Annotated in this window: 41 protein-coding genes, 2 tRNA genes and 1 pseudogene; 23 read left to right on the forward strand and 21 right to left on the reverse strand. The window is 72.5% G+C overall.

The window, feature by feature from the left end:
- Positions 1–302: 302 nt before the first annotated feature.
- Together AH6_RS35655 and AH6_RS35660 are read right to left on the reverse strand one after the other, a co-directional pair.
- Positions 303–866, reverse strand: a complete 564-nt coding sequence (locus tag AH6_RS35655; protein ID WP_067489093.1) for a dihydrofolate reductase family protein — start codon at positions 864–866, stop codon at positions 303–305.
- A 32-nt stretch (positions 867–898) separates the two neighbouring features.
- Positions 899–1,480, reverse strand: a complete 582-nt coding sequence (locus tag AH6_RS35660) for an NADPH-dependent FMN reductase (protein ID WP_067489095.1) — start codon at positions 1,478–1,480, stop codon at positions 899–901.
- A 137-nt stretch (positions 1,481–1,617) separates the two neighbouring features.
- On the opposite strand from AH6_RS35660, the gene AH6_RS35665 reads away from it, so the two are divergent.
- Positions 1,618–4,818 (forward strand): AfsR/SARP family transcriptional regulator, encoded by a 3,201-nt coding sequence (locus tag AH6_RS35665; protein ID WP_067489097.1) that lies wholly within the window; start codon positions 1,618–1,620, stop codon positions 4,816–4,818.
- Between the two features lie 13 nt (positions 4,819–4,831).
- On the forward strand, positions 4,832–5,785 hold the full coding sequence (locus AH6_RS35670; protein WP_067489099.1) for a DUF418 domain-containing protein: 954 nt from the start codon (positions 4,832–4,834) through the stop codon (positions 5,783–5,785).
- Here AH6_RS35670 and AH6_RS35675 read toward each other — a convergent pair.
- From AH6_RS35675 to AH6_RS35700, 6 genes are all read right to left on the reverse strand, one after another.
- Positions 5,751–6,599, reverse strand: coding sequence for a dienelactone hydrolase family protein (locus AH6_RS35675; RefSeq protein ID WP_245679619.1), 849 nt, complete (start codon positions 6,597–6,599; stop codon positions 5,751–5,753). The genes AH6_RS35670 and AH6_RS35675 overlap by 35 nt on opposite strands.
- A 190-nt stretch (positions 6,600–6,789) precedes the next feature.
- On the reverse strand, positions 6,790–7,677 hold the full coding sequence (locus AH6_RS35680) for an SMP-30/gluconolactonase/LRE family protein (protein ID WP_083983800.1): 888 nt from the start codon (positions 7,675–7,677) through the stop codon (positions 6,790–6,792).
- A 74-nt stretch (positions 7,678–7,751) separates the two neighbouring features.
- Positions 7,752–9,911, reverse strand: a complete 2,160-nt coding sequence (locus tag AH6_RS35685; protein ID WP_067489108.1) for a tetratricopeptide repeat protein — start codon at positions 9,909–9,911, stop codon at positions 7,752–7,754.
- A 72-nt stretch (positions 9,912–9,983) separates the two neighbouring features.
- Positions 9,984–11,774 carry an HSP90 family protein gene (locus AH6_RS35690; protein WP_067489110.1) on the reverse strand — a complete coding sequence of 597 codons (1,791 nt, stop codon included), beginning with the start codon at positions 11,772–11,774 and terminating at the stop codon, positions 9,984–9,986.
- A gap of 36 nt (positions 11,775–11,810) precedes the next feature.
- Complete coding sequence (locus tag AH6_RS35695) at positions 11,811–13,034, reverse strand: alpha/beta hydrolase (protein ID WP_083983801.1); 1,224 nt, start codon at positions 13,032–13,034, stop codon at positions 11,811–11,813.
- 150 nt (positions 13,035–13,184) lie between these two features.
- Positions 13,185–14,189, reverse strand: a complete 1,005-nt coding sequence (locus tag AH6_RS35700) for an Lrp/AsnC family transcriptional regulator (RefSeq protein ID WP_067489112.1) — start codon at positions 14,187–14,189, stop codon at positions 13,185–13,187.
- 144 nt (positions 14,190–14,333) lie between these two features.
- Between AH6_RS35700 and AH6_RS35705 the strand changes: the two genes are divergently transcribed.
- The 7 genes from AH6_RS35705 to AH6_RS35735 all read left to right on the forward strand — a co-directional run bounded on the left by AH6_RS35705 (position 14,334) and on the right by AH6_RS35735 (position 23,672).
- Positions 14,334–15,887, forward strand: coding sequence for an ABC transporter substrate-binding protein (locus AH6_RS35705; RefSeq protein WP_067489115.1), 1,554 nt, complete (start codon positions 14,334–14,336; stop codon positions 15,885–15,887).
- Positions 15,887–16,894 carry an ABC transporter permease gene (locus AH6_RS35710; RefSeq protein ID WP_067489118.1) on the forward strand — a complete coding sequence of 336 codons (1,008 nt, stop codon included), beginning with the start codon at positions 15,887–15,889 and terminating at the stop codon, positions 16,892–16,894. The genes AH6_RS35705 and AH6_RS35710 overlap by 1 nt, the downstream gene beginning before the upstream one ends.
- On the forward strand, positions 16,891–18,729 hold the full coding sequence (locus tag AH6_RS35715; RefSeq protein WP_245679620.1) for a dipeptide/oligopeptide/nickel ABC transporter permease/ATP-binding protein: 1,839 nt from the start codon (positions 16,891–16,893) through the stop codon (positions 18,727–18,729). Before AH6_RS35710 ends, AH6_RS35715 begins: the two co-directional genes overlap by 4 nt.
- Complete coding sequence (locus tag AH6_RS35720; RefSeq protein WP_067489122.1) at positions 18,726–19,496, forward strand: ABC transporter ATP-binding protein; 771 nt, start codon at positions 18,726–18,728, stop codon at positions 19,494–19,496. The genes AH6_RS35715 and AH6_RS35720 overlap by 4 nt, the downstream gene beginning before the upstream one ends.
- Complete coding sequence (locus AH6_RS35725) at positions 19,493–20,755, forward strand: amidohydrolase (protein ID WP_067489125.1); 1,263 nt, start codon at positions 19,493–19,495, stop codon at positions 20,753–20,755. The genes AH6_RS35720 and AH6_RS35725 overlap by 4 nt, the downstream gene beginning before the upstream one ends.
- Positions 20,756–20,790: 35 nt before the next feature.
- Positions 20,791–22,380: an amidohydrolase gene (locus tag AH6_RS43110; RefSeq protein ID WP_218006008.1), complete on the forward strand. Its 1,590-nt coding sequence runs from the start codon at positions 20,791–20,793 to the stop codon at positions 22,378–22,380.
- Positions 22,381–22,694: 314 nt separating this feature from the next.
- Positions 22,695–23,672, forward strand: a complete 978-nt coding sequence (locus tag AH6_RS35735) for a C39 family peptidase (protein ID WP_157431925.1) — start codon at positions 22,695–22,697, stop codon at positions 23,670–23,672.
- Between the two features lie 798 nt (positions 23,673–24,470).
- Here AH6_RS35735 and AH6_RS35740 read toward each other — a convergent pair.
- Positions 24,471–24,546: transfer RNA gene (locus AH6_RS35740), tRNA-Arg, on the reverse strand.
- A 611-nt stretch (positions 24,547–25,157) separates the two neighbouring features.
- Between AH6_RS35740 and AH6_RS35745 the strand changes: the two genes are divergently transcribed.
- Entirely contained in the window at positions 25,158–26,195 is a 1,038-nt protein-coding gene (locus tag AH6_RS35745) for a D-alanyl-D-alanine carboxypeptidase family protein (protein ID WP_083983803.1), read from the forward strand.
- 7 nt (positions 26,196–26,202) lie between these two features.
- Here AH6_RS35745 and mscL (AH6_RS35750) read toward each other — a convergent pair whose 3' ends face one another.
- From mscL (AH6_RS35750) to AH6_RS35770, 5 genes are all read right to left on the reverse strand, one after another.
- Positions 26,203–26,616: a large conductance mechanosensitive channel protein MscL gene (gene mscL, locus AH6_RS35750; protein ID WP_067489134.1), complete on the reverse strand. Its 414-nt coding sequence runs from the start codon at positions 26,614–26,616 to the stop codon at positions 26,203–26,205.
- 96 nt (positions 26,617–26,712) lie between these two features.
- On the reverse strand, positions 26,713–27,111 hold the full coding sequence (gene mscL / locus AH6_RS35755) for a large conductance mechanosensitive channel protein MscL (RefSeq protein WP_067489138.1): 399 nt from the start codon (positions 27,109–27,111) through the stop codon (positions 26,713–26,715).
- Positions 27,112–27,171: 60 nt separating this feature from the next.
- Entirely contained in the window at positions 27,172–27,774 is a 603-nt protein-coding gene (locus AH6_RS35760; RefSeq protein ID WP_067489141.1) for an SAF domain-containing protein, read from the reverse strand.
- Positions 27,771–28,589, reverse strand: coding sequence for an S-methyl-5'-thioadenosine phosphorylase (locus AH6_RS35765; RefSeq protein WP_067489144.1), 819 nt, complete (start codon positions 28,587–28,589; stop codon positions 27,771–27,773). Before AH6_RS35765 ends, AH6_RS35760 begins: the two co-directional genes overlap by 4 nt.
- A gap of 128 nt (positions 28,590–28,717) precedes the next feature.
- Positions 28,718–30,823, reverse strand: coding sequence for an MMPL family transporter (locus tag AH6_RS35770; protein ID WP_067489147.1), 2,106 nt, complete (start codon positions 30,821–30,823; stop codon positions 28,718–28,720).
- A 145-nt stretch (positions 30,824–30,968) separates the two neighbouring features.
- Between AH6_RS35770 and AH6_RS46985 the strand changes: the two genes are divergently transcribed.
- Positions 30,969–31,763 (forward strand): nitrate reductase molybdenum cofactor assembly chaperone, encoded by a 795-nt coding sequence (locus AH6_RS46985; protein ID WP_307190409.1) that lies wholly within the window; start codon positions 30,969–30,971, stop codon positions 31,761–31,763.
- Positions 31,764–31,777: 14 nt separating this feature from the next.
- Here AH6_RS46985 and AH6_RS46990 read toward each other — a convergent pair.
- The 5 genes and pseudogenes from AH6_RS46990 to AH6_RS35795 form a co-directional block, all read right to left on the reverse strand.
- Positions 31,778–31,963: pseudogene (locus AH6_RS46990) on the reverse strand (FmdB family zinc ribbon protein); the annotation flags it as partial.
- A 97-nt stretch (positions 31,964–32,060) separates the two neighbouring features.
- Positions 32,061–33,545 (reverse strand): potassium/proton antiporter, encoded by a 1,485-nt coding sequence (locus AH6_RS35780; protein WP_067489152.1) that lies wholly within the window; start codon positions 33,543–33,545, stop codon positions 32,061–32,063.
- A 124-nt stretch (positions 33,546–33,669) separates the two neighbouring features.
- Positions 33,670–34,662, reverse strand: coding sequence for an NAD(P)-dependent oxidoreductase (locus AH6_RS35785; RefSeq protein WP_067489155.1), 993 nt, complete (start codon positions 34,660–34,662; stop codon positions 33,670–33,672).
- Between the two features lie 76 nt (positions 34,663–34,738).
- On the reverse strand, positions 34,739–35,779 hold the full coding sequence (locus tag AH6_RS35790) for a hypothetical protein (protein ID WP_067489158.1): 1,041 nt from the start codon (positions 35,777–35,779) through the stop codon (positions 34,739–34,741).
- Positions 35,780–35,830: 51 nt separating this feature from the next.
- Positions 35,831–36,412, reverse strand: coding sequence for a 5-formyltetrahydrofolate cyclo-ligase (locus tag AH6_RS35795; protein ID WP_067489161.1), 582 nt, complete (start codon positions 36,410–36,412; stop codon positions 35,831–35,833).
- A gap of 33 nt (positions 36,413–36,445) precedes the next feature.
- On the opposite strand from AH6_RS35795, the gene galU reads away from it, so the two are divergent.
- The 4 genes from galU (at position 36,446) to AH6_RS35815 (ending at position 39,758) form a co-directional block, all read left to right on the forward strand.
- Entirely contained in the window at positions 36,446–37,372 is a 927-nt protein-coding gene (gene galU / locus AH6_RS35800; protein WP_067489164.1) for a UTP--glucose-1-phosphate uridylyltransferase GalU, read from the forward strand.
- A 28-nt stretch (positions 37,373–37,400) separates the two neighbouring features.
- Complete coding sequence (glp, locus tag AH6_RS35805; protein WP_067489167.1) at positions 37,401–38,609, forward strand: molybdotransferase-like divisome protein Glp; 1,209 nt, start codon at positions 37,401–37,403, stop codon at positions 38,607–38,609.
- Complete coding sequence (gene moaC, locus AH6_RS35810) at positions 38,606–39,091, forward strand: cyclic pyranopterin monophosphate synthase MoaC (protein WP_157431926.1); 486 nt, start codon at positions 38,606–38,608, stop codon at positions 39,089–39,091. The genes glp and moaC overlap by 4 nt, the downstream gene beginning before the upstream one ends.
- 145 nt (positions 39,092–39,236) lie before the next feature.
- Positions 39,237–39,758, forward strand: a complete 522-nt coding sequence (locus AH6_RS35815) for a MogA/MoaB family molybdenum cofactor biosynthesis protein (protein WP_067489170.1) — start codon at positions 39,237–39,239, stop codon at positions 39,756–39,758.
- A gap of 50 nt (positions 39,759–39,808) precedes the next feature.
- Here AH6_RS35815 and AH6_RS35820 read toward each other — a convergent pair whose 3' ends face one another.
- The gene (locus AH6_RS35820) at positions 39,809–40,594 is read right to left on the reverse strand and encodes a DeoR/GlpR family DNA-binding transcription regulator (protein WP_067489173.1); all 786 of its coding nucleotides are present in this window, start codon (positions 40,592–40,594) and stop codon (positions 39,809–39,811) included.
- Between the two features lie 138 nt (positions 40,595–40,732).
- On the opposite strand from AH6_RS35820, the gene AH6_RS35825 reads away from it, so the two are divergent.
- The 7 genes from AH6_RS35825 (at position 40,733) to AH6_RS35855 (ending at position 46,147) form a co-directional block, all read left to right on the forward strand.
- Positions 40,733–41,641 carry an SIS domain-containing protein gene (locus tag AH6_RS35825; protein ID WP_067489176.1) on the forward strand — a complete coding sequence of 303 codons (909 nt, stop codon included), beginning with the start codon at positions 40,733–40,735 and terminating at the stop codon, positions 41,639–41,641.
- Complete coding sequence (nagA, locus tag AH6_RS35830) at positions 41,638–42,759, forward strand: N-acetylglucosamine-6-phosphate deacetylase (protein ID WP_067489179.1); 1,122 nt, start codon at positions 41,638–41,640, stop codon at positions 42,757–42,759. The genes AH6_RS35825 and nagA overlap by 4 nt, the downstream gene beginning before the upstream one ends.
- On the forward strand, positions 42,756–43,664 hold the full coding sequence (locus AH6_RS35835) for a 1-phosphofructokinase family hexose kinase (RefSeq protein ID WP_067489182.1): 909 nt from the start codon (positions 42,756–42,758) through the stop codon (positions 43,662–43,664). Before nagA ends, AH6_RS35835 begins: the two co-directional genes overlap by 4 nt.
- The gene (locus tag AH6_RS35840; RefSeq protein ID WP_067489184.1) at positions 43,652–44,491 is read left to right on the forward strand and encodes a class II fructose-bisphosphate aldolase; all 840 of its coding nucleotides are present in this window, start codon (positions 43,652–43,654) and stop codon (positions 44,489–44,491) included. Before AH6_RS35835 ends, AH6_RS35840 begins: the two co-directional genes overlap by 13 nt.
- A 108-nt stretch (positions 44,492–44,599) precedes the next feature.
- A complete protein-coding gene (locus tag AH6_RS35845) occupies positions 44,600–45,217 on the forward strand; it encodes a GNAT family N-acetyltransferase (RefSeq protein ID WP_067489212.1) in 618 nt (205 codons plus the stop codon).
- Positions 45,218–45,452: 235 nt separating this feature from the next.
- Complete coding sequence (sepX, locus tag AH6_RS35850) at positions 45,453–46,013, forward strand: divisome protein SepX/GlpR (RefSeq protein ID WP_067489187.1); 561 nt, start codon at positions 45,453–45,455, stop codon at positions 46,011–46,013.
- Positions 46,014–46,070: 57 nt separating this feature from the next.
- Positions 46,071–46,147, forward strand: a tRNA-Ala gene (locus tag AH6_RS35855).
- A gap of 427 nt (positions 46,148–46,574) precedes the next feature.
- Here AH6_RS35855 and AH6_RS35860 read toward each other — a convergent pair.
- Positions 46,575–46,838: a GntR family transcriptional regulator gene (locus AH6_RS35860; protein ID WP_245679621.1), complete on the reverse strand. Its 264-nt coding sequence runs from the start codon at positions 46,836–46,838 to the stop codon at positions 46,575–46,577.
- Between the two features lie 364 nt (positions 46,839–47,202).
- On the opposite strand from AH6_RS35860, the gene AH6_RS45540 reads away from it, so the two are divergent.
- Positions 47,203–47,784: a winged helix-turn-helix domain-containing protein gene (locus AH6_RS45540; protein WP_067489193.1), complete on the forward strand. Its 582-nt coding sequence runs from the start codon at positions 47,203–47,205 to the stop codon at positions 47,782–47,784.
- Positions 47,785–48,050 lie beyond the last annotated feature (266 nt).

The raw sequence follows: 48,050 nt of genomic DNA on the forward strand, positions 1-48,050 counted from the left end.
GGGGCCCACCCAACCCCAGCCCCGCGCGGGTTTTCCGCACCCAAGCAACAACCCCCAGCCCCGCGCGGGGTTGCTCCGGGATTCCAGCAACCCCAGCCCGCGCGGGTTTTCCGCACAGGCCCATCAACCTCAGCCCCGCGCCCCGCACTCGACCATCAACCTCAACCCGCGCGGGTTTGTGTACGCGACCACCACCCCCCAGCCCGCGCAGGTTTCCTGCCCCCGACCAGCAACCCCAGCCAGACCACGGAAGGCGCGCGCCGGTTCGGCGCGCGCCTTCGCATGCGGTGAGCCCATGCCGGTCAGGCCGCGGGGGCCGCCGGCCGGTAGGTCGCGATGATGACGCCGTTGCTGAAGGTCGTGGTGTCGGCCAGCTCGAACGACGCGCCGAACCCGTCGCAGGTCAGCAGGTCCTCGGCCTTGCCCGTGCCCACGATCACCGGGTGGATCCACAACCGCAGCTCGTCCAGCAGCCCGTGCTCCACCAGCGTCCGCGACAACTGCCCGAAGCCGTACTGGAGGATCGTGCCCTCGCCCTCCTCCTTGATCCGGGCGACGGTCTCCGGCACGTCCTCGCTGATGATCGTCGTCTCGCCCCACTCGGCCTTCTCCAGCGTCGTGGAGACCACGTACTTCGGCAGGTTGTTCATCCGCACGCCGAACTCGCCGGTCTGCTCCTCCATGCTCGGCCACGCCTCCGCGAAGCCCTCGTAGGTCAGCCGCCCGGCGATCAGCGCGTCGCTGCCGAACAGCAGCTCGCTGGCGTAGGCGGCGGCCTCCTCGCCGAAGTAGGGGGTGGTCCACAGGTGCGGGTTCTCGATGACGCCGTCGAGCGAGACGTAGGTCGAGTTGACGATCTTGCGCATGGTGCCCTCCGCAGGGTGTCGGATCGTGCAGGTCAGTACGTGTACGGGCGTGCGGTGCGGGCCTCGCGCAGGGCGCGGGCCCACCAGGTGAGCTGGTCCAGCGTCGTCGCGACGGCCGTGTTGCAGGCGGCGGCCGGTTTCGGCCAGGACCCGTCGGCCGCGAACAGCTCCCAGTAGCGGGGCAGCGTGACGCCGTCCCGGACGGTCACCGCGTGCAGCTCGGCGAAGACCTGCCGCAGCTGCGCCGCCACCAGCGCCCCGCCGGACTCGCGGCCGTAGGAGACCACCGCCACCGGCTTGGCCCGCCACTCCTCGTAGAACCAGTCCAAGCAGGTCTTGAGCGGGGCCGGGAAGCTCTGGTTGTACTCCGGCGTCACCACCGCGAACGCGTCGGCGGCGGCGAGCCGGGGCGCCAGGTCCCGCACCGCCCGAGGAAGCGGGTCGTCCAGGTCGGTCAGCTCGGCGGGCAGCCGGGCCTCGGCCAGGTCCAGCACCTCGACGGTGAGGCCGGGGCGGCGGCGGGCGTGGGCGGTGAACCAGTCGGCCACCGTCGGTCCGAAGCGCCCGGCGCGGGTGCTGGCGATGATGACCGCCAGGCGCAGCGTGTCCGCCATGGTCCCGCCTCCTTTCCCGTCGCCTTCCTGATGGGTCTTACTGTGCCGGAGGCGGTTTACGGGATTCTTACGGTCGCTTTCCGGCGCTCGCCGCGATGGGCTGAGCCGGGCGCTGACAAGGCGTTATCGTGCATTTCATGCGTTTCGGGGTGCTGGGTCCGCTGGCGGTGTGGACCGACGACGGCGCGCCCGTCGCCGTGCCCGGCATCAAGGTGCGGGCCCTGCTCGCCGACCTGCTGCTGCACGAGGGCCGCCCGGTGCCCGCCGACCGGTTGATCGACGACCTGTGGGGCGAGGCGCTGCCCGGTAACCCCGCCGGGGCCCTGTCGGCGAAGGTGTCGCAGCTCCGCCGCGTGCTGGAGGACGCCGAACCCGGCGCCCGCGCGCTGGTGGAGTCGCGGCCCGCCGGGTACTCGCTGCAAGCCGGAGAGCGCGCGCCGGTGGACGCCCTGCGCTTCGCCGAGCTGGTCGGCCAGGCCCGTGACGCCGCGTCCGCCGAGAAGGCTGGGCTGCTGGCCGCCGCGCTGCGGATGTGGCGTGGCCCCGCGTTCGCCGACTTCGCCGACGAGCCGTTCACCCGCGCCGCGATCGCCCGGCTGGAGGAGCAGCGCCTCACCGCCCTGGAAGACCATGCCGAGGTACGGCTCACGCTCGGCGAGCACGGCGCGCTGGTCGGTGAGCTGGCCGACGCGCTGGCCGCGCACCCGCTGCGCGAGCGGCTGCGCGCCGCGCACATGCGCGCCCTCTACCGGTCGGGCCGCCAGAGCGAGGCCCTCGACAGCTTCGAGGAGCTGCGCTCCCGGCTCGCCGACGAGCTGGGCCTCGACCCGAGCGCCGAGCTGGTCACGCTCCAGCGGGCGGTGCTCGCCCAAGACCTCGCGCTGGACGCGCCCGCCGCGCCCGCCCCCGAGCCCCGCCCGCGCACCAACCTGCCCGTCCCGCCCACCGAGCTGATCGGCCGCGCCGACGCCGTCGCCGAGATCGCCGGACTGTTCGGCACCGAACGCCTGGTCACCCTCACCGGCCCCGGCGGCGTCGGCAAGACCCGGCTGTCGATCGCGGTGGCGGGCGAACTGGCGGAAGGCTTCCCCGGCGGCGTCCGGATGGTGGAGCTGGCCGCCTTCGACCACGCCGCCGCGCCCGAGCTGATCGACGGCATCATGACCGCGCTGGACCTGCGCGACGCCGCCGAGCCCGGCGCCCCGCTGGAGCGCCTCGCCGCCGCGCTGGCCGGGCGCGGTGTGCTGCTGCTCCTGGACAACTGCGAGCACGTGGTCGACGCCGTCGCCGAGATCACCGACCGGCTGCTGGCCGCCGCCCCCGACCTGCGCGTACTCGCCACCAGCCGCGAGCCGCTCGGCCTGCCCGGCGAGGTGGTGTGGAGCGTCCCGCCGCTGACGGTGCCCGAGCGCGACGCCGCGCCCGATCCCGGCGAGCTGGCGCGCTCCAGCGCGGTGCGGCTGTTCACCGCCCGCGCGTCCGCCGCCGCGCGCGGCTTCCGGCTGGACGAGGCCAACGCCGCCGACGTCGCGGTGCTCTGCCGCCGCCTGGACGGCATCCCGCTCGCCCTCGAACTGGCCGCCACCCGCGTGCGCGCGCTCGGCGTGCCGGGCCTGGTCTCCCGGCTGGACGACCGGTTCCGGCTGCTGGCCACCGGCCACCGGGGCGCGCCGCCGCGCCAGCAGACCCTGCTGGCGATGATCGACTGGAGCTGGGAGCTGCTCTCGGCGGCCGAGCGCACCGTGCTGCGCCGCCTCGCCGCGCACGCCGACGGCTGCACGCTGGAGGCCGCCGAGCACGTCACCGGCGACGGCCTGGACGCGCTCGACCTGCTGGTCCGGCTGGTGGACCGCTCGCTGGTCGTGATGACCGAGCGGCCGGGCCGCGCGCCCCGCTACCGGCTGCTGGAGTCGGTGGCGGCCTACTGCGCCGACCGGCTCCAGGACGCGGGCGAGGAGGCGGCCGTCCGGCAGCGCCACCGCGAGCACTACATCGTGCTGGCCGAGCGCGCCGAACCCCACCTGTACGGGCACGACCAGGCGCACTGGCTGGACCTGCTGGACGCCGAGTCCGCCAACCTGCGCGCCGCGCTCGACGGCGCGTCCGGCCCCGACGCGCTGCGGCTGGCCAACGCGCTGACCTGGTACTGGTTCCTGCGGGGCCGCTGGAGCGAGGCCCGGCGCGCGCTGACCGCCGCGCTCGACCTCACCACCGCGCCGTCCCCCGAACGCGCCCGCGCCCTCGCTTACCGCGCGTGCTTCGTCGTCCTCCAAGGCGACGGCACCGGCTGGCCCGCCCGCCGCGCCGAGGCCCTGGCGGCGCTGGACGGCCCCGGCGACCCGGTGGTCCGCGCCCGCGCCCGCTGGTTCCTGGTCTACGCGGGCTCGGAGCTGGACGACGTGGACGACGCCGCCGCGCTGCTGGCCCCGACCCTGGCCGAGTTCGAGGCCCTGGGCGACGAGTGGGGCACCGCCGCCGCCCTCGCCATGCGCGCCCACCACGGGCACGCGCGCGGCGAACCCGCCGCCATCGAACGCGACGCCGACGCCGCCACCCGCATCTTCACCCGACTCGGCGACCGCTGGGGCCGCCTCCAGGCTTCGGAGTGGCTGGCCGGGCACGCCGAGCTGGTCGGCGACTACGGCCGCGCCGAACGCCTGGGCCGCGAGGGCGTCCGCATGGCCGAGGAGCTGCGGTTGTGGCCGCACGTGGCGGTCGGGCTCGGCTGGCTGGGCTGGGTCGCGCTGCTGCGCGGCGACTTCCCGGCCGCCCGCGACCTGTTCGCGCAGGCGCTGGAGCAGGGCACCGAGCAGGGCAACCGGGGCGCGATGTTCTTCGGCGAACTGGGCCTCGGCCTGGTGGCGCGCCGCCTGGGCGACCTGGACGAGGCCGACGACCGGCTGCGCGCGATGCTGAAATCGGTGCCGCCGCCTAACGACGACACCCCGCCGCCGCTGTTCCTGCCGCTGATCCAGGTGGCGCTCGGCTACATCGCCGAAGAGCGCGGCGACGCCGCCACCGCGCTCGCCTACCAGCGCGACGCCCTCGCCGTCGCGATCACGCTGGACGCGCCGCGCGACAAGGCGTTCGCCCTCGAAGGGCTGGCCGGGGCGGTCAGCCTCGCCGGTGACCACGCCCATGCCGCCCGGCTGCTGGGCGGGGCCGCCGAGATCCGCCGCGCGGCGGGCATCCCGGCCGGTCCGTCCGAGCAGGCGGACGTCGAACGCGTGACCGCCCGCGTCCGTACCGGGCTCGACGAGGACGTGTTCGCGGCGGAGGCCGCGCGGGGCGCGGCACGCACGGCAGAAGAGCACCTGGCCGAGCTGCCGACCGCCTGATTTCGGGGACGGCATGGAAGAACGCAAGGAACACAGCGGACGCATCACCGACATCGACGTGCTGCGCGGCTTCGCCCTGTTCGGCATCCTGCCCGTCAACATCGTGCAGATGACCGGCCAGCCCTCGCCGGGCGCGGCGTTCGACACCCTGCTCCAGGGCCGGTTCTTCCCGATCTTCTCGTTCCTGTTCGGGACGAGCGCGGTGTTGTTCCTGCGCGGCGCGGGCCGGGCCGACCTGCTGTGGCGGTTCATGACACTCGTCCCGTTCGGGGTGCTGCACCAGCTCGGGCAGCCAGGCGAGGTACTGCTGCCCTACGCGGTGCTCGGCGCGGCCTTCCTCCTCCCGGCCTCCTACGTGAGCGCGTCGGCCGTGCTGGCGGCGGGCCTGCTGATGACGGCGGGCGCGATGGGCTTCACGTCCGGCGGCTGGAGCCTGGTGCCCGGCCTGTTCCTGCTGGGCGCGGCGGCGATGCGGCGGGAGGCGTTCAGCCTGCCCACGCGGACGCTCGCGAAGGCGTTCGCCGTGCTGGCCGTCGCGGCGGCGGCGCTGAACGTCTGGCAGCTCGGGCCCGCCGACGAGCGCGTGTTCGGCACCGCCGGGGTCGTCACCGCCGCCGCCTACGGCACCGGCCTGCTGCTCCTGCTGCGCACCGGCGCGCGACCCGCCCTCACCGCCGTGCTGGAGCCGATGGGACGGCTCGCCCTGACCTGCTATGTGTCCGCCACCCCGCTGATCCTGCTCGCCGACCGCCTGTACGGCGTGGACGACGGGCGCGACGCCGCCGCGCTGACCCTCGTGATCCTCAGCGCGCAGGTGATGTTCGCGCGCTGGTGGTCGCGGTGGTTCCGGTACGGGCCGCTGGAATGGTCGTGGCGGTCCCTCACCCGGCGGCGGCTGGAGCCTTTGCGCGTCGCGCCCGTTCCTTTTCCGCCTATCCGTTGGGGCAGGTGTCGCGGTATTCGTTGATGGCCGCGCCCGGTCGCGGCGCGGGGCATAGGAACCGGTCGTAGCGGGTGTCGTCGTCCACGAATCGTTTCATCCACGAGATGCCGTACTTGGCGATGGTGGTGTTGGGCGTGTTGAACGACATGTGCCCGGCGTTGCGCAGTTCCAGGTACGCCTTCTCGGGCGCGGACGTCAGGTTCCGGTAGAACGGCTCGGCGTGCGCGCCGACCCCGGCGATGAAGTCGTTGTCCGCGCCCATGATCATGGTGGGGACGGTGACGCCCTGCCAGTCCCGGTCGGTGTGCCAGGGGGCCAGCGGGATCGCCGCCTGGAGCGCGGGCCGCTCCGCCGCCGCGCGCAGCGTCGCGCCGCCGCCCATGGAGTGGCCCATGACCGCCAGCCGGGCCGGGTCGATACGGTTCTTCACGGTGCTCTTGCCGGTCAGGTAGTCGAGCGCGGCCAGCAACTGGTTCGCGCGGGAGTCGGGCACGTCCATCAGGTTCAGGGTCTCCAGCGTCATGACGACGAAGCCCTGCGAGGCGAGGCGCGGCCCGTACCAGTCGATCCACGCCTGCGGCGACACGAAGCCGGGGGACACCGCGATCGCCCCGAACGTGCCCTGCGAGGTGTCGGTCGGGGCGTAGATCGTGCCCCGGTTGAAGCCGGTGCCGCTGCCGGTCGGCACGTCGATGCGCTCGATGGTGAACGGACCCTTCTCGGCGGTGACGCTGGCCTCGGTCGGGTCGGGGCCGCGCTCGTAGGGATTGGCGGGGGCGGCGTGCGCGGCCGGGGCCGTCGCGAATCCGGCCGCCAGCGCGGCGGTGGCGGCGGCCATGCGAAGGGAGGTGAACGGGGACCTTTTCATCGGGGGAGGACCCGCCTTTCTCGGCCGTTCTCCGCGAGAGGGGTGGGAGTTTTTCGCGGACGGCGTGCCAAGGATTGTGCGGTCTCACCGAAGGCGACGCTCTACAACCACCGGCGCATTTCCCAGGCCACTTTGTCTGCCACCGACAAAGCGGACCCGGTCATGACGAGCGCGGCAACGGTCCCAGATACGGGCGGGGCGGCAAGCCGCGTACGCCCGGCGCGAAACCGAACAGCCGCCCCGAGTCCGGCGGCGGGTCGTCGCCCGCGCGACCCGTCGTGACCACCAGGGCGTCGAGCGCGGGACCGGCGAACGCGCAGCCCGTCACCCGCGCCGCCGGGACGTCCAGCGCCACCATCAGCCGGCCGTCCGGGTCGTAGCGGCGGACCTGGCGGCCCGTCCACGTCGCGACCCACACGCAACCCTCGGCGTCCACCGCCAGCCCGTCCGGCACGCCCTCGCGCGGGTCGAGCCGCACCAGCGCGCGCGGGCGCGACGGCACGCCCGCCGCCGCGTCGAAGGTGTAGGCGGTCACCTGGCCGGGCCGCGCCTCGGCCAGGTACATCACCCGGCCGTCGGGGCTCCAGCCGAGCCCGCCCGGCGCGGTCAGCCCGGTCAGCACCCGCGTCGCGCCGCCCGCGTCGATCCGCAGCAGCAGCCCGGCCCCGGGGGCGACGTCGGCGGCCATCGCGCCCACCCACAGGCGGCCCGCCGGGTCGCAGGCGGCGTCGGTGAGCCGCGTCCGGCCGGGCCGCACCAGCGGCAGCAGCGGCTTGACGCCGCGCGGCGTCAGGTGGGCGAGGCCCGTCCCGGCGACGGCCAGCAGCCCGCCCGGCGGCCCGCCGACCGGCAGCACCGCGCTGAGCGCCGGGGCCCAGGCCAGCGGCAGCCGCTTGCCGACCTCCAGCCGCCGCGCCCGGCCGCCCCACGGCGCGGTGTGGAGGCGGGCGCGGTGCAGGTCGGCCCAGCGCAGCACGCCCGCCGCCGCGTCCCAGCGGGGACCGGCGCCGAGCTGGCACACCACGTCGGGATGCATGATCTCCGGCACCCCCGCATCCTGCCCGTCCGGGGGCCCGGCGGAACAGCCCGCCGGGCCCGCCCGGCGAAGATCGGCCAGGAGGATCAGCCGAAGAAGTCCGCGCGCAGCCGGGTGGCCTCCTCCGGCCGCCCGCGCTCGTCCAGCAGCGCGGCCAGGAGCGCGGCGGTGCCGGGCCGCTCGGCGTCGTCGGCGGGGCCGGACAGCGCGCGGCGGAACGCCTGCTCGGCCTCGTCCGGACGGCCGCTCTGCTGGAGGAGCTGCCCGGCGAGCCGGTCGGACCGGCAGGCGGAGACCTGCTCGCCGATCGACCGGAACTCCTCGGCCGACTCCAGCGCGCGCGTCACCGCCTCGTCCACCTGCCCCTGGTCGGCCAGCACGCGGGCGGTGTCGCTGAGCAGCAGCGCGTGCTCGCGGACGTGGCGGCCGTCGTCGGCGGACAGGCCGGAGAGGACCGTGCGGGCCTCCTCCAGCCGCTCCAGCGCGCCGCGCAGGTCCTCCGCCCAGCCCAGCGCCAGGCCGCTCTTGCGCAGGTGGACGGCCTGGAGGTAGGGGTCGCCGTGCTCGCCGAAGCGGCGGGCGGCCTCGGCGAACCCGTCGGCGGCCTCGGCGTCGCGGTCCATCAGACTGAGGATCTCGGCGGTCTGCGCTTCCAGCTTGGCGAGCGCGCCGGGGGAGTCCTCGTGCGCGCGCATCTCCGCCAGTATCCGCAGGCCGTCCTCGTGCTGGCCGAGCTGCGGGTACACGCAGGCCAGCACCCAGCGCGCCTGCATCCCGTCGTGCCCCGCCTCCGCTCCGGACGGCATGGTGGGCAGCGCCTCCTCCGCGCACTCGGCCGCGTCCAGCAGGCGGCCGACGGTGAGGTAGGCGGTGGCGAGGTCGGTGCGCGCCAGCGCGGCCAGCCGCGTGTCACCCAGCACGGTGAACTTCGCGGCGGCCTCGACGAACGGGGCGATCGCCTCGTCCGCGCGGCCCTCCTCCAGCAGCGACTCGCCGCGCCGCGCGTGCTCGACCGCGACGGCGTGCTCGGCGTACCACTCATGCTCGCCGGGAGCGGCGTCCGTCCCGTCGGGCTGCTCGACCGGGGCGAGCTGCGCGCGGCGCGCGGCGACCGGGGACAGCGCCAGCGACTCCACGATCGGCCGCGCCTCCAGGATCGTGTTGATCCGGGCACCGACCACGCCGTGCCCGTTGCGCCGGTCGTAGCGCTCGGCGAGCGCGATGGCCTCGCCCGACAGCTCCTTGTGCAGCTCGCGGTAGGTGTACTCCTCGTCCTCGTCGTCGGCGTAGTCGGGATTGGCGGGCCAGTGCAGCACCTCCTCGCCGCGCCCCGCCTCCACCAGCGCCCGGCACAGCGCGGCGGCCGCCGCGGACAGCTCCAGTTCCGGGCCGACGGTCGGCTCGCCCTCCAGGACGGTCAGGTGCGCGTTGAGGACGGCCAGGCCGCGGTCGAGGTTGCCCGACAACACGCAGAACCGCAGGTGCCGCGCGACGTCGGCGTCGTTGGCGTCGGTCAGGCTCCGGTAGGCGATCCGGTGCGCGTCGCGGGCCTCCTCCAGCGCGCCGGTCCGCAGGTAGCAGAGCTGGAGGACGTGCAGCGCCTCGGCGGGCTGGCCGCCGGTGTCGCAGGGGACCTCGCCGGTCAGCAGCGGCTGCGCGACCGCGATCGCCTCGGCGTCGCGCTCCAGCGCCGCCAGGTAGGCGACCTGGTACATCATCAGGCACGCCGGGCACACGTAGCCCGGGGCGGGCTCCAGCTTCCGCAGGTCAGCCAGGCAACGTTCGCCGAGCTCGGCGTCGCCGCTCCACTCGGCCAGCACCAGCCGCGCCGACGACAGCGCGTGCAGGTCGTCGCGGTCGGGGCGCGCGCGGGCCGCCATGTCGTCGAACAGGCCGTTCACCACGTGCAGCGGGTACTCGGGCCGCAGGCCCAGCACGATGCCCTGCGCGGCGAACTGCCGCCACAACGAGTCGAGCGCGTCCTCGTCGAACAGGTCGGGGCTCGCGCTGTAGAGCGAGACGCAGCGGGAGAAGGCGGTGAGCACCTCCGACAGGTCGCGCAGGTCGCGGGCCGCCAGCATCATGGCGTCGACCATGTCCAGCCGCGCCTCGATCTCCAGCTCGGCCAGCCCCGCCGCCTCGGCGTGCCGCACCACCTCCCGTAACGCCTCGACCTGCGCCTCTCCGGTGGGCAGGTCGGCGGCCTCGGCGAGCCGATCGGTCAGCTCGGCCCGGGTATGGGTCATGGACGCTCCTCGTTCGGTCGGCCGCGTGGGGTCACGGCCCTTCCCCGGCCGGGCGCGCCGCCCGGCGGGGGATCATGAATTCTCCTCCACGTCGTGCACCGCCCATTCGACGAGGCCCAGGAAAGATCGGTTCAACGCCGCGGTGTCGACCGGTCGCATCGGGTGGTGTCCCTGCAGGAGAGCGTGCCCGTACAGGGCCTCCACAACCAGCCTGACCAGCAACGGGTCGTCCAGGGCCGTCACTCGCCGCACCAGCGGGTTGTTGTAGTTGAGCAGCAGTTGGGGGAGCGCGGCCGGGGCGGCGGGTTCCGCGCCGATCTCGCCCAGCATGTCGGCCCAGGCGCCCTCGGCGGACTCCAGCGCCGCGTTCCGGTCGGCGCGGCGGGCCGCCTCCCGCCCCTCCAGGTACAGCGCCGACAGCGTGACCGGCTCGAACGCGCGGACGACCGGCTCGCAGCCGAGCCGGTGCAGCGCCTGCGACGCCGTCCGCAGGAAGTCGCGCAACCCCAGTTCGGTGCCGGGGTCCAGCACGTCCAGGTGGGTGGCCAGCTCGGCGGGGTCGAGCCGCACCACCTCGGCCTCGGGGTCGATCAGCGGCAGCCGGTTGAGGATCTCGGCGTCGTAGGCGTAGCCGCCGTTCACCAGGCCAACGCCCTGCGCGGCGGCGACCCCGGCCAGCTTGCGGAACTCGCCGACGCCCGCGGTGTAGCGGACGACGCGGTGCCGCCGCCGGAACTCCGCGAGCGTCATCTCCCCGTCGCTGGTCTCCAGCGGCAACCACTGCACCACCAGCCGCAACATCTCCACGTCGTGCGCGGCCAGGGCCTTGACGCCCAGGTGGTGCACGGCCAGGAAGCGGCCGAGCCGGGTGGGCGCGGTCGCCGACAACCTCACCAGCCAGGCCCGGAGCTGGCGGCCGAGGGCCTCGCGGGTCTCGGCGAGCAGGTCGTCCTCGTAGAGCTGCTCGCGGTCGGCGGTGGGCCGCAGCTCGGAGGCGTCCACCACGCAGCGCACGAAGAAGGCCCAGTCGGGCAGCAGGCGTTCGGCCCGGTCGCTGAGGAGCATGCGCTTGAGGTAGACGCGGTGGGCTGCGCGCGCGCCCGCGTTGGAGGGCGTGGGGAGCACGAACGCGGCGCCGGTGAGGCCCGCCGCCGGGACGTCCAGGTCGATCACGTCGAACGGCCGGAAGTCGAGCGTGCCCGCCGCGTACTCCAGCAGGGCGTCCTGCCGCGCCACGGGGTCGGCGTGCTCGGCGAGCCAGGGCGGCCCGCCCGAGACCGTCCGGTCGCCGACCCGCACCGGCACCGGCAGCAGCGACCCGAAGTGGTCGGCCAGGCGCAGCACGGTCTCGTCGGACAGCCAGTGCTCGGAGCCGCGCCGGGGCCGCAGCGTGACCGTGGTGCCGGGCTCGGACCGCTCGGCGGTCTCCTCGACGCTGTAGTGCCCGGCCGCGTGCCCGATCCAGCGCACGGTGGCCGCCCCCTCGACGGCGGCGCTGCGCGTGACGACCTCGACCTCGTCGGCGACCAGGAAGCACGCCAGCAGCCCGATGCCGAACTGGCCGAGGAACTGCTGCCGGGAGAAGCCCAGCTCGTCGCGCTTGGAGGAGCGGCCGATCGTGGCGAGCAGCTCGTGCACCTGCTCCTCGGTGAGGCCGACGCCGTTGTCGTGGACGCGGAGCGACCCGTCCCCGGTGACCGACGGCGGCTCGACCAGCACCAGCGGCCGCTCCGGCGGGTGCGCGCTGATGGCGTCCACCGCGTTCTGCAGCAGCTCGCGCAGGTAGGCGCGCGGGCTGGCGTACAGGTGCCGGCCGAGCAGGTCGACGATCCCGCGCAGATCGACACTGAAGCTGTGGCGCATCCTCGGCTACCTTCCGCGCCGGAACAGCTCGGCCGACTACTTGACGGGCGCCGCCCCGATCGCCCTCATCATCGACGGCCAGGTCTTGTGCATCTCGCGCTTCCAGTACGGCCAGGTGTGCGAGCCCTCGCCGTACATGTCGGCCGTCACCGGGACGCCCAGTTCCTTGGCGCGGGCCACGAAGTCCTGCGTGGTTCGCCAGACCTGGGTCTCGCTAAGGTAGCGGATGTCCCACGGGGCTTTCCCGGGAGGATCGAAAGGTCCCGGTTTGCCGTTGCCCGCCGAGACGTGCAGCCGCGTCCCGCGCATCTTGGCCAGCAGGCTCGTGGGGTCGTGCGCGACCCAGTTGCTGCGGTGCAGGGCGGGGTCGCCCCAGATCTTCTTCGGCTCGCGCGCGGAGTTGACGTACATCAGCAGCGACGGGATGCCGGGCGACAACATCGACAACACGCCGCTGTAGGCGGCGGTGTACTTGAACATGCCCGGGTGGCGGCCCGTGTAGGTCATCGCGCCCTGCGCGCCGGACGAGATGCCCATGGCGGCCCGCTGCGACCCGGCGTGGAAGTTGCGCTCCAGGAGCTGGCGCACCTCGGTGGTGTGGAAGGTCTCCCACTTGGGGATCCCGCCCTTGCCGTCGTTGTACCAGTCGGTGTAGGAGCCGTTGGAGCCCTCGGGCATCGCGACGATGACGTCGTAACGCGCGGCGAGGGAGGCGATGTCGGTGCTGCGCGTCCAGGAGACGTAGCTGTCGTTGCCGCCGTGGAAGACGTAGACGACCGGCCACGTGCGCTGCGCGCCCGCGCGCCACGAGGGCGGCACGAGCATGCGGACCTTCTGCGTGGAGCCGAGCGCGGGGGACTGCACCGACACGTCGTACTGCCGGGTGGCGGTCTTCTGGACCTTGACGACCTTCGCGCCGGTTTCGGCGGTGCGGTAGGGCCCCGTGCGGGTCCCCGCCTCGTCGCCCTCCTTGCCGCTGCCCCGGTCGCCCTTGAGCTCCTTGAGCGCGGGCTCGGACGGGGTGGCGACCGGCCGCCCGCCGACCTGCTGCGGCCCGGCGCCGCCGGACGTGCTCGGCTTGGGCGTGGGCGACTTGGCGGGCGTGCGCTGCGCCATGGGGATTTGGTCGCCGACCGGGTCCTGGCCCGGCGCGGCCAGGGGGTTGGGCACGTCGATGGGCAGCATGACCAGCACCGACGGGACGAGGACCACCCCCGCGACGGCGCCGATGGCGATCAGGCGTTCAGTCCGTTTCGGCACAAGATCTCCCTCCGCGAGAGGCACCCTACTGTGCGGTACGCCCCTTTGCCGACCGAAGTTCTCATCTATCGCATAACTAATCCGAACCTCACCGGCGCCTGAACACCCCCTCCACCCCGCCTGCACGACGCGCGTCGCGCTCCCCGGCGGTCAGGGACGTCCCTCCCGCCAGGCGCCCATCGGGACGTAGGCGAGGCTGCGGCCCTCGGCGTCCAGCATCCGGCCCACGCGCTTCACCCAGCGCAGGGTCACCGACCGGTCCACCACGCGCACGCCGGGGTGCTGCGACACGACGCGCGCCTCGAAGGCCGCCAGCTCGTTCAGGCCGTGCACCCACACGTTGGCCATCAGGTTCGCCTCCCCGGCGACCGAGCACACCAGCCGCGTCTCGCGCATCGTCGCGACGCCGTCGGCCACCGCGTCCAGGCTCGGCGGCGGGACCGACAACCACAACATCCCCGTCACCCGCCACCCCGCCAGCCGGTGCGCGGCCTCGCAGCGCAGCGCCACCCGGCCGCTGGACAACATCCCGGCCATCACCCGCCGCACCCGCGCCTCCGGCATCCCGGTCTCCTCGGCCAGGGCCGTGGAGGAGCGGCGGCCGTCGGGGGCCAGCGCCAGCATCAGCGCGATCTCGTCGTGGCGCAGCCGGCGGGTCTCGCCCTCCCCGCCGCCGGGGCGTTCCAGGCCGCGGCGCTGGCCCTGGTCGAGGGAGTCCAGGCGCCAGCGGCTGGCCTCGCGGTGCAGGTGGTGGGCGAGGTGGGTGCGCGTGGACACCACGCCGTCCACGCGGCCCAGGCGGCGCAGGACGTAGTCGCCGAACTCGGCGAGGTCCCAGGTGATGACGGTCAGCAGCAGGTCGCGGTTGCCGGTGGTGTGCTCGACGCTGATCGTGCAGGCGTCGGCGGCCAGCTCGGCGGCGACGCGCTCGTGGGTGCCGGGCGCGCAGCGCACCTCGACCAGCGCGAACGTCCCGTAGGAGAGCTGGGACGGGCCGGCGGCGCAGGTCACCCAGGCGTTCCCGGCGGCGGTGAGGCGGGACCAGCGGCGCGACAGCGTCGCCGCGTCCACGCCGAGCGGCCCCGCCAGGCGGCTCCACGGCGCGCGGGGGTCCAGCTGCAGGGCGTTGACGAGGGCCAGGTCCAGTTCGTCCATCTGACGATTCCGTGCGTTCCATCGGGGGTTCACGACGTATTCGTGCAATTTAGCGGATCTTTCGGCCCGGACCCGATCCTGTTCTGCATCGCCTCCCGCCCGGCGTCCCGGCGTCTCCGCACGACCCTCTCCAGGAGAAGTCACATGATCCGTGCACGTACCACCGCCTCCGCCGTCGCGGCGGTCTCGGCGGCGCTCCTCGCCTCGGCCTGCACCACCTCGTCCGTCCCGGAGAGCGCCTCCGGCGACCGCGCCTTCCGCGTCGCGCTCACCTCGGACGCCAACACCTTCGACCCCGCCAAGGGCACCGCCGCCTCGGACTACACGCTGGCGCGCCTCCAGTACGCCACACTCGTGAACCGTGACGCGGGCAACAAGATCACCCCCGGGCTGGCCGAGAAGTGGGAGAGCAGTCCCACCAGCGCCACCTTCACCTTGCGCAAGGGCCTGACCTGCTCGGACGGCAAGCCGCTCAGCGCCACCGACGTCGCCGCGTCGCTACGGCGCTTCGCCGACCCCAAGACCGCCGGATCGGGCGTGGCGATGGCGTTCGGCCCCGGAGCGCCCGCCACCTTCACCGCCGACGACGCGGCCGGCACCGTCACCGTCAAGCTCGGCCGCCCCTGGGCCGACCTGCTGACGGGCCTGGCGCTGCCCAACGCGGGCGTCGTCTGCGCGCCCGGCCTCAAGGACCCGCAGGCCCTCGCCCGGGGCCCGGTCCCCGGCGCGGGCTCCAACGGCTACACGCTCACCACCGTGCAGCGCGGCCGCGGCTACACCTTCAAGCTGCGCGACGGTTTCAACGCCTTCGCCCAGTACGCCCAGGAGCCGCAGGGCGAGCGGCCCAAGACGCTGGAGATCTCGCTGGTCTCCAACGAGAGCACGCTCGCCAACCAGCTCAGCACCGGCGCGGTGGACTACGGCGCGTTCACCGGTCCCGACGCCGCCCGCTTCCGCAGCGGCGGCTACACACTGAAGGCCGCGCCGCTGCTGCGCATGTTCGTGGTGTTCAACGAGCGCTCCGGCCGCCCCGGTGCCGACCCCAAGATCCGCAAGGCCGTCGCGCAGGCCCTCGACCCGGCCGCCTTCAACAAGGTCTACGGCGGCAAGGGCGAGGTCATGAAGAGCTGGAGCGACAGCACCACGCCCTGCGCCAACACCGACGCCGCGTCGGTCACCGGCCCGGACACGGCTGCCGCGAAGAAGACCCTGGCAGGCGTGAACCTCAAGATCACCGGTACCAACGCCATCGCGGGCGGCGCGGGCAACGCCTACGTCCAGGAGGCGCTGCGCGCCGCCGGTGCCAAGGCGAGCCTCCGCAACGTCGACAACGCCACCTGGGCCACCGACGTGCTCGCCAACAAGGGCGACTGGGACCTCACCGTCATGGCGCACCTCAACTTCCCCGGCACGCTCACCAGCGGCGCGCTCCTGCTGACCGGCCCCGTCCCGCCGGAGGGCCGCAACTTCGGCGGCATCGAGAACGACGCCTTCACCGCGGGCATCGCCGAGGCCGAGGGCACCACCGACCAGGCCGCCCAGTGCGCCGGATGGGCCAAGGCGCAGAAGGCGCTGCTGGAGCGCGACGACGTGGTGCCGCTGGCGACGGTGCCGGTCGCGTTCGTCCTCGGCAAGGGCGCCGACGGCGTGGTCGTCAACGGTGCCGCCGACCCCGCCAGCTTCCGGATCAAGAGCTGATGATCGGCGAAACGGCGGTCGGCCCCAAGGCCCCCGCGGCGCGCGGACGCGGCCTGCACCCCTGGGCCGGGTTCCTGCTGCGGCGGCTGGCGGGGCTGGCCGTCGCCCTGGCCGCGCTGGTGGTCGTGACGTTCCTGATGATGCAGCTCATCCCGGGCGACCCCGCCCGCGCCCTGGCCGGGGACACCGCCACCGGTGCCCAGGTGGAGCAGCTGCGCCACGAGCTCGGCCTCGACCGCCCGCTGACCGAGCAGTTCACCTCCTACGCCACCGGCCTGCTGCACGGCGACCTGGGCCAGTCGTTCCAGACCCGCGAGCCGGTCGCCCAGGTGATCGGCTCGCGGCTGCCGTTCACCGCCGAGCTGGCCCTGCTGGCGATCGTGCTGGTGCTGCTGCTGGCGGTGCCGCTCGGCATGGCCGTGGCGATCGCGACGCGCGGCGGGCGGCGCGGCCGGTTGGACGCGGCGTTCACCTTCGTCACGGGCCTGGTTGGCGCGACGCCCGAGTACGTCCTCGGCACGCTGCTGGTGCTCGTCTTCGCGATCACGCTGGGGGTGCTGCCCGCGGCGGGCGCGGCCTCGGTGACGGCGCTGATCCTGCCGGTGGCGGCGATCGCGCTGCCCGCCACGTGCGTGCTGGCGCGCATCGTGCGCCGCGAGACCGCCGGGGTGCTGGAGCAGGACTACATGCGCACCGCGCGCGGCCGCCGCCTGCCCCCGCTGCGGCTGTACGCCCGGCACGCGCTGCCCAACCTGCTCACCGGCACGCTCACCATGGGCGGGCTCACCCTGGCCGGGCTGCTGGGCGGCACCGTGATCGTGGAGAGCGTCTTCAACTGGCCGGGCCTCGGCAGCCGCGTCGTCCAGGCGATCCTCAACCGCGACTACCCGGTCATCCAGGGCACGGTGCTGGTCCTCGGCGTGCTCGCCACGCTGCTGAACATGCTGGTCGACCTGCTGCTCGGGCTGCTCGACCCGCGCACCCTCAACGGGAGGAACGCCCCGTGATCCGCTGGTCGAAGGGGCTGGCCGCCGGAACGGCGGGCCTGGTCCTGATCGTGCTGCTCGGGATCGTCGCGCCGTGGATCTGGGGCGACGACGCCACCCGCCTCACCGGCGCCGCCCGCGAGGGCGCGTCGGCCGCCCAGTGGCTGGGCACCGACGCGCTGGGCCGCGACGTGCTGGCCCGCACGCTGGTGGCGACCCGCCTCACCCTGCTGATGACGGCCGCCGCCACGGCCGTCGCCGGGGTCCTCGGCGTGCTGCTCGGCACCGCCGTGTGGGTGGCCGGGCGGCGCGTCCGGGAGGCCGGGCTGCGGCTCATCGACGTCATGGTGTCCTACCCGGCGGTGATCCTGGCGCTGGTGGTCGCGGCGATCCTGGGCGCGGGACGGGTCGCCGCCGTGATCGGCATCGGCATCGCCTGGACCCCGGCGTTCGCCCGCCTGACGGCGAATCTGGCGGCTTCGGTCGCGGGCCGCGACTTCGTGGCCACCGCCCGGCTGCTGGGCGTGCCGCCGCACAAGTTGCTGACGCGCCACCTGCTGCCGAACATCGCCGAACCGCTGCTGGTGCTGCTGTCGGTGGCGTTCGCCGGGACGCTGACGGCGCTGTCGGGGTTGTCGTTCATCGGCCTGGGCGTGCAGCCGCCGTCCTACGACTGGGGCGCGCTGCTCAACACCGGCCTGGAAGCGCTCTACACCAACCCGGCCGAGGCGCTGGGACCCGCCGTGGCCATCACACTGACCGGCGTGCTGGCCGGATTCATCGGAGACGGCCTGGCCGCAGGCTTGGACCCGCGCGGAGCCGCAGCAGTAAGAGCCGCACGCCGCCGCACAAAAACCGCAAAACCCACCCCACCCCCAGCCGACGCCCTGCTCGTAGTGGACGACCTACGCGTCTCCCTCCCCGACGGCACCGACCTGGTGGCGGGCGTGTCGTTCCACGTCCGCCCCGGCGAGATCGTCGGCGTGGTCGGCGAATCGGGCTCGGGCAAGAGCCTGACCGCGATGGCTGTGGCCCAACTACTGCCCGACGGCCTCGACGTCCAGGCCGCCACCCTGCGCCTGGACGACCTCGACCTGCTCGCCGACGCCGAACCCCGCCGCCTGGCCACCGAGATCGGCGTCGTCTACCAGGACCCGTCGGCCTCGTTCAACCCCGCGCTGCGCCTCGGCGGCCAGCTCACCGAAGTGTTGCGCCGCCACCGCGGCGTCGGGAAGGCCGAGGCCCGGAAGCGCGCGACCGACGCCCTCGATTCGGTGCGCGTCACCCGTCCGGCCGCCCGGCTGCGCCAGCACCCGCACGAGCTGTCGGGCGGCATGCGCCAGCGCGCGATGATCGCCTCTGCGCTGCTCACCGGGCCGCGCCTGCTGGTGGCCGACGAGCCCACCACCGCCCTCGACGTCACCGTGCAGGCCGAGGTCCTGGCGCTGCTGCGGGAGATCAACGAGCGGGACGGCACCGCGATGTTGTTCATCTCGCACGACATCGGCGTGATCGGCACGCTGTGCCACCGGGTGCTGGTCATGTACGGCGGGCGGATCGTGGAGGAGCTGACCGCCGCCGACCTGAGCGCGGGCCGCGCCCGCCACCCCTACACCCGCGCGCTGCTGGCCGCGACCCCGCGCCTGGACGCCGCCGACGGCGAACCGCTCGCCACCATCCCCGGCCGCCCGCCCGCCCCGGACGCGCGGCCCGCCGGATGCCCGTTCGCGGGCCGCTGCACCGAGGAACTGCCGGACTGCGCCACCACGCCGCCGCCGGTGGCGGTGTTCGGCGCCGACCACCGAGCCGCCTGCCACGCGCTGACCACCGCCGCGAGCCGAGGAGGCGACCGATGACGCTGGCCGTCGAGAACGTCACCGTCGTGTTCGGGCACGGGCGGCGCGCCGCCACCGTCCTGGACGACGTCACCCTGGCGGTGCCGAAGGGCACGACCGTGGGCCTGGTCGGGGAGTCCGGCTCGGGCAAGTCCACCCTGGCCAAGGCGATGGTGGGGCTGGTGCGCCCCCGCGCGGGACGCGTCCTGCTCGACGGGACGGAGATCTCGGGGCTGCGCGGCAAGCGGCTCACCGCCGTCCGCCGCCGCGTCCAGATGATCTCCCAGGACCCCTACTCCTCGCTCGACCCGCGGATGACCGTCGGCCGGGCGCTGGCCGAGGCCGCCGACCCGCGCCGCGCCGACGTCCGCGCGCACGCCGCCGCGATCACCCGCGGGCTGGAGGCCGTCGGGCTGGACGGCGACGCCGCCCGCCGCCACCCGCACCAGTTCTCCGGCGGCCAGCGCCAGCGCATCGCGATCGCCCGCGCCCTGGTCGCCGAGCCCGAGGTGATAGTCGCCGACGAGATCACCTCCGCGCTGGACTGCTCGGTGCAGGCCGAGGTGCTGAACCTGCTGGCCGACCTGCGCGCGCGGCTGGATCTGACGATGTTGTTCATCTCCCACGACCTGGCGGTGGTGCGGCACGTCAGCGACGCGGTCGCGGTCATGCACCACGGACGCCTCGTCGAGCACGGCGACCGCGACCGGATCTACCGCGCGCCCGCCGACCCCTACACCCGGCGCCTGCTGGCCAGCGCGCCGTCCCTGCCCAAGGAGGCCAGTTGAGCAGCCGAACCGCCGACGCCACCCGCGACGTCCTCGCCGACTTCGCGGCGCGCTCCGCGGACCTGGTGGACTTCTACCGGGACCTGCACGCCCACCCCGAGCACTCCTGGAAGGAGCACCGCACCGCCGCCCGGATCGCCGACCGGCTGCGCGCCGCGGGCCTGGAGGTGACCGAGGGCGTCGGCGGCACGGGCGTGCTCGGCGTGCTGCGCAACGGCGACGGCGCGGTGGTGCTGCTGCGCGCCGACATGGACGCCCTGCCCATCACCGAGGCGACCGGCCTGCCCTACGCCAGCACGGTGCCCGGCATGATGCACGCCTGCGGCCACGACGTGCACGTGACCTGCCTGATGGCGACCGTCGAGGCCCTGTCCCGGGCGCGCGACGCCTGGTCGGGCACGCTGCTGGTGGTGGCGCAGCCCGCCGAGGAACTGGGCGAAGGGGCCTTGGCCATGGTGCGGGACCCGGCGTTCAAAACACTCCCACGGGCCGACGTGGCACTAGGCCAGCACGTGGGCCCGACCCCCGTTGGAACGATCCTGCACAAACCGGGCCTACTGATGTCGGCGGCGACCACCGTCGACGTGCGGATCTTCGGCCGCGGCGGGCACGGCTCGTCCCCCGAGGTCTGTGTGGACCCGATCGTCGCCGCCGCCCACCTGGTGACCCGCCTCCAGACGATCGTGTCGCGGGAGACCGCCCCACGCGAGGCGGCCGTCGTCACCACCGGCATGATGCGGGCCGGGACCCAGGCCAACGTGATCCCCGACGAGGCCCTGCTCTCGCTCAACATCCGCACCCAGTCAGCAGCAGCCCGAACCCGAATCCTGGCCGCAATCCAACGCGTAGCCGAAGCAGAGTGCGCAGCCTCAGCCTGCCCGCGCCCACCAGAACTGACGCTGTCCTGCGACTTCCCCCTCACAGAGAACGACGCGGCCACCGACGCAGCAGTATCAGCCGTGCACGCCGAACTGTTCAGTGCCGAGGCGGTAATCGAGCACGGCCCCCTGATGGGCAGCGAAGACTTCTCAATCTTCGGCTTCCCGGAGCACAACAACGGAACGGCCGTCCCCACGAACTTCTGGTTCTTCGGCGGCACCGCATGGGACACGTGGGAAGCGGCCCCCGGCGAGACCCCCGAGGAGAAGCTGGCGACCCTGCACGGCAACCACACCGCCCGCTTCGCACCCGACGCCGAACCGTCGATCCAGATCGGCACCACCGCCCTGACCTCGGCCGCCCTGCTCTACCTGGCATGAAAGCCGAAACAATAATCAGGGGCAACCTCCTAACAATGGACCCGGCAACCCCCCAAGTCGAAGCCCTGGCAATCTCCAACGGCCGAATAATCGCAGTAGGAACCAGCACCGAAATAACCCCCCTCCAAGGCCCAAAAACCCACCTAATAAACACCGGAACAAGCTGCGTAATCCCCGGCCTAATAGAAGCCCACGGTCACTTCCTAGGCGACGCAACAGTACAAGCAGGCGCACTGGTAGACATTCGCCCAGCCATAACCCCCACCGCCGCAGAAGTACTGGCCAAGATCCGCCAAGCAATCATCGACAACGGCCTCACCGGCACCTACTGCAACGGCTGGGACGCCCTCATCCAGAAGGGCCTGCCCGAACCCACCCGCCCCTGGCTGGACGACCTGGCACCCCACACCCCGCTGGTCATCCTGCACAACTCAGGCCATTCGGCATACTTCAACACGACCGCCATGTGCCAAGCGGGCCTGTCGCGAGACACCCCCGACCCACCCGGCGGCCGCCTCCTCCGCCACCCCAACGGCGACCTGACAGGCGTGGCCCTGGAACCCTCCGCCATAGCCCTGCTCACGGCCCCCCTGCGCACCGCCATCACCCCCGAATCGGCCACCGCGGCCCTGGCCGCCCAGAGCGCGAGAGTCAACGCCCAAGGCGTGACGACGATGAGCGAGATGGCGTTCACCCCAACCTCCCGCCCCCTCCTGGCCCACGCCCGCAAGACAGGCGCAATAACAACCCGCCTACGCCTCTACGAGGTATCGAACCCCACCCTGACCAGCGACGTAGCCCCCAACACGGGCGACGACCTGATCCGCCAGATAGGCGTGAAGATCTGGGCCGACGGCTCCCCCTGGACCGGCAACCTGGCGGCCACGTTCCCCTACCTGGACACCCCCGCGACCCAATCCCTAGGCATCCCGCCAGGCCACCGAGACACCCCCAACTACACCCACCAGGAACTACTGGACCTGTCCCGCGCCTACTTCACCGCAGGCTGGCAGCTGGCCTGCCACGCCAACGGCGACGAAGCAGCCGAACTGGTCCTGTCCGCCTGGTCGGCAATGCTGAAAAACCAACTCCCACCAGGCCGCCATCCCCGCCTGCGAATGGAACACGTAAGCGCGATGCGCCCGGAACAATTCACCCGAGCCCACGCCCTGGGCATCACGTGCAGCCTGTTCCCGGACCACATCTACTACTGGGGCGAGGTCATAGCCAACGACCTGTTCGGCCCCGAAATAGCCGCCCGCTGGTCCCCAGTCGCAACGGCCCTGCAAACCGGCATGCGAGTCTCCCTGCATAACGACTCACCAGTAACGCCCCTAGCACCCCTGCACAACATCTCGGTAGCCGCAACCCGCCTATCCCGAGCAGGCAACCACTACGGCCCCTCCGAACGCCTAAGTGTCACCCAAGCCCTAAAAGCCCAAACCATAGACGCAGCCTGGCAACTACAAGCAGAAGACATCATAGGCTCCCTGACTCCAGGCAAATACGCCGACCTGACAATCCTGTCAGCAAACCCCCTGGAAACACCACCAGAAGAAATCGCCGCCCTCAAAATAGAAGCAACCTTCCTATCGGGCCACCAGGTACACGGCCAACCCCTCTAGCCAGCCACCACTGCGCAGGAATATGGCACCGAACGTCGTTGGTTGTGACCGAGCCTCAGCGAACCGACTGGCAGCAGGTCGCACCCCCGGATTGAAAGTCCGTAGCTCTGCTGACGGGACGGCGTATCTGGCCGGGCTCACCCAAGACCGCGGCTGCTTCGTCGCCTAGTTGCGCTGGTGAGATCGGGTTTCGCAGTCGGCCGCGGTGGTCTCGTGCGGACTGTCGCCGTCCATCCGATATTTCCGAAAGCCCTCCATGCGGGACGTTCTGCTGTTTAACTCTGTTGATCTTCAATCGAGAGGCGGAATGCAGAGTGAGACGTCAGATCGGGGCGCGTCGCCCCTTCGCGGCGCTGCTCGCGTTGCTGGTGGGAACGGTGACGCTGGTGGTCGCGCCCGCCGCGCATGCCGGTACGTGGGGGGCCTATCCCTCTCGGGTGGGTGCCCGGACCTGTTCCAACACCAAGCAGCACAACGGCGTGTCCTACCAAGTCTGTCTGGACTACAACGCCGCGCGCACGCGTGTCCGGGCCCTGGCCCTGATCAACCCGACCGCCTACACCAACTTCCAGGTCGATATCCGGATGGCCTACGGCGGGGGCGGCCCCGTCACCGCCCAGTCGTGTCCCACGATGACCACCAACGGCAGCCGCGCCTGCTGGACGGGCTGGAGCGACATGCGCCTGCCCTACGTGGTGGCCGACGCCACCTTCGGCATCGCCGGGACGTGGATGCAGACCATCCGGGCGGTCGACACCAAGCTGTCGGGCAAGGCCCAGGAGAAGTCCAACTACTGCGGACCGGCCAGCATGCAGACGCTCCTGGCCACGATGGGCATCTCGGCCCCCTCCCAGGACACGCTGGCCGACCAGTCCAAGACCACCGCCGCCGGGACCTGGCACCACGACATCCCGCCGACGCTGAACAGGTACGTCTCGCGGGACTTCCCCTACACCTTCATCTCCGTCCCGCAGAGCGGCCGGGAGAGCGGGCTGAAGCGGATCGCCGACTCGGTGTCGCGGGGCCGCCCCGCCATCGTCCTGGTCAAGCCCGGGAACCTGCCCTGGTACCCCGACGGAGGCGAGCTCTACCGCCACTACCTGGTGGTGCACGGGTTCGGCGGCAAGATCTCAGGCGGCGAGGCGATCCCCGAGCAGTTCAAGGTGTGGGATCCCGACGCCTGGGACACCACTACCGGCCGCAAGGGCAAGGAAGAGTGGCTGACCGTCGGCCAGTTCATGCACGCCGGCAAGGGCACGCTGCTCGACGACGTATGGGTCATCACAACCTGACGCATCGACAGGGCTTCCGCGCTCCTGCCGCGGAAGCCGGGCGAAGGACCGCAACAGATCGACCAACGTCGTGTCCGACCCTGACCTTGGCCCTCTGGACAGGAACACCCCCGACGACGCCGGGGACGCTTTCCCTGACCAGCTCCTTTTTGGAGTCGTACCCCCGACAGGATTCGAACCTGCGTCACCTGCTCAGAAAGATACGCATCCTCACCACCGGCCAACGCACGATTGATTCTTCAGGACGGCCTGCCGTTCCCTAGGCTGCGTGCATTACCGCACTGTGTTTGGTGCCTGCACGCAGGTCACAAAACGTCAAAGCCCTCCTATCGGTGCAGGCCGGAAAACGTTCTCTCCGCGCAAGCGGAGGTGGTCCGAGGTTGGGCGCGACGACCCGCAACGGACGACCGTTCTCTCCGCGCAAGCGGAGATGGACCGTAGCGCAGACATGTCTGCGCTACTCATCTCTCGTTCTCTTCGCGCGTGTGGGTGGTTCGTAAAAGGGGGACTAGCGCAAACGGTTTGCGCTAGTCCCTCTGCGGGAGCGGTCCGGTCGCTGGGCAACTGTTCGCCAGGGTCTACGAGTAGGAGGCCGAGGCTGGCCGCTGGCGGCATCCGGCGGCTTTCCGTAGTTGTTCTAGGGGGTGCGCCTGGGATTCGCGCCTACTGGCGGGCCGGCGTTGCTGTGTCGGGTTCCCTTCTTGGCCGCTGCGATCCGCGCGCAGCAGCGTGCCGTCCGGGTAGCGGCGGACGGGGCCGTGATCGGTGGTGATCAGGGCCCCGGTACACCCATGCTGGTGGTGCCCCCGGCAGGATTCGAACCTGCGACACCCGCTTTAGGAGAGCGGTGCTCTATCCCCTGAGCTACGGAGGCTGGGACGGTGCTCGACGCTAGAGCGTAGCGGACCGCACCTACAGGGTAGGGGAGCGGGGGTGTCGGGCGCTCCTTCTTATGGGTGTGGTGGGGGCTCTAGGCCGGGCGGGGTGGGGGTCGGTACGCTTCGGGGCTGTGACGGGACGGCATCGCGGGCGCGAGCGGGGCGGGGGCAGGGCCAAGGTGGCCTTGGTCGCCGGTGGTGCCGTCGTGCCCGTGGTTCTTGTCGGGGCTCTCGCGTTCGGGTTGGGTGATGACGAGCCCGTCCGGAAGCCCGCTGCGGGGCCTTCGCCGGTCGCTCAGGCGCGGGTGCCCAAGCCGGTGGAGAGCAACCCCACCTATGGCAGGTACGTGCCGCCCAAGCCGGAGGAGAAGCCGGCGCCGGTCAGGACCGTCAAGCCCGCTTCGCCCAAGGTCAGGGACACGCCGACGCGCAAGCCGCCGCGGTCGGAGTACCGGCGGTCGTGTCCGCCCTCGTGGCAGGAGATTCCGTTTCTTCGGCGGTGGTGTGAACGGAACGGGCATCGGTCCCGGTGACGCCGGGGCATCGGTGAACCTGTAGTAGCGTTCCTCCGGCTGTTCAGCATTGGGGCATCAGGAGGAAAACCACCGTGCCAACCCCCCGGTCGGGCGTGCTGACCGCGGTCTTCCTGGTGATGGCGATCGTCGGCGTGGTCCCCGGGCGGGCCGCCGAGCGTGCGGACCCGCTGGAGTCGTTGCGCCGCGAGGCGGCCAAGGCCCGTGCGGACCTGGAGAAGGCGACGCGGCAGATGGAAGGGCGCCAGCGCGAATTGGCGCGTTCCCAGAATCGGCTGCGGGACACGCTGAAGGATCTCGCGGTGGCCGAGGCCGAGCTGAACCGCATCCGGGAGCCGCTGGCGCGGCTCGCCAACATGACCTACCAGCAGCCGGGCGCGGCGGGCAGCATGTCGATCTTCGGTGGGGGCAGCCCGTCGGACGCGCTGCGGTCCACCGCCGATGTCAGCCATCTCGCGGCCGGGCAGGACGCGCTGGTCAAGCGGGCCGATGACCTGCAGGGGCGGCGCAAGAAGCTGGTCGCCACCGCGCAGGAGTTGCAGTCGCGCAACGCGGTGGAGCAGACGCGGGTCCAGCAGCAGATCGACGGGCTGAAGAGCAAGTCGGCCAAGCTGACGCGGGATCTCACCGCGATGCTCGACAAGATGCGCGCCAGCCAGGAGAAGCGGCTGGAGATGGGCTGCGACAAGTCGCTGGCCCAGGACGCCCGCAAGTTCCCCAACGGGTTGATCCCCGCCAAGTACCTGTGCCCCTTGCCGCAGAAGGGGGAGCAGCTCCGCGCTGACGCGGCCCTGGGCTTCTACAAACTGAACTCTGCTTATAAGCGCAAGTTCGGGCGGAACATCTGCGTGACCGACTCCTACCGAAGCCTTTCGGAGCAGCACCGCGTCTACGCGCAGCGGCCCGGGTTCGCCGCGGTGCCGGGCACCAGCAACCACGGCAAGGGGCAGGCCGTCGACCTGTGCGGTGGCGTCCAGACCTCCGGGTCCGTCCAGTTCAACTGGATGGAGGCCAACTCCAAGAGGTACGGGTGGCGTCACCCCGCCTGGGCCTACAGCAATCCGTTCGAGCCGTGGCACTGGGAGTTCGGCACCGAGAGCGAGAACGACTGAGGCCCGCTCAGTGCGGGATCTCGGTGGCCGGGACCACCTCGCTCGTGCAGTGGCGGCAGCGGCGCGCCCGGATCGGGATGTCGCTGAGGCACTGCGGGCACTCGCGCTCGGTCGCCTCCTTGTGGCGGTCCAGGCGCTCCAGCAGCTTGCTGGTGGGCAGCACCACCAGGAAGTACACGATCAGCGACGTCAGGAAGAACGTCAGCGCCGAGGTCACGAACACGCCGTAGGGGAAGGTCGTGTCGGAGATCTTGAGTGAGAGCTTGGTGTAGTCGGGCTTTCCGGCCAGCAGGGCGATCAGCGGGGTGATGAACGAGTTCGCGAAGTCCTTGACCAGGGTGGCGAACGCCGCGCCGACGACGAACGCCACCGCCAGGTCCACCAGGTTTCCGCGGATGAGGAACTTTCTGAATCCGCCCATGGGGCCGCTCCGAGGGTAGGGGGTGTGCTTGCGCAACACCCCTTACCCGGCGGACGGCGGGTCATGAACGGGTGTGACGAAGATCCGTTCGGCGGGTCAGGCGGGGGCCACCTCGTGGGTGCAGTACCGGCACCGGCCCGCCTTGACCGGGATGTCGCTGAGGCACTGCGGGCACTCGCGCTCGGTCGCCTCCTTGTGGCGGTCCAGGCGGGCCACCAGCTTGCCGGCCGGGGCGACGACCAGGAAGTAGACGACGGCCGCGGTGATCAGGAACGAGATCAGGGCGGTCAGGAAGACGCCGTAGGGGAACTTCGTGCCGTTGACCGTGAAGGCCAGGGCGTCGAAGTCCGGCTGCCCGCCGATCAGGGCGATCAGCGGGCCGATGAACGCCGTGACCAGCGCGTTGACCACCGCGGTGAACGCCGCGCCGATCACGACCGCGACCGCGAGCTCGATCAGGTTGCCGCGCAGCAGGAACTTCTTGAAGCCGTTCATGGACCCCCCGGCCTGATGACGATCTGTTGTCGAACGGTGACGGGACGAGGTTATCAATGATCAATGCGCGGTGATCGTCATCGTCAGGGCGGGGCCCGCCGCCGCCAGGGCCAGCGCCTGGGAACGGTCGGCGGCCAGCACTATCAGGGCGCCGCCGGGGTGCGGGTCCTCTCGGGGAGGAGGGACCGACAGGACCGGGATCGCCGTCGCCACCAGGCGGGCCGATGCGCGCGGGGGCGCCAGGGCGTCGTCGGCCGGGGGCGCGCCGGCCAAGACGTCGATGCGGTCGCCCGGACGCAGCAGGCGTGCCGCTTCGGCGTCGGCTATCCGGACGGGGGCGGCCACCGTTCCCGGGGCGTGGCCGCGCAGCAGACCTTCGCCCAGCAGGCGCGCGTCGGTGAACGGCTCGCCGCGCCGCATCGGGCCCGCGACCGTGCGGCCCGCCAGCGGGGCGCGGGCGAGGCCGTCGGGCACGGCGGAGGATGGCAGTTCCACTGTTGAGATGTCGGTTGCGGTCAGCGTGCGGCCCGCGGGGAGGTCCCGGGCCGCGATGTGGACGCGTCTCCCTTCGTGCGGTACGGAGTGGAGGGACAGCAGGGCCAGGGCGGTGCCCGTCGCGGCGAGGAGGGCCGCCAGGGCCCGCCTGGCCCGCCTCCTGGTCATGGCAGGGCGAACGGCGGCTCGATGTCGTCCAGGGCCGCCGGGCAGGGGCAGGCGCGGTCGGCGGGCAGCGCCTTGATCACATCGGCGACCACGGTGCGCAGGCGGTCGACGTTGTCGGCGAACACCCGCAGCACCTCCTGCATGGTGACGCCCTCGCCCGTCTCGATGCCGGCGTCGAGGTCGGTGACCAGGCACAGCGGCGTGTAGCACAGGGCCAGCTCGCGGGCCAGGACCGCCTCGGGATGGCCGGTCATCCCCACCAGCGTCCAGCCCTGGGCGGCGAACCAGCGGGACTCGGCGCGGGTCGAGAAGCGCGGACCCTCGATGACCACCAGGGAGCCGCCGTCCACCGGCGGCCAGCCCGCGGCGGACGCGGCGGTGACGGCGGCGTGGCGGCCGTCGGGGCAGTAGGGGTCGGCGAACGGGACGTGCACCGCCGCGCCCTCGTCGTAGAAGGTCTGCGCGCGGCCGGAGGTGCGGTCGACGAGCTGGTCGGGGACGCACAGGGTGCCCGGACCGTGCTCGGGGACCAGCGAGCCGACCGCGCTGGGGGCCAGGACCTGCCGCACGCCCAGCGCGCGCAGCGCCCACAGGTTGGCGCGGTAGGGGATGCGGTGCGGCGGGAAGCGGTGGTCGCGGCCGTGCCGGGGCACGAACGCCACCCGGCGGCCGTGCAGTTCGCCGATCGTTATGGGGTCGCTGGGCGGGCCGAACGGGGTCTGCACCTCGACCTCGGTGGCGTCGTCCAGGAAGGAGTAGAAGCCCGATCCGCCGATCACGGCGATGTCGGCGGAGGGCCGGGGGTCGTTGGTCATGAGGCGACAGTAACCAGCAGGTCGGGGCGGCCGCGAGGGGCTGCCCCAACCTGTGGATAACTTCCTCGGGCGGCTGATCGTGACGCCCGTGGCCCCTGGCTGGAAGCGGGGGCCGCGGGCCGTTCGGCTCAGCCGACCGGCTCCAGTACCTGCGGTTCCTTGGCGGGGGCGGGCTTGCGGGCCATCCGGCCCGGGGCCCAGATGCGGTGGTTCAGGTCGTAGCACAGCGCCGGCAGCAGCAGCGAGCGCACGATCACCGTGTCCAGCAGCACCCCGAAGGCGACCACGAAGCCCATCTGCACCAGCGGCACCATCGGCAGCGTGGCCAGCACCGCGAAGGTCGCCGCCAGCACCAGCCCGGCCGAGGTGATCACGCCGCCGGTGACGGTGACGCCCCGGACGATGCCGCGCCGCGTGCCCAGCGCCTGCGACTCCTCGCGGACCCGGTGCATCAGGAAGATGTTGTAGTCCACGCCCAGCGCCACCAGGAAGATGAACGCCAGCAGCGGGAACCCCGAGTCCGAGCCCTCGAAGCCGAAGGCGTGCTCGAACAGCAGCGCGCTGGCCCCCAGCGTGGCCAGGAACGACAGCACCACCGTCGCCATCATCAGCAGCGGCGCGACCAGCGACCGCAGCAGCGCCACCAGGATCAGCAGCACCACGCCCAGCACGATCGGGATGATGACCTTGTTGTCGCGGTCGGAGGCCCGCTTGATGTCCAGCGAGGTCGCGGTCGGGCCGCCCACCCGGGCGTCGGCCCCGGGGACCGCGTGCGCGGCGTCGCGCAGCCGGTCGATGGTCGCCCGCGCCGCCATCCCGTCGGCCGGGTCGCGCAGCGTCACCTCGTACTTCAGCAGCCCGGCGGCGCTCTCGGGGCGGCTCACCGACGCCACGCCGGGCACCTTCTCCAGCGACAGCGGCGCGCGGGAGATCACCACGGCGGGGGAGCCCTCGCCCGCGGGGAAGTGCCGCGCCAGGACCTGGGCGCCGACCACCGAGTCCGGCCGGTCCACGAACTGGCCCGCGTCGGTGAACCCGTCGTTCTTCAGCGAGCCCAGCCCGAACGTCATCGCCAGCAGCCCCACCGCCGTCAGCGCCCACAACACGCGCGGCGCGCGGGCGATCAGCCGGCCGATCCGGCCCCACACGCCGTGCTCGGCCTCCAGCGCCGCCGGGTCCAGGTGGCGGGCGTCGTAGCGGGGCACCAGCGGCCAGAACAACCACCGGCCGAAGATCACCAGGAGGGCGGGCAGCAGCGTGGTCATGGCGGCCAGCGCGGTCAGCACGCCGGCGGCGGCGACCGGGCCGAGGCCGCGGGTCGGGTTCATGTCGGCGGCCAGCAGGCACAGCAGCCCGGCCGCGACGGTGGCGGCCGACGCCAGGATCGCCGGTCCGGCGCGGTGCAGCGCGAACGCCATGGCCTCGTGCCGGTCGGCGTGCCGGTGCAACTCCTCGCGGTAGCGCGCCACCAGCAGCAGCGCGTAGTCGGTGGCGACGCCGAACACCAGGACGGTCAGGATGCCCGCGCTCTGCGCGTTCACCGTCAGCCCGCCGTGCTCGGCCAGCAGGTACACCACCGCCTGCGCCAGGCCCAGCGCCGACACCGCGCCGAGGACCGGGATCAGCCACAACACCGGGCTGCGGTAGATCAGCAGCAGGAGGACGATCACCACGACGCCGGCCGACGCCAGCAGCAGCCCGTCCAGCGACTTGAAGACCTCCTCCGCGTCGGCGTTGCCGCCCGCCGGGCCGGTCACGTGCGCGGCCAGGCCGGGCGGGCCCCGGGTGATCTGCGCGCGGGCCGCGTCGACGGCCGTGGAGGCGTGCTCCTCGTGCACGGGCACGAGGGTCTGCAACGCCTTGCCGTCCTTGGCCGGAATCGGGCCCTGCGGCGGCCGTACGTTAGGCAGCTTCGCGAACGCGGCCGCGTCGGCGGCGGCCTTGGCGCGGTCGGCGGCGGTGATTCCGCCCGAACGTTCGTAGACGACGATCGCGAGCGTGAAGTCGTCCTTGCGGAACCGTTCCTCCAGCGCGTTGACGCGCGTGGACTCGGCCGCGCCCGGAAGCCACGCCGAGGCGTCGTTGTCCTGGGCGCCGCCGAGCTTTCCGGCCAGCGGGCCGAGTAGCGCCACCGCGACGATCCACAGGGCCAGCACGGCCCACTTCCCGCGTCGCCCCGCAATCGTGGCGGCCAACCGGTACGACCAGGGTCTGGGTGAGGTCTCTGTGCTCATGGCGTCATCGTCGGGGCGGGCCGTACGAACGCGCGTCCGGCGCGAGAGGGTCGCCGGACTACCTCTTCCGGGGCAGCGCGCGGCGGCGTCCTAACGCTCAGGAGGTAGCCGGACGGTGTGTCCGGTCACCGCATGAACGCCCGGCGTGACGGGAATGAACGGTTCGTCGGTGCGGCCCGGCGGCTCGGGGGGAGCGGTGCGCGGCGTGGCGTGGCGGGCGGTCTCACTGCTGCTCGCGTTTCCTGACCAGCGGTTCTACGACCGGCGGCCGATGTTGCGCGCCGCCGTCGCCGACCTGCCGGACGGCCCGGTGTGGCGGTCGCTCACCGGCTTCCTCGACCATGTGGACCGCACGTCGCCCATCGGCCTGGCCGTCGAGTACGGGGAGGTGGTCCGGGGCCGCGGTCTCCATCTGACGTATTACGGCGGGGTGTGCCGCCCGGAGGCGCTGGCCGAGTTGTACCGCGCGGCCGGATGCGAGCCCGGATGCGAGCCGGGGATGGCGGCCGACGCGCTACCGCTGATGCTGGAGCACGCCGCGCACTGCGCCGACGACTGGCTCCTGCAAGCGCACCGCGTCCCGCTCGAAGGGCTGGCGAACGCGCTGAGGGCGCGGCGGACGCCCTACGCGGCCCTGGTCGAGGCCGTCCGCGCGACCCTGGAGACGACGAGAACCGGAGGGACGTCCGGTGACGTCCCTCCGGTTCCGCGCACGATCCCGGTGTCCGGGGAGGGTCAGGCGACCTTCTCCGACGAGGACGACGAGGAGGAGGGCTTGGCGGCGGAGTCGCCGGAGCCGCTGCTCGACGACGACGATTCCGACTTGGCCGGGGCGGACGACGATTCCGACGACCCGCCGGAGAACGTGTTCGACGACCCGTTGGACGAGGCCCCCACCGTCGAGGACGACTTGCCCGAGCCGCGGCTGTCGGTGCGGTAGAAGCCCGAGCCCTTGAAGATGATCCCCGCGGCGGAGAAGACCTTGCGGAGGCGACCCTGGCATGCCGGGCATTCGGTCAGCGCGTCGTCGCTGAACTTCTGCACGACCTCCAGAGGCTCGCCGCACTCGGTGCAAACGTACTGATACGTCGGCACGGTTCCTCCTCGCTGACTCAGCCCGGCGATCGGGCTGGCACTCACTTCAGACGACTGCTAATGGTACCGACTGGATGCAACAGGATGGACCGCCGCCCTGTTCCCGGCGCCGGCCGGCCCGGCGGCGGCGCGTCCCGGCAGGTCAGCCACCGGTCTCCCCGAACCAGCCCGCCAGCTTGCCGCGCCGGCTCACCGCGCGCAGCCGCCGCTCGGCCGCCTCCCGCACCTCGGCGGTCGTCACCACCAGCAGGGTGTCGCCGGCCCGCAGCGTGGTGGTCTCGCCGGGCACGAAGCTGGTCCCGTCGCGCACCACCAGCGTGACCGACGCGCCCTGCGGCAGCCGCAGCTCGAAGATCTCCACGCCGTTCAGCCGGGAGTCGAGCGGCACCCGCACCTCCAGCAGGTCGGCGTGCAGCTCCTCCAGCGGCGCGGCCTCCACGTCCAGCTCGCGCGCCTGCTCGTCGCTCTTGAGCCCGCACCAGCGCGCCACCAGCGGCAACGTCGGGCCCTGGAGCAGGGTGAACAGCACCACGATCGTGAAGACGATGGAGAACAGCGTGTTCGCGCCCGGCACCTGGTTGACCATGGGGATGGTGGCCAGCACGATCGGCACCGCGCCGCGCAGCCCGGCCCACGAGGCGAAGACCTTCTCGCCCCAGGACAGGCCGAAGCCCAGCGTGGACAGCACCACCGACAGCGGCCGCGCGATCAGCAGCAGGATGAACCCGATCACCAGCGCGGGCAGGATCTGCGCGGGCAGCTCCAGCGGGGAGGCCAGCAGTCCCAGCATCACGAACAGCCCGATCTGCGCCAGCCAGGCGATGCCCTCGGCGAAACCGCGGGTGGCGGGCCGGTGCGGCAGGCGCGCGTTGCCCAGCACCAGCGCGCTGACGTAGACCGCGAGGAAGCCGCTGGCATGCAGCTTGGCGGCCCCGCCGTACGCGCCGACCGTCAGCGACAACACCGCGATCGGGTAGAGGCCGGAGGCGGGCAGCGCCATGTGCCGCAGCGCCCACGCGCCCAGCCAGCCGACCGCGATCCCGATCAGGGCCCCGGCGGCCAGCTCGTAGACCATGACGCCGAACAGCTCCAGCAGGTTGGGAGCGGCGGCGTGCTTGACGCTGAGCGCCATCACGACGATGACGACGGGCGCGTCGTTGAACCCCGACTCGGCCTCCAGCAGGCCGGTCAGCCGGGACGGCAGCGGCAGGCGGCGCAACACCGAGAACACCGCGGCGGCATCGGTGGGCGCGAGCACGGCCGCCAGCAGGAAGGCGAGCTGCCAGTCCATGTCCAGCAACCACATGGCGGCCCCGGCGACCACGCCGATGCTGATCAGGGTGCCGACCGTGGACACCGAGATCGCGGCGGGCACCGAGCCCTTGACGTGCCGCCAGTTGGTGGTGATGCCGCCCTCGGCCAGGATCAGGACCAGGGCCGCCAGGCCCAGGACCTCGGCGAGGTGGGCGTTGTCGAACTTGAGGCCGAAGCCCGACTCGCCGATGAGCAGGCCGATGCCCATGTAGGCGAGCAGCGTGGGCAGGCCGGCCCGGTGGGACAGGCGGACGGCGACGATCGCGCAGAGTACGAGCGTCGATCCGAGGAGTAGCCAGGTTTCGAGCTGCACATCCCTCCCCAGGGGGCCGTGGATATAGATCGTTTAGGAATCCTACAGATTCGGGGACGGATCACATATTTTCGGTGATCCCTCGTGGTGCCGGACGGACGCCTCCCCGGGGCGTCCGCCCTGCTCAGCGGCGCTTCGGCAGCGGGTCCACGCCGTTGACGACGTCGGCCGCCGGACGGCCCTCGACCACCGCGCGGACGTTGTCCAGGACCATCGACACGATGGTGAGCTGGCTCTGCCCGGTGCCGCCCGCGACGTGCGGCGACAGCAGGACGTTCTCGTTGCCGCGCAGCGGGTGGTCGGCGGGCGGCGGCTCCTGGTCGAACACGTCCAGCGCGGCCCCGGCCAGCCGGCCCGACTCCAAGGCGGCGAGGACGGCGTCGTCGGGCACGATGCCGCCGCGCGCCACGTTGACCAGCAGCGCCCGGTCGGGCAGCAGGGCCAGCCGTTCGGGGCCGAGCAGCCCGCGCGTCTCGTCGGTCAGCGGCAGGGCCACCACCAGGATGTCGGAGTGCGCGAGCAGGTCGTCCAGCTCGCGGTAGGTCGCCGCCGCCTCCGCGCGGCGGCGGCGCGTCCAGTACGACACCTCGCAGCCCAGCGCCCCGAACAATCGCGCCGCCTCCGCGCCGATCGCGCCGAAGCCGACGATCCCGACGCGCTGGGAGTGGATCTCCCGGGTGCCGCGCGCCAGCAGCTCGGCCTGCGGCCAGCCCCGCTCCCGGACGGCCCGGTCGCCCCAGGTGAGCTGGCGGCACAGGGCGAACGCCGCGCCGACCGCCCACTCGGCGACCGCCCGCGCGTTGGCCCCGGCGGTGTTGGACAGCGGGACGCCCGCGGCGGCCAGCGCGGCACCGTCCACGCTGTCGGTGCCGACGCTGGGCATCTGGACGAACGCGAGCTTCGGCGCGGCGGCCACGGCGTCGGCGTCCAGCCCGAGCTGCCCGGTGAAGTCGCCCACGACCAGCTCGGCGTCGGCCAGCGCGGCGTGCAGGCCCGCGCGGTCGCGGGTGGGCGGGAAGGCCAGCTCGACGGCGTCGCCGAACTGCGCGAACAGCCCGCGCACCAGCTCCTCGTCCAGCGGGAGCAGGGCCAGGACCCGCCATGGCTTCGCCGTCATCGTCCACCTCCGGTTCCGCGCAGAAACGTCGTTGTCACCCTAGTGGGGACGGTTTCGGGCCTGGCGGGCGTGGCTGTCAGGCGGTCCAGCGAGGGAGGTCGTTGCGCAGGACTGCCTGGAACAGCAGGCCGGGCTTGGCGGCCGCGCCGGGTTTGGCCGCGAGCCGCACGACGCCGTCGGAGGTCGCCGTGACCTGCGCGCCGGGCAGCAGCTCCGACCAGGGCCTGCCGGTGGCGGATTGGCCGGTCAGGCTCTGCTTGAGCTGCTGGGCGGCGGCGTTGGCGTCACCGGAGACCTTGACGCACAGGACCTCGGTGAGGTCGTCGGCGTCGCCGGTGACGCCCACGCCGATCTGGTCGGTGCTGCCGGTCATCTTGGTGACCAGCGCGGCGAGGGGGAGGCCGAGGCAGTTGAGGACGGGGCGGACGGCCGGGTCGGTGCCCAAAGACGTGTTCCTCGTCGCGCCTCCGAAGATGATGGAATCAAGCGTGTCGAAGCGTCGCGCATAGGTGATCCCGGTCCCCTCATGCACCTTGACGGCATTGAGCGGGTGCGTGGGCGGGATACCCAGCTTGGCCAACGGATCGTTCGTGTCGATCCTCCCGTCGGCCTGTGCGACCCAGGTGTTCTCTCCACCCAGGATCGGCTTGTTCGGGTCACCGGGCGGCACTCGCTTATGCCCTAGCTTCTCCAGCTTCTTCTTAATGTTGGCGGCTGTGTAGGGGCCGGCCAACCATCCGGCGGTCAGCGGCGGGATGCCCACCTGCATCCCATAGTCCGCCCGATTCACATCGATCCCGGTCGGCTCCGCGATCCGCGCCCCGTACACCCCCAGATCGCCCAGCCCGATCGTCAACGACGACAACCGCGCGTCCCGATCCAGCGGTTGCCCACCCGCCAGCCTCCGCAACCGCTCCAGATCACTGAAAGCCGCATACCGCCGCGTCGAATCGGACGACACGACCCGCGACATCGCCCCCACCAGCTTGGAGATCGGCGCACCCGCCGGTGGCTTGGCCTCCGCCGGCTCCTTCCCGTCCCCCGAGCACGCGGCAGACGAGACGAGCAGGACGGCCGCGCTCAGCGCACCGAAGAAACTCCGAACGACGGGACTCACGAGACCTCCGCAGGCGACGAACCGGAGGCGGGGGGCCGGTCGGGGGAACGATCAAGCGAACCGTACCAAGCCCTCCGACGGCGTCACCGCCGCCCGCACCCGCCGGTCGTGCGGCTCGGCCGGCAGCTCCTCCACCAGCTCCCCGTCGTGCACCAGCCCCACCGTCAGGATCGCCGGACCCACCCTGGCCAACGCCCGGTCGTACGAACCGCCGCCCCGCCCCAGCCGCATCCCCGTCCGGTCGATCGCCACCGCCGGGACCAGCACCACGTCCGCCCGGCTGACCGCTTCCGGTCCCCGCGCGGGCTCGGTCGGCTCCAGCAGGCCGAACCGCCCGGGGGCCAGCGAGTCGGGCCCCTCGTAGGACGCCCAGTCCAGGTCCCCGTCCGGCAGCAGCTTCGGCAGGATCACGTACGCGCCCCGCTTCCACAGCGCGAACAGCAGGCCACGGGTGTCGGGCTCGGTGCCGATCGACACGTAGGCCGCGATCGTCCCGGCCATCTCGACCTCGGGCGCCGACAGCAGCGCGTCGCGCGCCGCCCGGCCCGCCGCGGCGGCCGCCCCGGCGTCCAGGGCGGCCCGGCGGGCCAGGGCTTCGGCACGGAGACGGGCTTTGGAGGCGATGTCCTGCACGCTGTGGTCCTCCCAGATGACTAGGGTCTCTACATGGCCGACTACGTACCCGTACTCAAGGCCGTCGTCCCTGCGGCCGGGCTCGGTACCCGATTCTTGCCCGCCACCAAGGCGACGCCCAAGGAAATGCTCCCGATCGTCGACAAGCCGGCGATCCAGTACGTCGTGGAGGAGGCGGTCGACGCCGGGCTCTCCGACGTCCTCATGATCACCGGCCGGAACAAGCGGTCCATCGAGGACCACTTCGACCGCGCCTACGAGCTGGAGGAGGCGCTCAGCGCCAAGGGCGACGCCGAGCGGCTGGCCGCCGTCCGCGAGTCGGCCGACCTGGCGATCATGCACTACGTCCGGCAGGGCGAGCCGCGCGGCCTCGGCCACGCGGTGTACTGCGCCCGCCAGCACGTGGGCGAGGAGCCGTTCGCGGTGCTGCTGGGCGACGACATGATCGACGCCCGCGACGAGCTGCTCAAGCGCATGATCCAGGTGCGCGACGAGCGCGGCGGCAGCGTGGTCGCGCTGATGGAGGTGCCCCCGGACCAGGTGTCGGCCTACGGTTGCGCCGCCATCGAGGAGACCGGTCAGGACGACGTCGTCAGGATCACCGACCTGGTGGAGAAGCCCGCCGTCGACGAGGCGCCCAGTAACTGGATCATCATCGGGCGCTACGTGTGCGACCCGGCGATCTTCGAGGTGCTGGAGAAGACCCCGCCCGGCCGCGGCGGCGAGATCCAGCTCACCGACGCGCTGCTCACGCTGGCCAACACCCCCGCCGAGCAGGGCGGCGGCGTGTGGGGTGTGAAGTTCCGGGGTCGCCGCTACGACACCGGCAACAAGCTGGAGTACCTGCGCACGGTGGTGCAGTTCGCCTCCGAGCGGGAGGACCTGTCGGCCGAGTTCATGACGTGGCTGCGCGAATTCGTGGCCGACCACGACGGCGTGGGGACCACCGAGGGCGCGTGACGGCACGCCAGACTAGGGGACCGTGGGCATGAGAACGGTCGATGAACACCTCGCGGAGATCCTGGCGGCCGTCCCGGTGCTGCCGCCCCTGGACCTGGCACTGCTGGAGGCCGAGGGCGCCGTGCTGGCCGAACCGGTGGCGGCCCCCGTGCCGCTGCCGCCGTTCGACAACTCGGCCATGGACGGCTACGCGGTCGTGGCCGCCGACGTCGCGGGCGCGTCGGAGGACTCGCCGGTCGAGCTGCCGGTCATCGGCGACATCGCCGCCGGCGACTCGGGCGTGTCCGCGATCAGGCCCGGCCTGAGCGCGCGCATCATGACGGGCGCGCCGGTGCCGGCCGGGGCCGACGCGGTCATCCCGGTGGAGTGGACCGACGGCGGCACCGCCACCGTGCGGATCGTGCGCCCGGCGCCGCCCGGCAACTACATCCGGCGGGCCGGCGAGGACGTGCTCGCCGGCCAGGTCGTCGCCGCGCCGGGCACGCGGCTCGGCGCGGCGCAGATCGGGATGCTGGCCGCCGTCGGCCGGCCCCGGGTCGCGGTGCGGCCCAAGCCGCGCGTGGTGGTGCTGTCCACCGGCAGCGAGCTGCGCGAACCGGGCACGCAGCTGGCGCCCGGCCAGATCTGGGACTCCAACAGCTTCATGCTGACCGCCGCCGTCATCGAGGCGGGCGGCGTCGGCTACCGGCAGTCCACGGTGGACGACGACCCCGCCAAGGTGCTGGAGACGCTGGAGGACCAGCTCATGCGCGCCGACGCGATCGTCACCTCGGGCGGGGTGTCGATGGGCGCGCGCGACGTGGTCAAGGAGGTGCTGACCGGCGCGGGCACCGTCGCGTTCCACAAGGTGCGGATGCGGCCGGGCAAGCCGCAGGGCTTCGGCCTGCTCCAGGGCGTCCCGATCTTCACGCTGCCCGGCAACCCGGTCAGCGCCTACGTCTCCTTCCAGGTCTTCGTCCGCCCGGCCCTGCGCGCCATGCAGGGCCTGCCGCCCGAGTCGCTGCCGACCGTGCGGGCCGTGCTCGCCGAGGACGTCAGGTCCCCGGCCGGGCTGCGGCACTACCTGCGCGGGCGGCTGTCGTTCGACCGCGGCCACTACACCGTCAGCCCCGCCGAGGGGCAGGGCTCCCACCAGCTCGGATCGTTGTCGGCGGCCGACGCGCTGATCGCGCTGCCCGAGGACGCCGAGGCCCTGCCCGCCGGCTCGCACGTGGAAGTCCTGAGGATGCCGTCATGACCATGGGTTCGGAGTTCACCGGGTTCAGCCACCTGGACGAGACCGGGGCCGCCCGGATGGTGGACGTGTCCGCCAAGAACGTCACGGCCCGCACCGCCACCGCGACCGGCTTCGTCCGGCTGTCGGCCGGGTGCGTGGCCGCGCTGCGCGCCGGGGAGGTGCCCAAGGGCGACGCGCTGTCGGTGGCGCGGATCGCCGGGATCATGGGGGCCAAGCGCACCCCGGACCTGGTGCCGCTGTGCCATCCGATCGCGCTGCACGGCGTCACGGTGGACCTGGCCGTCGCGGACGCCGGCGTCGCGATCACCGCGGTGGCGCGCACGGCCGACCGGACCGGCGTGGAGATGGAGGCGCTGACCTCGGTGACGGTGGCGGCGCTGGCGCTGATCGACATGGTCAAGGCCATCGACCCGGCCGCGGTGATCACCGACGTGCGGGTGGAGGAGAAGACCGGCGGCAAGACGGGCTCCTGGCGCCGCTGAACCGGGCGCGACGGACCGCGCGGCGGTCTGCGCCCGGTCATGTTTCGGGAGATGCCCCCTCCCGCGCCGGTCCGCTGGCATAGCGTTCTCCGGGCGCCCGCAGGGGCGCGTCGGTGCAGGCGAGCGTGCTGGTGATGGAGGACAGATGATTCGGGCGATGGCGGTCACGGTGTCGAACCGGGCGGCGGCCGGGGTGTACGCCGACCGGTCCGGTCCGGTCCTGGTGGAGCTGCTGGAGAACCTCGGCTGCGACGTGCACGGCCCGGTCGTGATCCCCGACGGCGACCCGGTGGCCGAGGTGCTGCGCGACGCGGTCGCCGGCGGCTACGACGTCGTCGTCACCTCCGGCGGCACCGGCCTGACCCCGATGGACCAGACCCCCGAGATGACCCGGCAGGTCATCGAGCGCGAGATCCCCGGCATCGCCGAGGCCATCCGGCAGCAGAGCCGCGAGGTGGTGCCGACGGCGATCCTGTCGCGCGGGCTGGCCGGGGTCGCGGGCCGCACGCTGATCGTCAACCTGCCGGGCTCGACGGGCGGAGTGCGCGACGGCATGGGCGTGCTCGGGACGGTGCTGCACCACGCCGTCGACCAGATCGGCGGCGGCGACCACGTGCGCTCCGACGAGGACGACGACGGCCTGCCCGACATGGGCGGCCTGCTGTAAGGAACGCGCACCGCCGCCGCGCACGCGCGCGGCGTCGGTGCGCGGAAGGCTCAGGCGCGGATGACGCGGACGCCCGCCTCCGTGAAGTCGTCCACCACCGACTGCTCCACCGTGCCGTCGGTGACCAGCACGTCGATGCGCGCGGTGTCGCAGATCCGGGCGAACGCGCGGTGCCCGACTTTGGAGCCGTCGGCGACCACCACCACCTGCTCGGCGCGCTCGGCCATCAGCCGGTTGACGTCGGCCTCGCCCTCGTTGTGGCAGGTCGCGCCGTGCTCGACGGCGATCCCGTTGACGCCGAGGATCGCCACGTCCAGCGTCACCTGGTCGAAGATCCCGGTGGCCAGCGGCCCGGTCAGCTCGTAGGACTGCGGGCGCGGCACCCCGCCGGTCAGCACGATCTTCACGTGCGGGCGCACCGCCAGCTCGTTGCCGATGTTCAGGGCGTTGGTGACGATCGTGAGGGCCGGGGCCGCGCCCTCGGCGTGCAGGTCGGCGCGGGTGGCCAGCACCCGCGCGACCTCGGAGGTGGTGGTGCCGCCGTTCAGCGCGATGATCGAGCCGGGCCGGGCGAGCTCGGCGGTGGCGGCCGCGATGCGCTGCTTCTCGGAGGCGTTCCGGGCGCTCTTGTAGCGCAGCGGCAGGTCGTAGCTGACGCTCTGCGCCACCGCGCCGCCGCGCGTGCGGGTCAGCATCTGCTGCTGGGCGAGCTGGTCGAAGTCGCGGCGGATCGTGGCCGCCGACACCCTCATCCGCTCGGCCGCCTCCTCCACGGTGAGCCGGCCGGCGTCCGCGAGCAGTTCCAGCAGCGCGTTCCAGCGTTCGTGCCGGGTCACGTCGGCCCCCTCCCGTGTCGGTGCGGTTTCGCGCGCCTGGTCATCCCCGGATTCTAGCCTGCATGTTGTTGCTCTTTTCTGCGTCATATTGCTATAAAGCGGACAAGAACAAGCAGAGCTGAGCAGAGGAGGGTGTCCATGGGCACCGCACCGCAGACCGGCGGCCACACCGCGGCGGAGATCGCCAGCCAGCCCGCGTGCTGGACCCGCGCCGCCGCCCCGGAGGCCGGGGTGGCGGCCACGCTGCCGCGCGCGGGCGAGCGGGTCGCCGTCGTCGGGTGCGGGACGTCCTGGTTCATCGCGCAGTCCTACGCGGCGCTGCGCGAGGCCGCCGGGCAGGGCGAGACCGACGCGTTCACCGCCTCCGAAGCGCCGCTGGGGCGCGGCTACGACCGGCTGCTCACGCTCACCCGCTCCGGCACCACCACCGAGGTGCTGGCCGCGCTCGACGGGGTGCGCGGCCGCATGGCCACCTCGGCGATCACCGCCGACCCGACGACGCCGATCATGCGGGCGGCCGACGAGGTCGCGGTGCTGGACTACGCCGACGAGCGGTCGGTCGTGCAGACGCGCTTCGCCACCACCCAGCTCATCGCGCTGCGCGCGCACCTGGGGGAGGACGTCTCCGGCGCGATCGCCGACGCCGAACGCGCGCTGGCCGAGCCGCTGCCCGACGCCGCGCTGACCGCCGAGCAGTTCACGTTCGTCGGCCAGGGCTGGACGGTCGGCCTCGCGCACGAGGCCGCGCTGAAGATGCGCGAGGCCGCCCGCGCGTGGACCGAGTCCTACCCGGCCATGGACTACCGGCACGGCCCCATCAGCATCGCCGGGCCGAACCGGGTGGTGTGGTCGTTCGGGGAGCCGCCCGCGGGCCTCGCCGAGCAGGTCGCGGGGGTCGGCGGCACCATGATCGTGTCGGACCTGGACCCGCTGGCCGACCTGGTCCGCGTGCAGCGCCTGGCCGTCAAGCTGGCCCGCGCCCAAGGGGCCGACCCCGACACCCCGCGCAACCTCACCCGCTCGGTGATCCTGGACGCGGGGGCATGACGCTGCTGGCCGACGCCCGTCTCGTCCTGCCCGGCGGCGTCCGTCGGGGCGCGTTGCGCGTCGCGGACGGGCGCATCACCGGCGTGGACGTCCGGGCGGAGCCGGGGGAGGAGGTCGTGGACCTGGGCGGGCGGTACGTCGTGCCCGGGTTCGTCGATCTCCACGTGCACGGCGCGGCGGGCGTCTCGTACCAGAGCGGCCGTCCCGAGGACGCGCGCTGCGTCGCCGCGTTCCACCTCGCGCACGGCACGACCACCACGATGGCGAGCCTGGTGACCGGCGACGCCGCCGAGCTGCGCACCGCCGTCGCCGGGCTCGCCGAGGCCGCCGCGGACGGGATCGTCGCGGGCGTCCACCTGGAGGGCCCCTACCTGGCGGCCGGACGGTGCGGCGCGCACGATCCGGCGCTGCTGCGCGATCCCGACGTCACCGAGTTCGAGCGGCTGGTCGCGCTGGGGCACGGGCACGTCCGCATGATCACCGTCGCGCCGGAGCTGCCGGGCGCGACAGACCTCATCCGCGCGGCCACCGCGCACGGCGTGATCGCCGCGCTCGGGCACACCGACGCGAGCGCCGCCGCCACCGCCGCCGGGTTCGACGCGGGCGCGCGCGTGGCCACGCACCTGTTCAACGGGATGCGGCCGCTGCACCACCGCGAGGGCGGTCCGGTCACCGCCGCGCTCACCGACCCGCGCGTCACCCTGGAGCTGATCAACGACGGGGTGCACGTGGCGGCCGAGGTCGTGCGGCTGGTGTTCGGCGCCGCGCCGGGCCGGGTCGCGCTGATCACCGACGCGATGGCCGCGACCGGGATGGGCGACGGCGACTACCGGCTCGGCGTGATGGAGGTGCACGTCCGCGACGGGCGCGCGGTGCTGGCGGGCGGCTCGTCCATCGCGGGCAGCACGATCACGATGGCCGACGCGTTCCGCCGCGCGGTTCTGGACGTGGGCCTGCCCGTCGAACGGGTCGCCGAGGCCGCCTCGCTCGTCCCCGCCCGCACGCTGGGGCTGGACGGGCGGATCGGGTCGCTGGAGCCCGGCAAGGACGCCGACCTGGTCGTGCTGGACGACGATCTCGCCGTCGCCCGGGTGATGAAGGGCGGCCGCTGGCAGTGATCCTCACCGTGACGCTGAACGCCGCGCTGGACGTCACCTACGAGACCGACGCCGTGATCTGGGGCGGCAGCAACCGCGTCGCCGCCGTGCGCGAACGTGCCGGGGGCAAGGGCGTCAACGTCGCCCGCGTGGCCGCCGCGCTGGGCGCGCCCGTCCTGGCGACGGGCCTGCTCGGCGGTGACACGGGCGCGCAGATCCGCGCCGACCTCGATCGCACCGGCACCCCGCACGACTTCAGCGCCGTGCAAGACGCCTCGCGCCGCACCTTGGCCGCCGTCGCGACCTCTACCAACGAAGTAACGGTCTTCAACGAGCCAGGCCCGCAGGTGACCGCCACCGAGTGGGCGACATTCCGGGCGCATTACCGCGCCCTGCTGCCGTCCGCCACCATCGTCGTGCTGTCGGGCAGCCTGCCACCAGGCGTGCCGCCCGACGCCTACGCCGAGCTGGCCGCCGCCGCGACCGTCCCGGTGATCCTGGACGCCGACGGCGACGCGCTCACCCGGGGCGTCGCCGGACGACCCGCCCTGATCAAGCCCAACGCCGACGAACTGACCCGCGCCACCGGCCACACCGACCCGATCATCGGCGCCCGCGCCCTGCTGACCGCCGGAGCCGAAGCCGCCCTGGTGTCCCTCGGCCCCGCCGGGATGCTCGCCGTCACCCCCGACGGCGCTTGGCGCGCCGCGCCACCTCCGCTGTCCGGCAACCCCACCGGAGCGGGCGACGCCGCCGTCGCGGCCGCCGCCCGGTCCTGGGGCGCACCCTGGCCCGACCTGCTGCGCGAGGCCGTGGCGCTGTCGGCCGCCGCCGTCGCCGCCCCGGTCGCCGGCGAGATCGACGCCGGGCTGTACCGCGCCCTCCTCCCCGAGATCACCGTGCAAGGAGTCCCATGCCCCTCGTGACGACCGGCGAGATCGTCGCCCCCGCCATGGCCGCCCGGCGCGGCGCGGGATCGTTCAACGTCATCCAGCTCGAACACGCCGCCGCGATCGTGGCGGGCGCGGAGGCCGCGGGCGCGCCCGTCATCCTGCAGATCAGCGAGAACTGCGTGCGGTACCACGGCGCGGCGGCCCCGATCATCGCCGGCGCCCTGGCCGTCGCGCGCGCCGCGTCGGTCCCCGTCGCGGTGCACCTGGACCACGCCACCTCCACCGACTTGGTGCGCGAGGCGGTGGAGCTGGGCGTGAGCTCGGTGATGTTCGACGCTTCAACGTTGCCCTACGCCGACAACGTCGCGGCCACCGCAGAGATCGCAGCCTGGTGCCACGCCCGCGACGTATGGGTGGAGGCGGAACTGGGTGAAGTAGGAGGCAAGGACGGAGTACATGCCCCCGGCGTCCGGACCAAGCCAGCCGAAGCCGTCGCCTACACGGAAGCAACCGGGATCGACGCGCTGGCGGTGGCCGTGGGCAGCTCGCACGCGATGCTGACCCGGGACGCCGTGCTGGACCTGGACCTGATCGCGGAGCTGCACGCCGCCGTCGCCGTCCCACTGGTGCTGCACGGCTCCTCGGGCGTCCCCGACGCGACGCTGACCGCCGCCGTGGAGCGCGGCATGACCAAAATCAACATCGCGACGCAGCTCAACAAGGTGTTCACCGCCGAGGTCCGCCGCGCTCTAACAGCTGACCCCGCCCTGGTGGATCCGCGCAAGTACATCGCGCCGGGCCGCACCGCCATCGCGGCCGAGGTGACCCGCCTCCTGGGCGTGCTCCGCGCCGGAAGCTGACCCCTTATAGCCGGTTTTGCGGCACCGGGCCTCCGGTTCCGCGAACTCGTCGGCGACAATTGATGGCGTCCGGACCGGACAGCAGGGAATCATGGAGCTGTGGAACGCATGCGGGGATGGCCGGTCACCCTGACCGAAGGCCCGGTGGGGCTGCGCCCGCTGCGGCACCGTGACGCCGCCGTCTGGCGCGAGCTACGGGTCCGCAACGCCGACTGGCTCCGCCCCTGGGAGCCGACCAACCCCGAGACGCCCCTGTTCCGCAGCGGCCTGGGCCCGTACCTGAGCATGGTCCACACGATGCGCCGCGAGGCCCGCCAAGGGCTCGCGCTGCCCTGGGTGGTGACGCAGGAGGGGAGCTTCGCGGGGCAGCTCACCATCGGCGCGATCGTGTGGGGCTCGGCGCGCTCGGCGCAGATCGGCTACTGGATCGACCGCCAGGCGGCGGGCCGGGGCGTGATCCCCACCGCCGTGGCACTGGCAGTGGACCACTGCTTCTTCACCGTGGGCCTGCACCGGGTCGAGGCGAACATCCGCCCGGAGAACGCCGCGAGCCGCCGCGTGGTGGAGAAACTGGGCTTCCGCGAAGAAGGGGTGCGCCGCCGCCACCTGCACATCGACGGGGCGTGGCGCGACCACATCTGCTACGCCCTGACGGTCGAGGACGTGCCCGGCGGCCTGCGGGCCCGCTGGCTGGCCAACCGCAACCAGGCGTATCCGAGACCGTGACACTTGGCCGCACGGTGACTTCCGGCCACCCCCGCTTCGTAAGAATCCTGCGACCGAGAAGACTTGGCAAACGGAGAGTAACCGCAGGATCGATCTCGCGACACACCGCCCCTTATGCTCGTCAACCTCTGACACCGACTCGTACCGTGCGGGGCGTGACCCTGCTCCCAATGCACGTGCGCGCGCCGAAAGTCGGCCTGCCCGTCCGCCGTGCCTGGGCACCGGCGGTGAGCCGGTGAGCAGCGCCGTCCTCTACCTCGCCATCGTCGCGGTGTGGGCCATCGTCCTCGTACCCATGTGGCTGCGCCGCGACACCGAGACCACGGGCCTGTCCCGCCTCCTCCACAAGCGCGGCCCCGACGAGGAACCGACCCAGGAAGAAGAGGAACCCCTGGACGACGAACAAGAGGACCCCACCGACGAGATCCCGGTCACACCCCGTCGCAACACCCGCTCCCGCGCGGCGGTGATCGCCCGCCGCCGCCGCCGCACCGCGGGCCTGACCCTGCTGCTGCTGACCGCGATCACCGTCGTCGTCGCGAACGTGGCCCCCTGGTGGATCACGATCCCCCCGACCCTGCTCCTGACGGGCCACCTGGCCCTGCTGCGCGTGGCGGTGGGCATGGACGCGGCCCGCGCGGCCGAAGAACGCGCCAGAGCCCGCGAGGCGGCCCGCAAGGCCGCCCAGACCCCGGCCGAACCGACCCCCCAGGCCGAGATCATCGAACTGGCGACCCGCCCCGAGGAGGAGGTGTTCGACCAGTACGCCGACGACCGCCGGGCGGTCGGCGAATGATCGGCGCGCCTCGATGCGCGAACCACCCCCGATGTTTGCTAACCTAACGGAGTCCTTGGGGCTGTAGCGCAGTCCGGTAGCGCACCTCGTTCGCATCGAGGGGGTCAGGGGTTCAAATCCCCTCAGCTCCACCAAGGAAAGAGCCGCCCACCTGTATTCATGCAGGTGGGCGGCTTATTTTGTGTTAGGCGATGTCCGGCTGTCCCCGGCTGTATGCGGGCCCTGGCGGGTGTCTGTGCCGAATACGTGCCGAAGCTTCAGACCCGTAGAGCTGTGAGGATGCGCTGTTTGGCGGCGCTGTGCTGCCCTACGAGTCACTTGGCGTAGATCCGAAGCAGGACCGCCACACTGTGGCCGGCCACTCAGCAACCTGAGTCGCTGGCACCCCGCCGTTCAGCCAGGTCGAGACGCAGGCAGGCGCAGGTTGTAGGACCCGCGCTTAGTGAGAGGCGAGTTGCACTCTTCTTTGTGAAAACGGCCTTACAAACCTTGCTCCATACGCCGATGGTAGATGCCCGTCCGCAAGGTGCTCCCTGCGGATGCATCAGCAGATGCGTTCCTTTATTTGCCCTGAGGTTGTCGGCGGACGAAGGTGCCTCGACCGTGGAGGACGGTGACCAAGCCCCGCTCGGTCAGGATCTCGACGGCGCGGATGATGGTCATGCGGGCGACGCCGTACTCCTCGGCCAGGACCGGGATCGCTGGTAGGGCCGCGCCCTCGGTGAGGGTGCCGTCCTGGATCTGCTGTTCGATGTGGTCGGCGATCTGGACGTACTTGTACTGGGTGGTGTCCCACTCGATGGGGTACTCACGGTCATCTGCCACGCAGATGAACCTAGACATGCCCTGACCTGTATAAACTCCTAGGGCTGTCTCTAGACATCCACAGAGTTCTATAGTGTTCTGCATGGCCACCATGCGAGCGATCCCCCCCCACCCCCGGTTGGGCCGTCAGCCAGGACGAAGACGGCAGCTACGTCGCGGAGCGACGGACCGACCTCACCCACTACCAGCGGCTCTGGGGCGCGCTGACTCAGGTCAGCGCCCGGAGCGAGGACGTCCTGTGGATTCTGTGCGACGCACAAACGCGCCTCGCCGAGCGCTTGGCCATGGCGGAGAGCCTCCGGCCGAAGATCAGCCCGCACCCAAAAGCCCTGGCCCGTCAGCAGCGAAGCAAGGAGGGCGGGCAGTGAACGAGTACCCGACGTCTCACGCCAGGTTGGCCGCGCTTGGGACGCGCTTGGCCACACAGTTCACCGCCGAGCTGAGCTCGCGCGAGCTGACCGTTCGCAACCCTGACGTGTCCGCGTGCTGTGAGGACGCGGGCCGGTGCCGCTCTGACACCATCACCTGTCGACCGCGTCCTGAGGACAGTGGTGCGCTGTGGTTCTTCACCAGTTGGAAAGAACCAATCGCTCCTGCGGACCGCCTCATTGAGGCTGTCACCTACGTTCAGGGCTACATGGCGGTTGACCGCGTGAACCGACAGGGCAAGCCTGCCGAGGAAGGGCAGGACTGGCGTCCGGCTTACGTCCGGGTCGCCGAAGATCTGCGGGACCGCATCCTCAACGGCGAGTTCCCTCCGGGGGCTCTGCTCCCCAGCGAGCCAAGGTTGTCCGCCTCCTACAGCGTCTCGCGTACAAGCCTCCGCAACGCCATCCGGCAGCTTCGAGACTGGGGCCTGATCGAAGCCCGGCAGGGCACTGGCACCTACGTCCTGTCGCGTCCTGCGGCCCTCTTCGACAGTGTGGCGCTCGACGGAACCAGCTAGGACGAGAACGCCATCACCAACGAACTGCTCGCCCTCGATCCGCGGTACATCCGGTGCGCTCCTGAGCATGAGCTGAACGAGCTGCTCAGCAAGGGGCGAATCCCCATCGTGTACATTGACCGGTTCCTCGACTTGGTCGCTGAGGCCCGAACCTCCCGATGGCTGAACGCCTTGCTGTGGTCCACGCATGACGGCGAGGCCGCCCCGGACGTGCAGTCAACCGGCTGCATCCTGTCCATCCGAACCGACATCATCCCGCCGGCGAC

Source organism: Actinomadura hibisca NBRC 15177 (genome assembly GCF_001552635.1).
Taxonomy (GTDB): Bacteria; Actinomycetota; Actinomycetes; order Streptosporangiales; family Streptosporangiaceae; genus Spirillospora; species Spirillospora hibisca.

What these genes read in the sequence shown, in the direction of transcription:
- mscL (WP_067489138.1), bottom strand. Translation starts at nt 27,111, where the DNA reads ATGAACGGCTTCAAGAAGTTCCTGCTGCGCGGCAACCTGATCGAGCTC.
- AH6_RS35655 (WP_067489093.1), bottom strand. Translation starts at nt 866, where the DNA reads ATGCGCAAGATCGTCAACTCGACCTACGTCTCGCTCGACGGCGTCATC.
- AH6_RS35700 (WP_067489112.1), bottom strand. Translation starts at nt 14,189, where the DNA reads ATGGACGAACTGGACCTGGCCCTCGTCAACGCCCTGCAGCTGGACCCC.
- AH6_RS35760 (WP_067489141.1), bottom strand. Translation starts at nt 27,774, where the DNA reads ATGACCAGGAGGCGGGCCAGGCGGGCCCTGGCGGCCCTCCTCGCCGCG.
- moaC (WP_157431926.1), top strand. Translation starts at nt 38,606, where the DNA reads ATGACCATGGGTTCGGAGTTCACCGGGTTCAGCCACCTGGACGAGACC.
- AH6_RS35665 (WP_067489097.1), top strand. Translation starts at nt 1,618, where the DNA reads ATGCGTTTCGGGGTGCTGGGTCCGCTGGCGGTGTGGACCGACGACGGC.
- AH6_RS35670 (WP_067489099.1), top strand. Translation starts at nt 4,832, where the DNA reads ATGGAAGAACGCAAGGAACACAGCGGACGCATCACCGACATCGACGTG.
- AH6_RS35685 (WP_067489108.1), bottom strand. Translation starts at nt 9,911, where the DNA reads ATGACCCATACCCGGGCCGAGCTGACCGATCGGCTCGCCGAGGCCGCC.
- AH6_RS35825 (WP_067489176.1), top strand. Translation starts at nt 40,733, where the DNA reads ATGGGCACCGCACCGCAGACCGGCGGCCACACCGCGGCGGAGATCGCC.
- AH6_RS35705 (WP_067489115.1), top strand. Translation starts at nt 14,334, where the DNA reads ATGATCCGTGCACGTACCACCGCCTCCGCCGTCGCGGCGGTCTCGGCG.
- AH6_RS35765 (WP_067489144.1), bottom strand. Translation starts at nt 28,589, where the DNA reads ATGACCAACGACCCCCGGCCCTCCGCCGACATCGCCGTGATCGGCGGA.
- AH6_RS35815 (WP_067489170.1), top strand. Translation starts at nt 39,237, where the DNA reads ATGATTCGGGCGATGGCGGTCACGGTGTCGAACCGGGCGGCGGCCGGG.
- mscL (WP_067489134.1), bottom strand. Translation starts at nt 26,616, where the DNA reads ATGGGCGGATTCAGAAAGTTCCTCATCCGCGGAAACCTGGTGGACCTG.
- AH6_RS43110 (WP_218006008.1), top strand. Translation starts at nt 20,791, where the DNA reads ATGGACCCGGCAACCCCCCAAGTCGAAGCCCTGGCAATCTCCAACGGC.
- AH6_RS35720 (WP_067489122.1), top strand. Translation starts at nt 18,726, where the DNA reads ATGACGCTGGCCGTCGAGAACGTCACCGTCGTGTTCGGGCACGGGCGG.
- glp (WP_067489167.1), top strand. Translation starts at nt 37,401, where the DNA reads ATGAGAACGGTCGATGAACACCTCGCGGAGATCCTGGCGGCCGTCCCG.
- AH6_RS35840 (WP_067489184.1), top strand. Translation starts at nt 43,652, where the DNA reads ATGCCCCTCGTGACGACCGGCGAGATCGTCGCCCCCGCCATGGCCGCC.
- AH6_RS35690 (WP_067489110.1), bottom strand. Translation starts at nt 11,774, where the DNA reads ATGCGCCACAGCTTCAGTGTCGATCTGCGCGGGATCGTCGACCTGCTC.
- AH6_RS35660 (WP_067489095.1), bottom strand. Translation starts at nt 1,480, where the DNA reads ATGGCGGACACGCTGCGCCTGGCGGTCATCATCGCCAGCACCCGCGCC.
- AH6_RS35785 (WP_067489155.1), bottom strand. Translation starts at nt 34,662, where the DNA reads ATGACGGCGAAGCCATGGCGGGTCCTGGCCCTGCTCCCGCTGGACGAG.
- AH6_RS35845 (WP_067489212.1), top strand. Translation starts at nt 44,600, where the DNA reads ATGCGGGGATGGCCGGTCACCCTGACCGAAGGCCCGGTGGGGCTGCGC.
- nagA (WP_067489179.1), top strand. Translation starts at nt 41,638, where the DNA reads ATGACGCTGCTGGCCGACGCCCGTCTCGTCCTGCCCGGCGGCGTCCGT.
- AH6_RS35770 (WP_067489147.1), bottom strand. Translation starts at nt 30,823, where the DNA reads ATGAGCACAGAGACCTCACCCAGACCCTGGTCGTACCGGTTGGCCGCC.
- AH6_RS35710 (WP_067489118.1), top strand. Translation starts at nt 15,887, where the DNA reads ATGATCGGCGAAACGGCGGTCGGCCCCAAGGCCCCCGCGGCGCGCGGA.
- AH6_RS35675 (WP_245679619.1), bottom strand. Translation starts at nt 6,599, where the DNA reads ATGGCCGCCGCCACCGCCGCGCTGGCGGCCGGATTCGCGACGGCCCCG.
- galU (WP_067489164.1), top strand. Translation starts at nt 36,446, where the DNA reads ATGGCCGACTACGTACCCGTACTCAAGGCCGTCGTCCCTGCGGCCGGG.